The 57,671-nt window shown below is 72.6% G+C and carries 44 protein-coding genes and 2 pseudogenes (1 of these 46 only partly in view); 20 read left to right on the plus strand and 26 right to left on the minus strand.

Features of this window, described 5'->3' with window-relative positions:
• On the minus strand, positions 1-1,485 hold the 5' portion of the coding sequence (locus ACP4IX_RS25240) for an ABC transporter permease (RefSeq protein WP_426556706.1). It extends 1,059 nt beyond the left edge of the window; only the first 1,485 of its 2,544 coding nucleotides appear in the window; its start codon is at positions 1,483-1,485; its stop codon lies off the left edge, out of view.
• Positions 1,485-2,255, minus strand: a complete 771-nt coding sequence (locus tag ACP4IX_RS25245) for an ABC transporter ATP-binding protein (RefSeq protein ID WP_426517908.1) — start codon at positions 2,253-2,255, stop codon at positions 1,485-1,487. The genes ACP4IX_RS25240 and ACP4IX_RS25245 overlap by 1 nt, the downstream gene beginning before the upstream one ends.
• Positions 2,256-2,514: 259 nt before the next feature.
• On the opposite strand from ACP4IX_RS25245, the gene ACP4IX_RS25250 reads away from it, so the two are divergent.
• The gene (locus tag ACP4IX_RS25250; protein ID WP_426517910.1) at positions 2,515-3,738 is read left to right on the plus strand and encodes a cytochrome P450 family protein; all 1,224 of its coding nucleotides are present in this window, start codon (positions 2,515-2,517) and stop codon (positions 3,736-3,738) included.
• Positions 3,739-3,757: 19 nt separating this feature from the next.
• Here ACP4IX_RS25250 and ACP4IX_RS25255 read toward each other — a convergent pair whose 3' ends face one another.
• Complete coding sequence (locus ACP4IX_RS25255; protein WP_426517913.1) at positions 3,758-5,830, minus strand: ABC1 kinase family protein; 2,073 nt, start codon at positions 5,828-5,830, stop codon at positions 3,758-3,760.
• Between the two features lie 276 nt (positions 5,831-6,106).
• On the opposite strand from ACP4IX_RS25255, the gene ACP4IX_RS25260 reads away from it, so the two are divergent.
• On the plus strand, positions 6,107-6,352 hold the full coding sequence (locus ACP4IX_RS25260) for a DUF6269 family protein (protein ID WP_426517915.1): 246 nt from the start codon (positions 6,107-6,109) through the stop codon (positions 6,350-6,352).
• A 97-nt stretch (positions 6,353-6,449) separates the two neighbouring features.
• On the opposite strand, the gene ACP4IX_RS25265 is transcribed toward ACP4IX_RS25260, so the two are convergent.
• Positions 6,450-8,393: a BTAD domain-containing putative transcriptional regulator gene (locus ACP4IX_RS25265; RefSeq protein WP_426556708.1), complete on the minus strand. Its 1,944-nt coding sequence runs from the start codon at positions 8,391-8,393 to the stop codon at positions 6,450-6,452.
• A gap of 208 nt (positions 8,394-8,601) precedes the next feature.
• Here ACP4IX_RS25265 and ACP4IX_RS25270 point away from each other — a divergent pair, with 208 nt between their 5' ends.
• Positions 8,602-8,808 carry a hypothetical protein gene (locus ACP4IX_RS25270; protein ID WP_426517919.1) on the plus strand — a complete coding sequence of 69 codons (207 nt, stop codon included), beginning with the start codon at positions 8,602-8,604 and terminating at the stop codon, positions 8,806-8,808.
• A 38-nt stretch (positions 8,809-8,846) separates the two neighbouring features.
• Here the strand turns inward: ACP4IX_RS25270 and ACP4IX_RS25275 are convergent, their stop codons facing one another.
• From ACP4IX_RS25275 to ACP4IX_RS25290, 4 genes are all read right to left on the minus strand, one after another.
• Positions 8,847-11,831: a BTAD domain-containing putative transcriptional regulator gene (locus tag ACP4IX_RS25275; RefSeq protein ID WP_426556710.1), complete on the minus strand. Its 2,985-nt coding sequence runs from the start codon at positions 11,829-11,831 to the stop codon at positions 8,847-8,849.
• A gap of 99 nt (positions 11,832-11,930) precedes the next feature.
• Positions 11,931-12,164 carry an acyl-CoA carboxylase epsilon subunit gene (locus tag ACP4IX_RS25280; protein ID WP_426556712.1) on the minus strand — a complete coding sequence of 78 codons (234 nt, stop codon included), beginning with the start codon at positions 12,162-12,164 and terminating at the stop codon, positions 11,931-11,933.
• Between the two features lie 12 nt (positions 12,165-12,176).
• Positions 12,177-13,718, minus strand: coding sequence for an acyl-CoA carboxylase subunit beta (locus ACP4IX_RS25285; protein WP_426518347.1), 1,542 nt, complete (start codon positions 13,716-13,718; stop codon positions 12,177-12,179).
• A gap of 35 nt (positions 13,719-13,753) precedes the next feature.
• The gene (locus ACP4IX_RS25290; protein WP_426556714.1) at positions 13,754-14,671 is read right to left on the minus strand and encodes a polyprenyl synthetase family protein; all 918 of its coding nucleotides are present in this window, start codon (positions 14,669-14,671) and stop codon (positions 13,754-13,756) included.
• A 244-nt stretch (positions 14,672-14,915) separates the two neighbouring features.
• Here ACP4IX_RS25290 and ACP4IX_RS25295 point away from each other — a divergent pair, with 244 nt between their 5' ends.
• Entirely contained in the window at positions 14,916-15,605 is a 690-nt protein-coding gene (locus ACP4IX_RS25295) for a hypothetical protein (RefSeq protein ID WP_426517927.1), read from the plus strand.
• Between the two features lie 518 nt (positions 15,606-16,123).
• Here ACP4IX_RS25295 and ACP4IX_RS25300 read toward each other — a convergent pair.
• The 4 genes from ACP4IX_RS25300 to ACP4IX_RS25315 all read right to left on the minus strand — a co-directional run bounded on the left by ACP4IX_RS25300 (position 16,124) and on the right by ACP4IX_RS25315 (position 19,718).
• On the minus strand, positions 16,124-16,903 hold the full coding sequence (locus tag ACP4IX_RS25300) for an IclR family transcriptional regulator (RefSeq protein ID WP_426517929.1): 780 nt from the start codon (positions 16,901-16,903) through the stop codon (positions 16,124-16,126).
• A complete protein-coding gene (locus ACP4IX_RS25305) occupies positions 16,900-17,844 on the minus strand; it encodes an ACP S-malonyltransferase (protein ID WP_426517931.1) in 945 nt (314 codons plus the stop codon). Before ACP4IX_RS25305 ends, ACP4IX_RS25300 begins: the two co-directional genes overlap by 4 nt.
• Before the next feature lie 214 nt (positions 17,845-18,058).
• Entirely contained in the window at positions 18,059-18,850 is a 792-nt protein-coding gene (locus ACP4IX_RS25310; protein ID WP_426517933.1) for a LuxR family transcriptional regulator, read from the minus strand.
• Between the two features lie 88 nt (positions 18,851-18,938).
• Positions 18,939-19,718 carry a DNA-binding response regulator gene (locus ACP4IX_RS25315; protein ID WP_426517935.1) on the minus strand — a complete coding sequence of 260 codons (780 nt, stop codon included), beginning with the start codon at positions 19,716-19,718 and terminating at the stop codon, positions 18,939-18,941.
• Positions 19,719-20,529: 811 nt separating this feature from the next.
• On the opposite strand from ACP4IX_RS25315, the gene ACP4IX_RS25320 reads away from it, so the two are divergent.
• From ACP4IX_RS25320 to ACP4IX_RS25330, 3 genes are read left to right on the plus strand one after another with little or no spacing between them, the layout of a single operon-like run.
• Entirely contained in the window at positions 20,530-23,331 is a 2,802-nt protein-coding gene (locus tag ACP4IX_RS25320) for an AMP-binding protein (protein ID WP_426556716.1), read from the plus strand.
• A 47-nt stretch (positions 23,332-23,378) separates the two neighbouring features.
• A complete protein-coding gene (locus ACP4IX_RS25325; protein WP_426556718.1) occupies positions 23,379-24,317 on the plus strand; it encodes an NAD-dependent epimerase/dehydratase family protein in 939 nt (312 codons plus the stop codon).
• A gap of 14 nt (positions 24,318-24,331) precedes the next feature.
• A complete protein-coding gene (locus ACP4IX_RS25330; RefSeq protein ID WP_426517940.1) occupies positions 24,332-24,778 on the plus strand; it encodes a nuclear transport factor 2 family protein in 447 nt (148 codons plus the stop codon).
• A 64-nt stretch (positions 24,779-24,842) separates the two neighbouring features.
• Here the strand turns inward: ACP4IX_RS25330 and ACP4IX_RS25335 are convergent, their stop codons facing one another.
• Positions 24,843-25,814, minus strand: coding sequence for a LysR family transcriptional regulator (locus tag ACP4IX_RS25335; RefSeq protein WP_426517941.1), 972 nt, complete (start codon positions 25,812-25,814; stop codon positions 24,843-24,845).
• Positions 25,815-25,944: 130 nt separating this feature from the next.
• Between ACP4IX_RS25335 and ACP4IX_RS25340 the strand changes: the two genes are divergently transcribed.
• Entirely contained in the window at positions 25,945-26,610 is a 666-nt protein-coding gene (locus tag ACP4IX_RS25340; protein WP_426517942.1) for an FMN-dependent NADH-azoreductase, read from the plus strand.
• A 55-nt stretch (positions 26,611-26,665) separates the two neighbouring features.
• Here the strand turns inward: ACP4IX_RS25340 and ACP4IX_RS25345 are convergent, their stop codons facing one another.
• The 3 genes from ACP4IX_RS25345 to ACP4IX_RS25355 form a co-directional block, all read right to left on the minus strand.
• Positions 26,666-27,694: a polyprenyl synthetase family protein gene (locus tag ACP4IX_RS25345; protein WP_426517943.1), complete on the minus strand. Its 1,029-nt coding sequence runs from the start codon at positions 27,692-27,694 to the stop codon at positions 26,666-26,668.
• 196 nt (positions 27,695-27,890) lie between these two features.
• Positions 27,891-28,337 (minus strand): alpha/beta hydrolase fold domain-containing protein, encoded by a 447-nt coding sequence (locus tag ACP4IX_RS25350; RefSeq protein ID WP_426556720.1) that lies wholly within the window; start codon positions 28,335-28,337, stop codon positions 27,891-27,893.
• Positions 28,220-30,430, minus strand: a complete 2,211-nt coding sequence (locus tag ACP4IX_RS25355) for an ATP-binding protein (protein WP_426556722.1) — start codon at positions 30,428-30,430, stop codon at positions 28,220-28,222. The genes ACP4IX_RS25350 and ACP4IX_RS25355 overlap by 118 nt, the downstream gene beginning before the upstream one ends.
• Positions 30,431-30,628: 198 nt before the next feature.
• Here ACP4IX_RS25355 and ACP4IX_RS25360 point away from each other — a divergent pair, with 198 nt between their 5' ends.
• The 7 genes and pseudogenes from ACP4IX_RS25360 (at position 30,629) to ACP4IX_RS25390 (ending at position 39,483) form a co-directional block, all read left to right on the plus strand.
• Entirely contained in the window at positions 30,629-31,246 is a 618-nt protein-coding gene (locus ACP4IX_RS25360; RefSeq protein ID WP_426556723.1) for a L,D-transpeptidase, read from the plus strand.
• A gap of 431 nt (positions 31,247-31,677) precedes the next feature.
• Positions 31,678-33,135, plus strand: a complete 1,458-nt coding sequence (locus ACP4IX_RS25365; protein WP_426556725.1) for an aldehyde dehydrogenase family protein — start codon at positions 31,678-31,680, stop codon at positions 33,133-33,135.
• A gap of 409 nt (positions 33,136-33,544) precedes the next feature.
• Positions 33,545-33,740, plus strand: a pseudogene (locus tag ACP4IX_RS25370) (P1 family peptidase); the annotation flags it as partial.
• Positions 33,741-34,060: 320 nt separating this feature from the next.
• Complete coding sequence (locus tag ACP4IX_RS25375) at positions 34,061-36,844, plus strand: ATP-binding protein (RefSeq protein ID WP_426556727.1); 2,784 nt, start codon at positions 34,061-34,063, stop codon at positions 36,842-36,844.
• 160 nt (positions 36,845-37,004) lie between these two features.
• Positions 37,005-37,418: pseudogene (locus ACP4IX_RS25380) on the plus strand (alpha/beta fold hydrolase); the annotation flags it as partial.
• Positions 37,419-37,743: 325 nt separating this feature from the next.
• The gene (locus ACP4IX_RS25385) at positions 37,744-37,884 is read left to right on the plus strand and encodes a hypothetical protein (protein ID WP_426556729.1); all 141 of its coding nucleotides are present in this window, start codon (positions 37,744-37,746) and stop codon (positions 37,882-37,884) included.
• A gap of 192 nt (positions 37,885-38,076) precedes the next feature.
• Positions 38,077-39,483, plus strand: coding sequence for an MFS transporter (locus ACP4IX_RS25390; protein ID WP_426556731.1), 1,407 nt, complete (start codon positions 38,077-38,079; stop codon positions 39,481-39,483).
• Between the two features lie 46 nt (positions 39,484-39,529).
• Here ACP4IX_RS25390 and ACP4IX_RS25395 read toward each other — a convergent pair whose 3' ends face one another.
• From ACP4IX_RS25395 to ACP4IX_RS25420, 6 genes are all read right to left on the minus strand, one after another.
• Positions 39,530-41,557 (minus strand): helix-turn-helix domain-containing protein, encoded by a 2,028-nt coding sequence (locus ACP4IX_RS25395; protein WP_426556733.1) that lies wholly within the window; start codon positions 41,555-41,557, stop codon positions 39,530-39,532.
• A gap of 100 nt (positions 41,558-41,657) precedes the next feature.
• Positions 41,658-42,458, minus strand: a complete 801-nt coding sequence (locus ACP4IX_RS25400; RefSeq protein WP_426556735.1) for a 3-hydroxybutyrate dehydrogenase — start codon at positions 42,456-42,458, stop codon at positions 41,658-41,660.
• Positions 42,459-42,512: 54 nt separating this feature from the next.
• Positions 42,513-42,992 carry an NUDIX hydrolase gene (locus tag ACP4IX_RS25405; RefSeq protein WP_426517954.1) on the minus strand — a complete coding sequence of 160 codons (480 nt, stop codon included), beginning with the start codon at positions 42,990-42,992 and terminating at the stop codon, positions 42,513-42,515.
• Positions 42,993-43,060: 68 nt separating this feature from the next.
• Positions 43,061-44,674, minus strand: a complete 1,614-nt coding sequence (gene lnt, locus ACP4IX_RS25410; protein WP_426517956.1) for an apolipoprotein N-acyltransferase — start codon at positions 44,672-44,674, stop codon at positions 43,061-43,063.
• Positions 44,675-45,129: 455 nt separating this feature from the next.
• Positions 45,130-45,672, minus strand: coding sequence for a hypothetical protein (locus ACP4IX_RS25415; protein WP_426517958.1), 543 nt, complete (start codon positions 45,670-45,672; stop codon positions 45,130-45,132).
• A 79-nt stretch (positions 45,673-45,751) separates the two neighbouring features.
• Entirely contained in the window at positions 45,752-46,537 is a 786-nt protein-coding gene (locus tag ACP4IX_RS25420) for a glutamate racemase (RefSeq protein ID WP_426556737.1), read from the minus strand.
• A 39-nt stretch (positions 46,538-46,576) separates the two neighbouring features.
• On the opposite strand from ACP4IX_RS25420, the gene ACP4IX_RS25425 reads away from it, so the two are divergent.
• The gene (locus tag ACP4IX_RS25425; protein WP_426556739.1) at positions 46,577-47,785 is read left to right on the plus strand and encodes a glycosyltransferase; all 1,209 of its coding nucleotides are present in this window, start codon (positions 46,577-46,579) and stop codon (positions 47,783-47,785) included.
• Between the two features lie 19 nt (positions 47,786-47,804).
• On the opposite strand, the gene ACP4IX_RS25430 is transcribed toward ACP4IX_RS25425, so the two are convergent.
• Complete coding sequence (locus ACP4IX_RS25430) at positions 47,805-49,118, minus strand: TerD family protein (RefSeq protein ID WP_426556740.1); 1,314 nt, start codon at positions 49,116-49,118, stop codon at positions 47,805-47,807.
• Positions 49,119-49,413: 295 nt separating this feature from the next.
• Between ACP4IX_RS25430 and ACP4IX_RS25435 the strand changes: the two genes are divergently transcribed.
• From ACP4IX_RS25435 to ACP4IX_RS25450, 4 genes are all read left to right on the plus strand, one after another.
• On the plus strand, positions 49,414-49,854 hold the full coding sequence (locus ACP4IX_RS25435; RefSeq protein WP_426517966.1) for a DUF6643 family protein: 441 nt from the start codon (positions 49,414-49,416) through the stop codon (positions 49,852-49,854).
• Between the two features lie 42 nt (positions 49,855-49,896).
• Positions 49,897-50,724, plus strand: coding sequence for an MOSC domain-containing protein (locus ACP4IX_RS25440; protein ID WP_426556742.1), 828 nt, complete (start codon positions 49,897-49,899; stop codon positions 50,722-50,724).
• 206 nt (positions 50,725-50,930) lie between these two features.
• On the plus strand, positions 50,931-51,536 hold the full coding sequence (locus ACP4IX_RS25445) for an Rv1733c family protein (RefSeq protein WP_426556744.1): 606 nt from the start codon (positions 50,931-50,933) through the stop codon (positions 51,534-51,536).
• A 108-nt stretch (positions 51,537-51,644) separates the two neighbouring features.
• Positions 51,645-54,083 carry a right-handed parallel beta-helix repeat-containing protein gene (locus tag ACP4IX_RS25450; RefSeq protein WP_426556745.1) on the plus strand — a complete coding sequence of 813 codons (2,439 nt, stop codon included), beginning with the start codon at positions 51,645-51,647 and terminating at the stop codon, positions 54,081-54,083.
• A 257-nt stretch (positions 54,084-54,340) separates the two neighbouring features.
• Here ACP4IX_RS25450 and ACP4IX_RS25455 read toward each other — a convergent pair whose 3' ends face one another.
• The 3 genes from ACP4IX_RS25455 to ACP4IX_RS25465 all read right to left on the minus strand — a co-directional run bounded on the left by ACP4IX_RS25455 (position 54,341) and on the right by ACP4IX_RS25465 (position 57,537).
• Entirely contained in the window at positions 54,341-55,909 is a 1,569-nt protein-coding gene (locus ACP4IX_RS25455; protein WP_426517974.1) for an MFS transporter, read from the minus strand.
• A gap of 219 nt (positions 55,910-56,128) precedes the next feature.
• The gene (locus tag ACP4IX_RS25460; protein ID WP_426517976.1) at positions 56,129-56,731 is read right to left on the minus strand and encodes an NAD(P)H oxidoreductase; all 603 of its coding nucleotides are present in this window, start codon (positions 56,729-56,731) and stop codon (positions 56,129-56,131) included.
• Positions 56,732-56,787: 56 nt separating this feature from the next.
• Positions 56,788-57,537, minus strand: coding sequence for an SDR family NAD(P)-dependent oxidoreductase (locus ACP4IX_RS25465; protein ID WP_426556747.1), 750 nt, complete (start codon positions 57,535-57,537; stop codon positions 56,788-56,790).
• Positions 57,538-57,671 lie beyond the last annotated feature (134 nt).

Below are 57,671 nucleotides of genomic sequence, written 5' to 3' on the forward strand. Positions count from 1 at the left end.
GGCCGAGGCCGTGATGGCGGTACGGCGGGGGTTGCGGGCGGAGTTGCCGCGGCCCAGCCGCCCGGGCACCGAGCGGGCGAACACCGCTCCGAGCAGGTGGACGGCGGGCCGGCTGATCAGCGGGGTGAGAAGGACGACGCCGAGGAAGGCGGGCAGCAGGCCGAGCAGGATGAGATTGGCCCCGTCGGAGGACAGCGAGCCCGCGACGAGCAGCAGTGCGCCGAGGCCGAGGAGGATTCCGCCGGTCCAGGTCTGCTTGCGGTGCCGGCCCTCCGGTCCCGTCGACGCCCTGATCACCGAGATGGGCGCGACCTTGGAGGCCCGCAGCGCCGGGAAGAGGGCCGCCAGCATGGTGGTGAAGACGCCCACCGCGAACGCGGTGACCACGGCGCTGGCCGGGACGCCGAGCGAGGCCACCTCCAGGCCGTCGGTCGAGCCGGCCAGCAGGTTGGAGCCGAGCGCCCCGATGCCGATGCCGGCCGCCAGCCCCAAGGCGGAGGAGACCAGGCCCACGACGAACGACTCGAGGAGCACGGAGCCGATCATCTGCTTGCGGCTGGCGCCGAGGGCGCGCAGCAGGGCCAGTTCCCGCAGGCGTTGGGCGACGATGATGGAGAAGGTGTTGATGATCAGGAAGACCCCGACGAGGACGGCCACACCGGCGAAGCCGAGGAGCACCGTGCTCATCATGTCGAGGATGCCGCGCGACTTGTCGGACGCCTTCTCCGCGAGCTCACGCCCCGTCAGCACCTCGTAATCCGCGCCCAGGTTCTTGCCGAGCGCGGCGGCCACGGTCTCGGCGGAAGCACCCGCGGCGAGGCCGACCCGCACCCCGGAGAAGCCCCCCGCACCGTCGAGCATCAGCCGTTGGGCGACCGGCTCGTTGAACACGACCGTCTGCTCGCCGCCGATGGAATCGCGGTCGCCGGAGTATCCGAAGACACCCGACACGGTGAAGTCCTGCCGCGGCTCGTTGGTCAGCACGCCGATCCGGTCGCCGACCTTCAGGTCCGCCTCCTGGGCGAGGCCGGCGTTGACGGCGACCTCGCCGTCGGTGCGCGGCTCGTGGCCCTCGCGGAGGTTGATCAGATCGCTCTCCCCGCGCCAGCTGCCGCCGTAGCGGGGGCCGCCGGTGCCGGGGACGACCTTGCCGTCCTTGCCGATGGCGCGGGCGCCCTCGGCGAGGACCAGACCGCTGGCCCGCTCGACGCCTTCGACACGGGAGACCGTCTCGACCAGCGCCGGGTCCACCGGCGGTACGACGGCCGGGTCGTCGGCGGTCTGCGCCTCGACCTTGGGCTTGCGCTCCACGTACAGGTCGATGTCCTCGTAGGCGCCGCTGAACTGCGCGTCGACGGAACGGTTGAGGGTGTCCTTGATGACCATGGCGCCGGACACGAACATCACGGCGAGCACGATCGCGAGGCCCGACAGGACCAGGCGCAGCTTGCGGGAGAGCAGGCTCTTGAGGGTCGCGGTCAGCATCACGCCACCCGCGCCCGGGAGTCGAGGGTGCGCATCGTGTCGAGGACCGCGTCGGCGGTGGGCTCGCGCAGTTCGTCCACGATCCGGCCGTCGGCGAGGAAGACGACACGGTCCGCGTAGGACGCGGCCCGCGGGTCGTGCGTGACCATGACAATCGTCTGGCCCAGGGTGCGCACGGAGTCCCGGAGGAACTCCAGCACCTCGGTGCCGGAGGCGGAGTCCAGGTTGCCGGTCGGCTCGTCCGCGAAGATGACCTCCGGCTGGGAGACCAGGGCGCGGGCGCAGGCCACGCGCTGCTGCTGGCCGCCGGAGAGCTGGGTGGGCCGGTGGCCGAGCCGCTGGGCGAGTCCGACCGTGTCGACGACCCGGTCGAACCAGTCCTTCGACGGCTTGCGGCCGGCGATCGCCAGGGGCAGCAGGATGTTCTCCTCGGCCGTCAGCGTCGGCAGCAGGTTGAACTGCTGGAAGATGAAGCCGATCCGATTGCGCCGCAGCAGCGTCAGCTTCTTGTCCGACATGTCGCTGACCCGGGCGTCGCCGATGTAGACCTCGCCCTCGGTGAGCGTGTCGAGGCCGGCCAGCGTGTGCATGAGCGTCGATTTCCCGGAGCCGGACGGCCCCATGATCGCCGTGAATTCACCGGCGGTGAATTCGACGTCCACACCACGCAATGCCGCGACTTGCGCCTCCCCTTCGCCGTACAGTTTCGTCACCCCGACAGCTCGGGCGGCGACCTGTCGCTTCGTCGAAGCCGAAATGGTCGCGGTCATGACTCACACTCCCCACACGGGTTCTGAGATCGGATGGTTCATAAGCGGGTCACTGTGCACCGTGCCCGGCCGTGGACAAGAACCTACGAGCAGACCCGCTCGCGCCACATCCACCAAACGGCATAGATGGTCTCCCGGTCCGCCCCCCTGTTCCGAGCGCAGATCGAACTCTTGAAACCAGCACTGCGCCGAACGGCAGAGCCCGCCTAGCGTGCTGGACCGAACGGGGTATCCCGGCTCGGCGGCACGGAGGTCGGACATGACAGCCACGCGGACCCTCTCCAGGTTCTGGATGCTCACCAACGAGTTCACCCAGAATCCCTATCCGGTGCTCGAATACGTGCGGCGTGAATGCCCGGTGCGCGAACTCGCCTTTCCGGACGGCGGACGGGCCTTCGTGGTGACCCGCTACGAGGACGCGAAGGCCGCGCTCGCCGATCCGCGGCTCAGCCGGGACATCCACGTTCACTACCGGCTGATGTCCGAGCGCACCGGGCGCACCATGAACCCGCCGCCCGAGGAGGCCAACCACCTCGCGAACCTGGAGCCGCCACGGCACACACCGCTGCGCCGGGCGATCAGCTTCGCGTTCACCCCGCGCCGGGCGGAGGCCCTGCGGCCCCGGGTGGAGGTGATCGCCGACAGCCTCCTCGACGCACTGCCCACCGGGGCCGGCGCCGACCTGATCGCCGGGTACGCCGATCCCCTGCCGGTCATCACCATCGCCGAGCTGATGGGCGTGCCCTCCGACCGGTGGACGGACTTCCTGCGCTGGTCGGCCGCCCTGCGCACGTACTCGCCGACGGACGGTTCCGGCGCCCTGGACCGCAACATCCGTGAGCTGTCCTCCTACATGTCGGAGCTGATCGCCCGCAAGGAACGGGAACGGGGCGACGACCTGCTCTCCGCTCTCATCCACGCCGATCCGGAACGCCGGCTCACCAGCACCGAGATCCTGTCCACCGGGTTCGCCCTGATGACGGGCGGCAACGACACCACCGCGAGCCTGGTCGGCGGGGTGCTCGCGGCGCTGCTGACGCATCCCGCCGAGCGGGAGCGGCTGATGGCGGAGCCGGGCCGGTGGGGCAAGTCGATGGACGAGCTGATCCGGTACGTCGGCCCGATCAGCAACGCGCTGCAGCGCGTCACGACCGAGCCGGTGGAGCTGGGCGGGGTGACCATCCCGGCCGGTGAAGTGGTCGTCATCTGCGTGATGTCGACGAACCGGGACACCGGGCAGTTCCCGGACCGCCCCGGCGAACTGGACCTGGACCGGCCCAAGCCGGCGCACCTCAGCTTCGGGCACGGCATCCACTACTGCTCCGGCGCGCACCTGGCCAAGGTGATCACCGAGATCGCCGCCCGCCGGCTCTTCGAGCGGTTCCCCGACGCCCGGCTGGCCGTCGACCCCGCCCGTCTGGAGTACCAGCAGAACGTGGTCGTGCGCCCGTTGAAGGCCCTGCCGGTCCTGCTGCGTCCGTGAGACCCGGGCGACGCGCCGCTCACTCCGGGCGGCGCATCGCCGTGTAGAGCGCCCGCAGGATGAGGATCGCGCTCACCGCGAGCACGTGGTAGCCGACCAGCGGATACAGCTCCAGCTGCCGGGTCACCCGGGGGCCCTTGCCGGTGCCGAACACCACCAGCATCACCCCCATCAGCCCGGTGCAGCAGGCCATCAGGCTGACGGTCACCTGGTGGATGAGCCCGGAGACGAACCGCCGCTCCCGCTCGTCGGCGAGCAGCCGGATCCGCACCCCGAGCCGGCCCTCCTCCAGTGAGGCGCTGATCCGCTCCGCCCGCCGCGGCAGCCTGCGCAGCATGGGCAGCACGTGCAGCAGTTCCTGGGCCGCTCCGTGCATCAGGGCCGACACCGTCGTCGTACCGGAATCGCCGGCCCCGCCGTACGCCTTCGACGCGCCGGGCCTCAACCGGTCGGTGAGCATGCCGACGGCGAACGCACGCGCCTCCTGCAGAAGGTTGAAGGACGGTGCGAGCCGGGTGAGGGTCCCCTCGATGGTGGCGAGCGCCCGGAACACCGCGGCGACCTCCGGGGGCACCGCCAGCCCGAACTGCGCCAGCATCCGGAACAGGGCGGTGAACATCTCGGTGTCGGGCTGTGCGTCCACGCCCAGGTGGCGGGCCATGAACCGGGCCAGCTCCCGCTCCAGCAGCGGACCGGGCAGCAGTTCCTCGTGCACGGTCGCACGGGTGCCGAGCAGGGTGAGCAGCGCGTCGTGCAGCCCGGCAGGGTCGCCCCGGTCCACGGCGACCAGCAGCTCACGGATGGCGCTCTGCGCGGAGGGGTCGATGCGGCCCACCGAGCCGAAGTCGATCAGCCCGATCCGCCCGTCCTCCAGCAGCAGCATGTTGCCCGGGTGCGGGTCGGCGTGGAAGACGCCCACCCGCAGGATCTGGTGGAGCATCGAGCGCAGCGCGGTGCGGGCCAGTGCCTCCCGGTCGCAGCCCGACTCGTCGGCGACCGCCGCCGCCCGGTCGAAGGTGACGCCCTCCAGCCACTCCTGCACCAGCACCCGCGCCGAGGTGTACTCGTAGTAGACGTACGGGATGCGCACCGGGGCGTCGCCCTCGCGGCCTCCGGTGGCCTTGGCGATGGCGCCCGCGTTGCGCGCCTCGATACGGAAGTCGAGCTCCTCGCGCACGGACCCGGCGAAGCCGTCGCTCAGCTCGCGCAGACCGAAGGCCTGCGCGGCACGCACCCGGCTCTGCAGACTGCGGCTGACCGCGAGGACGATGTCCAGGTCCCGCTCCACCACTTCGCGGATGCCGGGACGCTGGATCTTGACCACGACGGTGGGTCCGCCGCGCAGCCGCGCTCGGTGCACCTGGGCGATGGAGGCGGCGGCCAGCGGCTCGTGCTCGATGCTCTCGAACACCTCGGCGACCGGCCTGCCCAGCTCCTTCCGCAGCACCGCCTCGACCTCCGGCCAGGGCGCCGGGGCCACGTCGCTCTGCAGCCTGCTCAGTTCGTCGATGAAGTGGGGCGGCAGCAGATCGCGCCGGGTGGAGAGCACCTGTCCGAACTTGATGAGAGCCCCGCCGCACTCCTCCACGGCACGGCGCGCCGACCGGGCGGACTGGTCCCCGTACGGTCCGGGCCGCATCGCCCGGTCCCAGCCGGCCCGGCCACGCAGGACCCAGCCCAGTCCGTTGCGCATGAGGATGCGGCTGATCTGCGCGTAGCGGCGGGCACGGCGCATCCGGTCCCCGAAGCCGCGGGCCGCTTGCAGGGGCCGGCTCCAGGTGCCGTAGGGCACGAAGACCTCCAGGGCCACCAGGGTGGCCATCGCCGCGAACAGCGCCAGCGGTATCTGGATGGTCGACAGGGCCCCGAGGTCGTCGTCGCGGTTCCCGGGGACCTGCCCGTAGAGGAAGAGGCTGGCCACGCCCACCAGGCCGGCACCGAGCGCGCGCAGCGGGGCGACGGTGACCCCGAGAAGCCGGCGCGACGCCGTGGAGACGCCGAACGCGAGGACGGCCACCAGGACGGTGGCGATCAGGGCGACGAGGAGAGTGAGGGACACGTCGCCGAATTCACCTTCAGCCAGTAATGCCATGAAACCGCTCCCTGGGGTAGGTCGCGGGTCACCCTAGGCCGATCCCGCCCCGCCCCGGCGTCCCGTGGCAGCTTCATGCAGCCCCGGTGCTCAGCCGCCGGTCGCACCCGCGGCCACGCCGCCGGCTGCCCGGCACCGCGGTCTGTACGGAATCTGTATCCGAGCTTGCACGCCCCTGTACCCGGGGGCGGAGAAGGACGCGGCAATTCGTATGCCGGCTCCTCCGAATCTGTCGTCACGGCCCGCGAAGGCCGCGACCGACACAGAGGAGGAGCCATGCGCGACGATCACGGAACCGCTGCCGGGGTTCAGGATCCGCTGCAGTTCCTGAACGAGATCGAGCAGCGGGCGGCGGTGTGGGCCGGCGTCGGCCTGGAGCCGCCGCAGGACGGTCCGGTGCCCAGGGCGCTGCTCCTCGCGGAATACGTCAACGCGCTCACCGAGCTGATGGCACGACGTGCCGTCGAGCCGCCCGCGGAGATGTACACCTTCGACGAAGGGCACGCGGGCGGCTGCGGCTGACGGCACGGCAGGCACCGGTGGGCCGTCACGGCGCCGCGGACCGCCCACCGCAGGTGCGCGGTCGCCGGCCTCCTGCCCGGGGCGTGCCGGAGGGCGGTCAGGCCGCGGCGAGCGTGTGGCCGTGGGAGCGCCGGGCGAGCAGGCGCGCGAGCGGCGGAAGCCGGTAGGACGGCCAGTCCCCGCCGTCGGCGTCCTCGGCCTCCAGCAGCCCCGCGTCGGCCAGTTGGCCGAGGGCGTCCTCGGCGTCGTCCGCCCCGGTGCCCAGCACGAGGGCGGCGTCGGCGGCGGTCAGCCGTCCCGCGCCCGAGGCGGCGAGCGCCGTGAACGCCGCGGCGAGGGAGGGGGACAGCGTGTCCCGTGCGGCGCTGAGGCCCACCGCCACGTCGAGGCTGCCCAGGCGCAGCTCGGCCAGCCGGCGTTCCTCCGGCTGCAGGCGGGCCACCAACCGGGCGACGGACCACTGGGGTCGGGCCGCGAGGCGGGCCGCGGCTATGCGCAGCGCCAGCGGGTTGCGGTCGCACAGCTCGGCGAGGCGCACCGTGGCCTGGGGCTCGGCGACGATGCGCGGCCGGCCCGCGACGGCGGCGAGCAGGCGCACCGCGTCGGCCGGCGGCATCGGCCCGAGCCGCACCAGGCTGGTGCCCTCCAGGGAGGCGAGCGGGGCGCGGACGCCGGTGACTACGGTGCGACAGGCTCCGCCGCCGGGGAGCAGCGGGCGTACCTGGGCGTCGTCCACCGCGCCGTCGAGGACGACCAGCAAGCGCCGGCCCGCCGACACGGTGCGGTAGAGGTGGACACGCTCGTCGAGTCCGGCGGGCAGGTCGCCGGCGCCCAGGGCACGCAGGAACCAGCCGAGGATCTCGCGGGGGCCGCCGCGCACGGCGGCCGGGGAGCCGAGGTCGGCGTAGAGGTGGCCGTCCGGGAAGGCGTCACGGCACTGCTCGGCGGCCCGGCGCGCGAGCACGGACTTCCCGGTCCCCGGTGCACCGGTCACCACCACGTCGCGCCCGCCCCGCAGCGCGCCGGCCACCTGTCCCACCTCGGCCCGCCGCCCGGTGAAGTCACCGGGCGGCGCGGGCACCAGAGCCGGCACGGGCCGGGCGTCCCCGTCGTGTGCGGGGCCCGCGGCGGGGGCGTGCGGGGCTTGCGCCGCGGTTCCGGCGCCGCCGGCCGCCGTGGGTGCCGCGACCGCCGTGGGTGCCGTGGGTGCCGCGACCGCGGTGGGTGCCGTGGGTGCCGTGACCGCGGTGGCAGCCAAGGGTGCCGGAGAGACGGGAAAAGCAGAAGGGGCGGATGGTGCGGAGGGCGGCGGCAGGGTGGCGGTGAGTATCCGCTGGTGCAGGATGCGCAGGTCCGGGCCGGGGTCGATGCCGAGCTCGTCGGCGAGCAGGCGGCGGCCCTCCTCGTAGACCGCCAGCCCGTCCGCCTGGCGGCCGCACCGGTACAGCGCGGTCATCAACTGGCCCCTCAGCCGCTCGTGCAGCGGGTACCGGTCCACCGCACGGGTGAGGCCCGGCACCGACTCGGCGTGCCGGCCGAGGGCCAGCGCGGCCTCGGCGTGCTGTTCCACGACGGCGAGCCTGGCCTCCTCCAGACGGGGCCCCTCGGCCGCGGCGAAGCGCTCGGTCACGCCGGTCAGCACGGGCCCGTTCCACAGCGCGAGGGCGGCCGCGAGACGGCGTTCGGCCTCGGCGTGCCGGCCCGCCGCCAGATCGGCGGCCCCGGCCTCGCGGAGCTCGCGGAAGGACGCCCAGTCGAAGGAGGCGTCACCGGTGTCCATGCGGTAGCCCTGGCCACTGCGCTCCACGACGACCGTGTCGCCCAGCCCGGTGCGCAGCCGGGACACATAGGTGTACAGCTGCTTGGTGCTGGTGGCCGGCGGGTCGCAGTCCCACAGCAGCGTGGTGAGCCGCTCGTCCGGGACCACCCTGCCCCGGGCCAGCAGCAGGGCGGCCAGCACGGTGCGCTGCTTGCCGCCGCCGAGCGCGATCGGCCGGCCTTCGCGCTCGGCCGACACGAAGCCGAGAATCCGGAAGTCCATGGCGCCCTCCTGCGGCAGGCCCGGCGCGGTCACCGGGCGGACTCCGCAGCACGCTAGGAGGCCGGTCTTCCGTAGCGGCATCGGTGCGATTTCGCCCCCGCGAAAGCGATGCGAAACCGCCGGAGAAAGGCAGCTTCGTACCTTCGTTGTGCACCGCGGCGCTCCGGCCCGCGGGTCACCCGCTCAACGCTCGTCCCCGGGAGGGCACATGCACGGCTTTCGCACCGCTCCGGCCAGGCTCGTCGCAACGACGGGCGCGGCCCTCTGGCTGGCGGTGGCCGGCGCGGGCACCACCCAGGCGCTGGCTCCGCTCACCATGACCACCCACACCGGCGCCGACGACCCGTGGACGGCCGCCCCGCTCGGCGACGACCCGTGGACGGCCGCCCCCAACGGGGACGACCCCTGGACCTGACCTCTCCGCGTGGTGCCGGGGCGGCGTGGCGGGAGTCCTCACGGCCGCACCAGGCCGAACAACTCGTCCATGTCGAGCGGTCCGGACCGCGACAGCAGATCCAGCAGGTGCGTCGTGCGGTCGCGCCAGGACTCGACGCCCACCTCGACGAAGAGGTCGGCGGCGATCTTGAAGCAGTCCGCCGCGCTGTCACGGTCGCCCCGCAGTGCCCGCACACAGCCGAGCACGGTCCCGGCCCGCGCCTCGAGGAAGCGGTCGGGCACGTCTGCGGCCGCCGTGAGCGCCTCCTCCAGCACCTCCTCCGCCTGCGCGATCCGGTGCTGCCGCCACAGCGCCTCGCCCAGCGTGCGCAGCGCGTGGGTCTCACCTCGCCGGTCCCCCGTGGCGCGCACCAGTTCCAGGGCACGCCGGCAGACCTCCTCCGCCCGCTCGCCGTCCCCCTGGTGGATCAGCACCTCGGCCAGCCGCACCGAGCTCTGCGCCTCCCCGCGGGCCGTGCCCAGGTCCCGGCTCCGGGCCACCGCCTCCGACGACAGCAGGAAACTCGCCTGCGGCCGGCCCCGCTCCAGCTCGATCTGCGCGAGCAGGCCCAGGACGTGGGCCTCGGCGTAGCGGTCGCCGGTGCGGCGGAACAGCTCCAGGGAGCGGTGCGCGAGGTCCCGGGCGGTGTGCAGGTCCCCGCGGTGCCGCTCGCACAGGGCCAGGTTGCGCAGGACCAGGGCGCGTCCCTTGTCCTGCCCGGTCTCCTCGAACAGCCGGAGCGCGTCCGCCAGATGGGGGAGGGCGGCGTCGTACGCCCAGCCGACGATCTCCAGGGTACCGAGGGAGTGCAGCATGGCCGCCTCGCCGAGCCGGTCGCCGGCCCGGCGGGCGGCGGACAGCGCCCGGTCGGCGCAGTAGCGCCAGTCCTCCAGGTAGTCGCGGTTCTGGAAGAGGGTGACGCTGGTGAGTGCCAGGTCCCAGGCGTGCGCCGCCTCGCCCTCCCGGGCCAGCTGGTCGACGAGTCCGGTGATGGAGCCGCGCTCGCTGTCGAACCACTCCATGGGGTTCTCCAGCAGGCTGTCCACCAGGTGGTCCGGCAGCGCGTGCAGCGGCGCCGGGCCGTGGACGAGGGTGAAGTCCCCGCCGTACACGCGCCGGTGAGCGGCGGAGGCGAGGGCGAGCCAGGCTCCCGCCGCCCGGCGCAGCGCACCGCGCCGTTCCTCCTCCGGGTCCTCCGCCAGGGACAGCTCCCGCGCGAACAGCCGGGGCAGGCCCTGGAAGCGGTACCGGACGTGCCCGGTGGCCGAGGAGGACGGGATCAGCAACTGCGCGTCGACGAGTTCCTCGATGAGGTCCTCGGCGTCGAACGGGTCGATCCCGAGCAGCGCGGCGCCGACCCAGGCGGCGAAGTCGGGCACGTTGACGGAACCGAGCAGCCGGAACATCCGGGCCGTGGTGATCGGCAGGTCGCGGTAGCTCAGCCGCAGGCCCGCCCGCACCCCGCGCTCGTCCGGGCTGAGTTCGTCGAGCCGGCGGCGCTGGTCCTCGAGCCGGGCCACCAGGGTCCGCACCGACCAGTGGGGTTTGGCGGTCAGCCGGGCGGCGGCGATCCGCAGCGCCAGCGGCAGCCGGTCGCACAAGGTGCTCAGCCGAGCGGTGGCGACCGGGTCGGCGCTCAGTCGGCCGTCGCCGTCGACGCGGGTCAGCAGCGCGATCGCCTCGTCCTGACCCAGGGCGTCGAGGTGCAGCGTGACGCAGGCGTAGTCGCCGGCCAGTGCGCCGCCCATCGGGTCGCGGCCGGTGACCAGGACACAGCAGCGGCCCGTGCCGGGCAGCAGGGGGCGGATCTGCTGGAACGAACGGGCGTTGTCCAGCACGATCAGCACGCGTCTGCCGTCGAGCACGGTCCGGAACAGCGCGCTGCGCTCGCCCAGGTCGGGCGGGATCTCCGAGCCGGGCACGCCGAGAGCGCGCAGGAAGCGGTCGAGGACGGCGCCGGGGCGGTGCGGCGCCTCCTCGTCGTAGCCGCGCAGGTCCGCGAAGAGCTGGCCGTCCGGGAAGCGGCCCGCGACCTGGTGGGCCCAGTGCACGGCGAGCGCGGTCTTGCCCACGCCGCCGATGCCGGAGATCGCGCCGACGGGCAGCGCCGGTCCCTCCAGGTGGTCCAGCAGCCGGTCGAGGGCGGCCAGTTCGGGGTGGCGTCCGGTGAACGAGGCGACACCGGACGGCAGGTGGGCGGGCACGGCCGCGGTCAGCGCGGGAGCCGTCTGTTCGGTGGGCGGGCCGAGGCGCGGGGAGTCGGCGAGGATCTCCTCGTGCATCTCCTGGAGGGCGGGACCGGGTTCGATACCGAGTTCGTCGGCGAGGATCCGCCATCCCTCACGATAGGTCTCCAGGGCCTCGGCGCGCCGCCCGGAGCGGTACTGGGCGAGCATGAGGTGTGCCTTGGCCTGCTCGCGCAGCGGGTGTTCCCGGACGAAGGCGGCCAGCTCGCCCATCACCTCACGGTGCCGGCCGAGTTCGAGGCGCAGCCCCGTGTACTCCTCGTACACGTCGAGCCGCATGCCGGTCAGCCGCGCGGCCTCGGCCTCCACCCGGCCCGCCGAGATGCCCTCCAGCGCCGGGCCGCGCCACATGGCGAGGGCTTGTTCGAAGTGGCCGCACGCCTCCTCGGCTCGACCGCTGCGGGCGGCGGCCCGGCCCACCGCGACGCGTTCCTCGAACTCGACGGCGTCGATGCGGTGTTCGCCGGTGAAGAGCATGTAGCCGGGGTGGCTGGTGACGACCACGTCCTCGACCCCGGCGGCCTCCTTGAAGGCCTTGCGCAGGGAGGAGACGCAGATGGCGACCTGGTTGCGGGCGGTCGAGGGCGGGGTGCCGTGCCAGACGGCGTCGGCGAGGGCCTCGACCGACACGACCCGGTCCGGCGCCAGCAGCAGCATGGACATGATGGTGCGGCGGCGCGCCCCGGTGAGCACGACCGGCTGCCCACCGGCACTGATCTCCAGCGGCCCCAGGATCCGGAACACGACCTGAAGCACGACCTGCCTCCCGATACCGCGGCCGGCCGGGTGTGACCCGGTCGTGCCGCTCTTGCGCTGGTTGATGGGACGTCGGGCTGCCCGCGACGCCGTCGGCAGCTAGCTGCCGCGCCGGCCACCGCCCGTCGTCCAGGACATCGGGGGAACCAGCTCCGGCCGGGTCCAGCGGGCCCTGCGGGGAGCGGGGCCCCGTTCGGCCGAGGCCTCCCCGGATCCGGCTGCCAGGGCGCTGAGCAGGGCTGCGACGACCGCGAGCTCTTCCGCGGTGGGGGTGCCCCGGACGACTTTGTACAGGGTGGGGCCGAGCGGCCCGTCGAAGAGCTGCGTGGACATGGGACGGCTCCTTCACGCCGGGGGGTTGCCGTGCTTGCGGGCGGGCATCGTGGCGTGCTTGGCGCGCAGCACGGCCAGCGCGTCGATGACCGCGCAGCGGGTGTCGGCGGGGTCGATGACGTCGTCGACGAGACCGCGCTCGGCGGCGTAGTAGGGGTGCATCAGCTCGGCCTTGTACTCCTTCACCAGCTGAGCGCGCACGGACTCGGGATCCTCCGCGTCGGCGATCCGCCGGCGGAAGACCACGTTCGCCGCGCCCTCGGCTCCCATCACCGCGATCTCGTTGGCCGGCCAGGCCAGGGAGACGTCGGCGCCGATGGAGCGGGAGTCCATGACGATGTAGGCACCGCCGTAGGCCTTGCGCAGGATCACCTGTATCCGGGGGACGGTGGCGTTGCAGTAGGCGTACAGGAGTTTCGCGCCGTGGCGGATGATGCCGTCGTGCTCCTGACCGACGCCGGGCAGGAAGCCCGGCACGTCGACGAGGGTGACCAGGGGGATGTTGAACGCGTCGCACATCTGAACGAAGCGGGCGGCCTTCTCGCTGGCCTCGATGTCCAGCACACCGGCGAGCACCTGCGGCTGGTTGGCGACGATGCCGACGACCTCGCCGTCCATCCGGGCCAGCGCGCAGATCACGTTGCGGGCCCAGTGCTCGTGCACCTCGAGGTACTCGCCGTCGTCGGCGATCTCCTCGACGACCCCGGCCATGTCGTAGGGCCGGTTGCCCTCCGGCGGCACCAGGTCCAGCAGCCGCTCGCAGCGGCGGTCGACCGGGTCCGCCGAGGGGACGCGGGGCGGCGCCTCACGGTTGTTCCGCGGCAGCATCGACAGCAGGTAGCGGACCTCGGAGAGGCAGGTCTCCTCGTCGTCGTGGGCGAAGTGGCACACACCGGAGGTCTCGGCGTGCACGTCCGCGCCGCCCAGGCCGTTGTGGGTGATCTCCTCGCCGGTGACCGCCATGACCACGTCGGGGCCCGTGATGAACATCTGCGACGTCCCACGCACCATGAACACGAAGTCCGTCAGCGCCGGGCTGTACGCCGCTCCGCCCGCACAGGGACCCAGCATCACCGAGACCTGCGGGATCACCCCGGAGGCCTTGGTGTTGCGCTGGAAGATCCCGCCGTACCCCGCCAGCGCCGAGACACCCTCCTGGATGCGCGCGCCGGCACCGTCGTTCAGCGACACCAGCGGAGCGCCCGCCGCGATGGCCATGTCCATGATCTTGTGGATCTTCGCCGCGTGCGCCTCGCCCAGCGCACCGCCGAAGATCCGGAAGTCGTGCGCGTAGAGGAAGACCGTCCGCCCCTCCACCGTCCCCCATCCGGTGATCACACCGTCCGTGTACGGCTTCTTCGCCTCCAGCCCGAACCCCGTGGCCCGGTGCCGCCGCAACTGCTCGACCTCCCGGAACGATCCCGCGTCCAGCAGCAGTTCGATCCGCTCCCGCGCCGTCAGCTTGCCCCTGGCGTGCTGCGCCTGCGTCGCCCTGGCATCCCCCGCCTCGGCCTTCCGGCGGATCAGGGTCAGCTCAGCGACCCGGTCGTGCATCGACATGGCCGGCTCCCTCTTCCTTCGGTCTTCCGTCAGTTCGCCCGCGCGGCGACGGTGTCGCACAGCGCGTAGACGGCTCGGCGGGCCGGCAGCGACGGGAGTGACCCGACCGCCGCCCGGGCCTCGTCGAGCCATCGGTGCAGGGACTGCTCGGCCCGGCGCGCGGCCGTACCACCGGTCCGGGCCAGGAGAGCGGGCCGTCGCGCGGGCCCCACGGACCCGCGGGTCCCCGGGGCCCGGCCGCGCACCGCACGGCGCATCCGGGTGCCGGTGCGCCGTGCACCCGCCGCGCACAGGTCGTCGGCGATGCGCAGGGCCACCCCGAGGTGCTCCCCGCACCGGATCAAGGACCGGACGTACGGTTCCGGCGCGGCGGCCTGCAGGGCGCCGAGGCCGAGTGCCATGCCGAGCAGTGCCGCGGTGTCTCCCGCCGTCGCCTCGACGTAGTGGGTGAGGGCGTCCTCTCCGGGTGCGGGCCCGGTCAGGGTGCGCAACTGCGCCGCCGCGAGCCGGCCGGCCGTACGGGCGTTGAGCCGCAGCGCGTCGGGGCCGAGGCCGGCGGCGAGCTGTGCGGAGCGGGCCGGCAGCCAGTCGGCGGCCGCTCCCCGCCCGGCGTCCCGGACGGGCGTGGCGGACAGCAGCAGGGACAGGTGGACCAGCTCCGTGACGACCGCGGCCCGGGTCACACCCTCCCTCCAGGGCTCTCCGAACTCGGCCCCGAGGAGCGTGAGCATCATGGGGAGGCGTCCGCCGTCCCGCCTCGCGAGCCGGTCGGCCCGCTCGACGGCGTCCGCGTCGGGCATGCCGTCCAGGCAGTCGCGCAGACACTTCTCGGCGGCGCCCATCGCCTCGCGCATTCTCGACTCGAACTCGGGAGCCCGCAAATCCAGTTGCCTCAGGAGACCGGTTTCGTCATACACGAAGTCAGCACGCGTCTGCACGAGGTTCATGACCGCAGACCCCTCCCACCGCACCGAGAAGCACAATTCACCACCGAATGGCGGCACCTGGCCCCGACTCTGACACCACGACGGAACCGGGCCAACAACACTGTCAGGAAAGTGCCATTGCGCGGCGACAACCACCGCACCGGCCCCCGGCGCACCTTCCTGCCAACCTTTCCGCCACACCCCCTGGACACGGCCGTCGCGGCTTTACACTCCCCTATCGAAAACTCGAGGAAAGGGACGGAAATTGAGCAGACGATTCGCCCGAACCGCATTGGCGGCAGCCGGACTCACCCTTCTTTTCGGCGGAACGGCGACCGCCGCGCCCGCCGCGCCCGCCGGCGGAACGGACACCCCGCGCAGTTGTGAGGGGGTACGGCTGACCGGGTCCCTGCCGGTGCCACCGGCGGGCCTCTCCGCTCGGCAGGCCGTCACGATCGGCGAGGACTGCACCCCGGTACCGGGCGAAGTGCGGTATGTCCCGGCGGGTTCCGCCCCTGGCGCCGCACGGGAGGCCGGTGTCGCGGCCGCGGATTCCGCCGGCCGTCATGTGCGCGGCTGGAACGAGATGTACGACTGCTGCAACATCCGGATGACCGGCCTGTACACCACGGCCGACTGGGACACGGCCGGCGGACGGATCACCACGGCGTCCAGCGGGGCGACCCAGGGCTGGAACCGCGAGCCCTGGGACGCCGGCTGGTCGCTCGCGTCGGCCGCGAACACCCAGGACTGTTCGGCCGACTGCGGCTCCGTCACGGCGGGGGCCGACGCCTCCTTCACGTACCGGGGCATCTTCGACGCCACCGGCGACCGGTACGCCAACACGCACCGCACGTCGGTGCGGCTCAACGCGGACGGCACCGCCGCCTGCACCTTCGACGTCGAGCTGAAGCACACGTTCATCGGCTGGAACTGGCAGCACGGCTGCGAGTGACGGAAGGGGCGGGCGGGCCCCGCGGGGCTCGCCCGCCGCGTCACGCGCGGGCGGCGCGGCCGGCCGTCGCGGAGGACTCCCGGCCCACCGCGTTCGTCCCTCGTTCCGGGCCCGCGGGCTGCCGGTCGGACTCAGCGGCCTCACGCCCCCGGATCCTTGCCGGACGCGGCGGTCCGGCCGACCGCGTCGGGCAGCAGCCGCGTGCCGCTCCGGGCCGCCCGGCGGGCCCGACCGGTGGACGCCCGCGGCCGGGCGGGACAGGACGTCGCCGCCCCGGCCGTGCGGCCCCGACCGGCCACCCGGTCCCGCGCACCGGCTCGCGAGGAGAGTGAGGAGTGTGTCGCTTCCCGTACCGGCGCCTCCCCGACGACCGGACGGCTCACCGGCACGACGACCGTGCGACCTGCCCCCCCCCCGGGAGGCGCCCGGCCGAGGACCGGGTCCACGACAGGGGGCTCGCTCCCGCGGTAGCGGCCCCGGCCGGTGGCGCCCGGCAGGGCCCGGCGGGGGCTTCGCGATCAGACGGGACCGGTCGACACGACCCGGTCATCGGCCGGGCGGCCTGCCGCCCTGGACAGGCGCACCCCGTTGCTGAGTTCCCCGGCCGCGTCGACGGCGGCACCGAGCAGGAGCCGGCTCGGCGTGGCGGGCATCCGGGGGCCGCGCCCGGTGAGGGTGAGCGCCGCGATCACGTGGTCACCGAGCGCCCACACCGGTACCGCCGTGGACAGGGCGCCCGGAACCATGGGATCGGGACCGTGCGCCCAGCCGCGCCGCCGGACCTGGGCGAGCTGAGCGGCACTGAAACGGGCGTCGCGCAGCCCGTCGTAGAGGATTTCGGGCTCCTCCCAGGCGAGCAGCACCTGGGCGACGGGGCCGGCGGAGGCCAGTGCCGTGCCGACCGGTACCTCCTCGGCGCCTCCGGGCCCGCTGGAGGTACCGATGCAGATCTGCGCGGCGCCGTGCCGGCGGAAGAGCCGGGCATGCAGTCCGGTCAGCGCGTGCAGATCCTCCAGGACGGGCGCGGCCGCCTGGACCAACTGGTCGCGACGGACTTCGACGGCGATGTTCCCGAGCCGCGGGCCGACCACGAACCGTCCCCGGAAGTCCCGGGCCAGCAGTCCCAGCCGCTCCATGCCCTGTGCGATGCGGTGCACCGTGGGGCGGGCGAAGCCGCTGATCTCGACCAGTTCGGCCAGCGACGCCGGCCCCTGTTCGACCACGGCGAGCAGCGTGGACACCTTGTCCAGCACGCCGATGCCGCTGCGCCCGGCCGGCGGCCTGATCGCGACGCTCATCGTTCCACCGCCGGCGGCACGGGCAGGGCGGCGGGGCCGTCCACGGAGACGATCTCGACGTCCGGGGCGGTCCGGCGGATCAGCCCGGCCAGGGTGCGGCCGGGGCCCAGTTCGACCAGCCGGCGGCAGCCCAGCCGCTCGGTGAGGGTGCCCACGCTGCGTTCCCACAGCACCGGGGAGGTGAGCTGCCGTACGCCGAGACCCGGCCAGTGCCGGCCCTCGGTGTACGGCTCGGCGTCGGCGTTGGCCACGACCGGGAGATGGCCGGGCGCGAACGGCGCCTGCCGCAGGGCCTGGCCGAGGGTTTCGGCGGCGGGGGCCATGTACGGGCTGTGGAACGCGCCGCCGACGTCCAGACGCAGCATCCGGCCGCCGATCGTGCCGGCCCGGGAGCCGACCTCCCCGACTCCTTCGGGCGAGCCCGAGACGACGATCTGGCCGGGCGCGTTGACGTTGGCGACCCAGACGTCGGCGCCCTCGGCGCGGACCTCGCCGACCAGCCCCTCGACCCGGTCGAGGGGGGCGGCCACCATGACGCCCATGGTGCCCTCCCGGGCCAGAGCCGCCTCCCGCATGGCCCTGCCGCGCGCCGCCACGAGAGCGGCGGCCGCGGAAACGGTGAGGGCGCCGGACGCGGCCAGGGCCGCGTACTCGCCAAGGCTGTGACCGGCGCACGCGACGACGTCCGGGCCGAGCATCCCGGACCGCACGGCCTCCGCGTGCGCGATCGACGCGACGGCGAAGACGGCGAGCTGGGCCAGATCGGTGCGCCTCAGTTGCTCTCGCGGGGTGCGCAGCAGCAGTTCCTCGACGTCCTCCCCCGTCACGGCGGAGATCTCGGCGGTGAGCTCCCAGGACGGAGTGTGCCGCCAGGGCACGCCCATCCCCTCTTTCTGCGTCCCCTGTCCGGGGAACACCAGGCCGACCGGTACTCGATTCATGGACTCGCCTTCCGCACGACAGCCATCCGTGGTAGCGACGGGGCCGGGTCCGGCTGCGGCCGGGCGGCCTGCCTGGCCGCAGCCGGGCCCGGCCCCGTGCACCGACGGCCCGCCGGAGGGGTACCGGCCGTCGGGGACGGGGACGTGCCCGCCGCGGAGCCCCGTTCCTGGTGCCCATGGAACTGGCCGGGCGGATCGTGCGGCAACGGACCTTTCAGGAAGATGCCAGGGTGCCCTTGTGCGGCGGACCGGACCGGGTCGCGGGTGGCAGCAAACCCAGTTCCGCGGCGCGGACTCCCGCCTGGAAACGGGAGCTCGCCCCCAGCAGCGCCATGATGTCGGCGACGTGGCGCCGGTAGGTACGCACCGAGATGTTCAGCTCGCGGGCGGCGACCTCGTCGGTCACGCTGGCCTGCAGGGCGCCGAGGATCCGCCTGCCGAGCGCTGCCCGGTCGCGGTCGCCGAAGACGATGCGCTCGCCGGCGGGCACGGCGTGCGCCCACACGTTGTCGAACAGCGTGGTCAGGGTGTGCAGCACCTCGGGCACGCGGATCACCGAGGCGCGCCGGCCGACCGCCGAGTGGGCGACGACGACGGCGGCGGCGCCGTCGGCGATGATCGCCTGCAGTGGCGGGATGCCGGTGATCCGGATGCCCGCCGGATGTTCGCGGCCCAGCTGTTCGCGTACGAATTCCTCGTCGATCAGCTCGGGGCTGGCCAGCAGCCGGACCGCGACGTCCTCCTGCGCGGCGTAGACCAGTTCCCGCTCGGTACGGCCCGCCTGTTCGTCGGAGCCCCGCCGGCGGGCGTGCACGATGTCGATCGTGCGTCTGGCCCCGGCGATGAGGCCCTGTGCCTCGTCGAGCACGGTGTCGTAGTCCTGGGGCAGGACGGTGATCAGCTCCTCCTCACGGCTACGGGAGCGGTGCAGCGCCACCGTCGTCTCGATCAGTGCCTGGACTTCGAGCAGGGAACGCTCCAGCTCGTCGTCTCCCCTGTTGGGCACGTCGTCTTCCACCCTCTTCACATGGTGTGTGGGAACGGCCGGCACGGGCCTGCCCGGTCCGTACCGGTTGTGTCGCGCAGCGGTGCGGCTACTCCGAGAGCAGTCCGAACTCGACGGCCCTGACACCGGCCTGGAAACGCGAGTTGGCGTCCAGTGCGCGCATGATTTCCGCGACGTAGCGGCGGTAGGTGCGCAGTGACACGTTCAGTTCGCGGGCGGCCGTCTCGTCGGTGTGGCCCGCGCGCAGCCGCTCCAGGATGTAGCGGGCCAGTTCGGTGCGCACCCGGGGGCTGAGCTGGAGGTGGCCGGCCAGCGGCCGGCCGCGCGACCATGCGCTGGCGAAGAAGAGTTCGAGGGCGCGGACGGTGGCGGCGTCGTAGACGACGGCGGCCGGGGCGGGGCTGCTCTCGGCGGACTGCACGAGCGAGGCGGAGCCGTCGACGACGAGGATGGCACGCAGTTCGCTGCGGGACACCCGGACCGCGACGCGCTTGTCGGTCAGTTCGGTCAGTGGCGCCAGGGAGGAATCCGCGACCTCGGCGGAGCACAGCACCCGCACGGTCACCTCCTCGGGGACCTCCGTGAGTAAACGCACGGTCGTGTCGGTGAACTCGCCGACGTCGTCCAGCATCGCGCACACGGTGTGGCGGGCGGGGCCGATGAGCGACTCGAGGACTTCCGTGATCTGTACCCCGCCCGTGCGCGCCACCGGAGTGGGCAACTCCGCGCGCTGCCGGTGCAGCGAGACCGTGTTCTCGATCAGGGCGCTGGCCTCCAGCAGCACCCGTTCCACATGGGCGGCGTGATCGGCCGCTTCCGGCCGCACCACACCTGCCACGGACTCTTGTTCGATCACCGGCTCCGACATGACATCCCCCACGTCTTTGAAGTCCGACCGCCCCCGACGAACCCCGGCGTCATGCCGGTCGTCGCGGCCTCTCCCGCCAACTCTGGCAGGCGGAGCTGCTTTGCAATTTCTGCCGTCACAAAGAAGAAGATCACAAGCAGCCCGACAGTAGTTGACGGCATAAGGCGGAGTCAACCGATCCGCACCGCCGACGGAATGCGAATGACTGGTCAATCCCAAGGCAGACATCTCGCAAGAATCGGGCCCCGGGAGCGGCGTCGATGTCAGCAAAGTGCATCCAAACGCGGAAACGGAGCTTCCAATTTCCGTTACCGTCACGCACTGCAGTGCCGCGCTCACTCATCGCAGTATCCATGTCCGCTAGCGGCCAACCGTCCCACAGAGCGAGCAGGTTCTCGCCTACGGTCACATCGTGAACACACGCAGCACACGAACCATGCGGTCTGCGTGCGCAGCCCCTGCACGGACACCAGACCGCCCCGAGGCCCTCCGGGGAAAAAGTGGACCATACATGCGATTCGCGTCACCCCCTCCTCCCGGCATCACCGGAACTCGGAAATGGGATTCCAGAGGCACGCAAAATCTCGCTATTTTCTTGATGTCCAACGAATCCCCGGTAAACCGAATCACTCGGCCCGGGGCGGTAAACACGACCCCCCGTCCGACTCGTTTCGGAGTTGCGTGAACGGCCGCGATATCGAGTCGAACAGCGTATGAACTCTGGAGCCGCATCGGCTCCGGATCTTCCCGACGATCACCGCACGCCCCGTCAGCACCCGCCCCGCGTGCCCACCAGGCAAGGGAGACCACCGTGCACACCACGCGTCAGAAGACCATCGCCGACCTCCTGCTGCACGCCGCCCGGCACCACTCCGGTTCGGGCATCCGCCACTGTCTCGGCGGAGCGTCGGCCGGCTTCCTGGACCAGAGCTATGCGGAACTCCGCGACGACGCACTGCGGCTGCTCACCGGACTGCGCGAGCGCGGACTGCGCCCGGGAGACAAGGTCGTCCTGCTGCTGGAGCGCCCCAGGGATTTCCTCACCGCCTTCTGGGCCGCCGTCCTCGGCGGTCTCGTCCCCTGCCCCCTGGCCCCGCTCGGCGCGGACCCGGAACGCGGTGCCGCCCAGCTCCGCCACGTGCACACCCTGCTTGACGACCCCCTCGTCATCACCGCCGGCCGCGGCCACGGCCTGCCGCGGGTGGAGGGCCTCACCGTCGCCGGGCTCGACGAGCTGCGCACGGACCGGATCGCCGAGCCCCACGACGGCGCCCGGCCCGGCGACACCGCGGTGCTCGTGCTCACCTCCGGATCCACCGGGAACTCCAAGGCCGTCATCCTCACGCACGCCAATCTGCTGGCGTCCATGGCGGCGAAGAACGGCCACCAGCGGCTGGCCGCCGGCGACACGACTCTCAACTGGGTCTCCTTCGACCATGTCGCGGCTCTCCTGGAGGGCCACCTGTTCCCGTTGTCCACCGGCAGCCGCCAGCTGCACGTGGAGCCCCGTGTCGTCCTCGGCGATCCCCTGGAGTTCCTGCGGCTGATCTCCCGGCACGGCGTGACGATGACGTTCACCCCCAACTTCCTGCTGGGCGCGCTGCTGTCCGCGGCGGACCGCCTGGACGACGTGGAGGAGCGGCTCGACCTGTCCCGGCTGCGGCACATCGTCAGCGGCGGCGAGGCGGTGGTGTGCGCCACCGGCGAGGCGTTCCTCGACCGGTTCGCGTCCCACGGCCTGGCCCGCGACGTCCTCTGGCCCGCTTTCGGGATGACCGAGACCTGTGCCGGCAGCATCTACTCCCGAGGGGTCTTCCCCGACGCCGACCGCGGTCAGGAGTTCGCCGGCCTCGGCACCCCCGTCGAGGGCCTGCGCATACGCGTCGCCGACGGTGAGGACCGCGCGCTGCCCGACGGCGAGATCGGCGAACTCCAGCTGACCGGGCCCATGATCACGCCGGGCTACCACAACAACCCGCGGGCCACCGCCGAGGCGTTCACCGCCGACGGCTGGTTCCGCAGCGGCGATCTGGGGTGGATCGACAACGGCCGGCTGACCCTCATCGGCCGCAGCAAGGACAGCATCATCGTCAACGGCGTCAACTACTTCAGTCACGAACTGGAGACCACCCTGGAGCAGCTGCCGGGCGTGACCGCCTCCTATGTCGCGGTCTTCCCCACGCGCGCGCCCGGTGACGACACCGAGCGGGTCGTGGTCGCGTTCTGCCCGCGGGCCGCCGACGGCGAGACGGACGAAGCCGTCGACGAGGGCACGCTGTACAAGGCACTCGTGGCCATCCGCAACACCGTGGTGCTGCACTGGGGTTTCCGTCCCGCTCTCGTCCTTCCGCTGCCGCGCGAGTCGTTCTGCAAGACCAGTCTCGGCAAGACCCGGCGCGCCCTGATGCGGCGCCACCTGGAGTCCGGCGCGTACGACGGCGTACGGCAGTCCGTGGCCGACCTCACGCTGCGCATGCTGGGCGGCTACACCCCGCCCGCCGACGGCACCGAGCGCGTCCTCGCCGAGATCTACGCCGACATCCTCGGTGCCGACCCCGCCACGATCGGCGCCGACGCCAACTTCTTCGACCTGGGCGGCACGTCGCTCGACATCCTCCGGCTGCGCAGCAGGGTCGCCCAGCGGCTCGGCGCCGTCGGGCTGGAGGTCATCACCGTGCTGCGGGCTCCCACCGTGCGCGGCCTCGCCCGGCACCTGGCCACCACGGCCCCGGGCCCGGCGCCCTCCTACGATCCGGTGGTGCCGATGCAGACGAGTGGCGCCAAGACCCCGCTGTTCTGCGTCCACCCGGGAGTCGGCGAAGTCCTCGTCTTCGTGAACCTCGCCCAGTACTTCACGGGTGACCGTCCCTTCTACGCGCTGCGCGCCCGCGGGTTCAACGAGGGCGAGAAGCCCTTCGCCACCTTCGACCAGATGGTGGACGGCTACGTGGCCGCCATCCGCGCCCGGCAGCCGCACGGCCCCTACGCCGTGGCCGGCTACTCCTTCGGCGGCGCCGTCGCCTTCGAGATCGCGAAGGTACTGCGCGACCAGGGGGAGCGGGTCGACTTCGTCGGCAGCTTCAACCTGCCGCCGCACATCAAGTACCGCATGGAGGAACTGGACTTCGCCGAGACGGCCGTCAATCTGGCGTTCTTCCTCGCCCTGGTCGACGGCGAGCAGGCCCGCCGGCTGCCCGGCGTGCTGCGCGGGCTGCCGGTCGAGGAGCAGATCGACCGCCTCGTCGGCCTCTTCCCGCCCGACCGGATGACCGAGCTCGACCTCGACGCCGAGAAGTTCGGCACCTGGGCGGAACTCGCCAACGCCCTGACCGATCTGGGTCGCGACTACCGCCCGAGCGGCAGTGTGCCGTCGATGAGCGTCTTCTACGCCACTCCCCTGCGCGGTACCAAGCAGGACTGGCTCGACAACGAGCTGCGCCGCTGGGACGAGTACACGACCGGCCCCAACCGCTACATCGAGGTGCCCGGTGAGCACTACACGCTGATGGGCCCGCGCCACGTGGCGTCGTTCCACACGGCCCTGCGCCGGGAGCTGGACCGCGCCCTCGCCGACGCCGACGCCGCACGCCCGCGGCCGGACGGCACCCGCTGAACACGACCGCACGGAACCCCGCACACACGCAGATGGAGGGCACAGAAATGCTGAAGGGCAAGAAGATCCTGGTCACCGGCGGCACCGGCCAGGTGGCCCGGCCGGTCGCCGAGGCACTCGCCGAGCACAACGAGGTCTGGTGTCTCGGCCGGTTCGGCGCACCCGACGTCCGACGGGAACTGAACGAGCGGTCCATCGTCACCCGGTTCTGGGACATGACAGATCCCTCGGGCGGGAGCCTGGAACGCGTACCCCAGGACTTCACCCATGTCATCCACTCCGCCGTGCTGCGCGGCGACGACGGCGATTGCAACGCCGTCGCCGAGATCAACGCGGTCGCGACCGGCCGGCTGATGACGCACTGCCGAACGGCCGAATCGTTTCTCTATGTCTCTACGGGCGCCCTGTACGCCCGTCGGACCCTCGACCACGCCTACACCGAGAGCGACCGGGTCGACGCGGTCGCCGACTGGCTGCCGGCCTACCCGGTGGGCAAGCTCGCCACCGAGGGCGCGGTGCGCGCCTTCGCCCGGGTGCTCGGCCTGCCCACGACCATCGCCCGCCTCAACATCGCCTACGGGCCCGGAGGTTACGGCGGTGTGCCGATGCTGTACTTCCGGCGCATGCTCGCCGGCGAGGAGATCCCGGTGCCGCTCGAGGGGCAGAACTGGTGCTCCCCGTTGCACACGGACGACCTCGTCGCCCAGGTGCCGCAGCTGTGGCGAGCGGCCGCCGTCCCGGCCACGCTGGTCAACTGGGGCGGGGACGAGGCCGTCGGCATGACGGACTGCGTCCGCTACATGGCGGAGCTGACCGGTGTGCCCGCGAAGCTGGTGCCGAGCCCGGTCACCCGGGAGACCTACCGGTTCGACCCGACCCTGCGCCGGTCCCTGACCGGCCCCTGCACGGTCTCCTGGCGGGACGGCGTCCGCCGCACCCTCGAGGCCCACTTCCCCGAGCACGTCCGCCGGCCGGCCCACGTCTGAGGAGCATCGCGTCCATGTCGAACCCCCTGCCCGCCGACTCCGCACCGGCCTCCGCCACGGCGCCCCCCTCACCCAACGTCAGTCTGATCCAGGCCGCCTACCGGGCCTTCCACTCCCGTGACGTCCAGGGCCTGCTCGGCACGCTCGCCCCCGACGTGCGCTGGGTCCACCCCGACGGCATGGCCGACTACGAGCTGGGCGGCACCAAGTACGGGCACGACGGCGTACGGGAGTTCCTCGCCCGCGTGCCCCGTGTGCTGGGTGGAATGCGGCTCGAGCCACAGGAGTTCGTCGAGGCCGGAGACCGCGTCGCCGTCTTCGGTGAACGGTACGTGACCTCCGTGCGCGGCCGCACCGAGCGGATGAAGTTCGTGCACTCCTGGACACTGCGCGACGGCAAGGTCGCCGTCATGGAGGACATCTTCGACACGGTGCTGCTGCACCGCCTCATCGAGAGCTGACCGCTCGGTGGCCGGGGAGCCGTCCCGCGGCCACCGGCCGGGGCCCGTCACACGGACGGGCCCCTCAGCTCATGCGCTCCCCCGCCCGCCGCCACACCACGGCGTCCTCGGACAACTCGTCCACCGCGTGGCGCACCTCGGTGATGACGGCGTCGACGGCCGGCCGGTCCAGGTGGCCGCGGCGGACCACCAGGGACAGGTGGCGGACCAGCTCCGGTCCGTCGAGGGCGACCCGGCGCACCGGGCACCCCGGCCGGTCGGGCACCAGGTCCGGGAGCAGCGAGACACCCCAGCCGAACGAGACGAGCCCGAGCACGGCGTGGGGGTCGCTGGTGCGGGCCACCACGTCGGGTGCGAAACCGGCCTGGGCGCAGGCGTGCAGCGCGAGGGCGCCGAGGCCGGAGTCCGTGGTCAGCACCCAGGGCTGTCCGGCGTACCCGGCGAGCGTGCGCGGCAGCGGGTGGCGGTCCCCGGGACCCGGATGCGCCCCCGGGGCCGATCCCTCGGGGCCGACGACCAGCCGCACCCGGTCCCCGACGAGCGGCTCCTCGTGCAGCCCGGCGACGGGCGGATCCGGTACGTGGTCGTAGCGCACCGCGAGCGCGAGGTCGACCTCACCGAGCCGGACGGCCTCCCGGGTCCCGCCGACGGGCAGCCCCCGCAGAACGATCCGCAGATCCGGGTGGGCCCGCCGCACCCGGGTCAGCGCGGGCACCAGCATCGCGGGCCCCTCGTGGAACGGGACGCCGACCCGCAGCTCGCCGCTCACCCGGCCGCTCGACGCCGCCAGTTCGGACTCCGCCGCTTCCAGCCCGACGAGAATGCGCTCGGCGTGGTCCACCAGCAGCCGGCCCGCCGCGGTCAGACAAGCCCGGCCCCTGCCCCGGTCCAGCAGCTCCGCGCCGGTTTCCGCCTCCAGGGTCGACAGCTGCTGCGAGACCGCGGACCGCGTGTAGTTGAGGGCCTCCGCGGCGGCCGCGATCGACCCTCGGGCCTGGACCTCCCGCAGTAACACCAGCTTTCGAACGTCAAGCACCTTGTGTCCCGTCAGTTCCGCTAACGCCGACCGTCGTCGACCACCACGTCGTGCCGCGCGACTCGGGCCCTTCCGATCGCTTGAATGGTGTTGTCTTGTACCTGCTCCTGCACGGAGGAATCGTCCGCGCATGCCCACTCTGCTTCACCTCGACTGCAGCGCGCGCCCCGAATCGGTCTCCGCGCAGATCACGGCGGAGTTCGCCGCGGCATGGCGTGTGGCGCATCCGGAGGGCCGGCTCCGCCACCGGAACCTGGCCCGGTGTCCCGTCCCGCACGTCGACGGCGCCCACATCGAGACCGTCACCCGGCTGGAGACCGCGGGCATCGTCGACCTGGAGGAGGCGCGGCAGGCGGCACGCACGCTGCCCGAGCGCCGGTCGTGGAGCACGACCTGGAAGCTCATCGACGAACTCCTGCTCGCGGACGTGCTGTTGATCGGTCTTCCGGTGTACCACCTGTCGGTCCCCTCCGTTTTCAAGGCCTGGCTCGACCGGATCGGCATCCCGCCACTGTTCGTCCTCCCCAAGACCGGCCGGGGACCCTTGTCCGGCACCCGGGTCGTGGTGGCCACGGCGCACGGCGCGGCCTACGGGCAGGACGTGCCGCACGAAGACTTCCTGGAGCCCCATCTGCGGGCGGTGTTCCGTGCGCTCGGTCTCGCCGACGATCTCGTCTTCCTGCGCGCCGAGATGACCAAGGCCGGGCACGTACCCTGGCTTTCCCCGTTCCGGACCGCCGCACAGGGCTCACTCGAGCAGGCGATCGAGAGCGCCCGCGAGGCAGCGCGCCGCTGAGGACGCGGCCGCGCGTGCCGCCGCCGCGCGGTGGCGCGTGGCCCCGGCGGCGTCTTCAGTGGGTGCGGGACCCCACGAAGTCGCACAGTGCGCCGAGAGCGCGGCGCGGTCCTCCCGACGGCAGCGAGGCCAGCGACTCGCGGGCTCCGGTGAGCCGTTCGGTCATCAACGCGCGTGCCCGGTCCACGGCCGGGGACCGCTGCAGGAGGGCGAGAGCCCGGTCGCGGTCCTCGCCCTGCACACCCCCGGGCCTGCCGAGCAGCCCCCGCAGCTCCTCGTCTCCCGGGTGTGCGTCCTCGAGAGCCAGCAGCATCGGCAGTCCGGCCACGCCGACTTCGAGGTCCTTGCCCTGCTCCTTGCCCGACTCGCCGACGGACGAGGTGATGTCGAGCAGGTCGTCGGATATCTGGAAGGCCACGCCGAGGTGCTCGCCGTACCGTTCGAGTGCCCTGCCCACACGGTGCGGGGCGCCGGCCTGGACCGCGCCGAGACGCAGGGCGAAGGAGATGAGGGACGCCGACTTGTCGGACACCACTGCGAAGTAGTGGTCCAGGCGGTCCTCCGGCAGGGCCGGGCCGGTGAGCTCCAGTACCTGGCCCCGTACCAGGCGCTCGGACGCCTCGGCCTGCAGGGGTATCGCCTCGGGCGTGAGTCCGGCCGAGAGCTGGGCGGCCTTGGCGAGCAGCCAGTTGCCGGACCGGACGGCGACGGTGTTGCCCCAGCACGCGTTCACGCTGACGACGCCGTGCCGGAAACGGGCCTCGTCCATGACGTCGTCGTGGTGCAGGGAAGCCGTGTGGACCAGCTCGGACACGACGGCGGCGTCGATGACGCCGGGCCGGTCGAGGTCCCCGAACTCGGCGCCCAGCAGGGTGAGCAGCGGACGGAAGCGTTTCCCGCCGGCGATGACGAGGTGGCCGGCCACGTCGGCGAGCACCGGCACGGACGGTTCCCGCACGCAGGCCAGCAGCCGGTCCTCGACCAGGCCCAGGTTGCGCAGCATGCGGCGCTCCAGCGCCTTCTCCCGGACGGTGAGCCGGGCGACGATGGACCGTCCGCGCACGCGGTCGGTGAGCGCGGGCATCAGGTTTCTCCTCTGGGTCGCGGCCGCCGGGCCGTTCCTCTGCGATCACAACATTAGGAACACGTCCAGGGCCCACCGCAGCGGAAGTGTCAGCTACCGGACAGGCGGCAGGTGCGCGACAACCGGATTTCCCGGCTCACGGCATGCCCGACGGCAACAACCTGCCACCGCGACCACCGCCGTCGGCCAGGACCCGTCAGTCGAAGGCCGTGGCCACAGCGTCCGAGAGCCGGTTCAGTATGTCCCGCGAGAGTTGCACCGAGCCGGTGAACGAGAGGAAGCCGTGAACGGCTCCCTCGACCGGGAGGTGCTGGACCGGCACGCCGGCGTCGGCCAGCCTGCGGGCGTAGTGGTCGCCCTGGTCGCGCAGGGGGTCGTTCTCGGCGGTGGCGACGACGGCGGGAGCGAGTCCGGCCAGTTCGTCGGAGCGCGCCGGCGAGACCCGCGGGTCGGCGCCCTGGTCCGGGGTGCTGAGGTAGGCGCCCCAGAACCACTCGAGGTAGGAACGGGAGAGGACCGGGCCCATCAGGTTCTCGTACATCGAGGGGCTGTCGTCGAACCGGTCGACCGCCGGGTAGGCGAGCACCGGGAGGGCCAGCATCTCGCCCTGCGCGAGGTGCTGGAAACCGCCTTCGCCGGACATGGGACACAGGCGGCGGCAAGCGCGGCCCGCTCCCCTTCGTCCTCCGTCACGTCTGACGGGCCGGGTGAGGCGGACAGGTCTGCCAGCGGTTGGTCAGCCATGTCGATCACTCGTTCGGCGTTGTCGCGGTCGCCGTGCATCAGCAGCAGGAAGCCGGCAACCCATGCGGCACGGCACCAGGAGAAGACCGCTGCCGGCGACTCGGAGGGGCATGGGTGACGGTCGATGATCACCTGCATCCAGTGAGCGCCTTCGCTCACCCTGCCCGACGTCAGACAGTGCAGCCAGAAGCCCTGAGCTGCACGCAGGACGGCTTCGGCGGGCTCCCCAGCCGGCGGAACCGCAGTGACGATCTGTCGCAGGTTGGGGTGCTCGGGACGCAACCGCCGCAACCAGTTGGCCTGTTCGGCGGAGCCGTAGGCGGCTCCCGCCCGCGCCGCGAGATCGAGGAAGTAGGCACGGTGGCGGCGTACGGCATTCTGCGCGTGGTCGTTCTCCCGGAGACGCTCCAGCCCGTAGGCGCGGACCGTCTCGAGCAGGTGGAGCCGGGTGTGGCCGCCCACGTCCACCCTGCTGACAAGGGACTTGTCCACAAGACCGGACAGGGTTGCGAAGGCGTCGGCAGCACGGTCGCCGACCGGAGCCCGCGTTCCGTGCGTGGAAGTGGCCCCGCAGAGCTGCTCGGCATCAGTCAGCAGCACTCCCCCGGCACACAGCGACAGCTGTTGCCAGGCGGCCCGTTCGTCCTCGGTGCACAGGTCCCAACTCCAGTCGAACAGCGCACGCAGTGCGCGGTGTCGCGGATGCGCGGTGCGCTCACCGCCTCCCGGACCGAGCAGGCGAAACCGGTGCTCGATCCGCTGCGCGAGTTCCTCCAGCGTCAGCGTGCGCAGTCGGCGTGCGGCGATCTCCAGAGCCAGGGGCAGGCCGTCCAGCATGCGGCATACCCGAATGACCGCCTCCTGGTTGGTGCTGGTCACCCGGAATCCGGGACAAGCAGCCTCGGCTCGGTCTGTGAAGAGGGCGACGGCTGAGGATTCCGGACAGATCCGCCCTGTGGCGTCCTCCCGCCTCCGGCTCCCGTCGCTCACAGGGGGAACGTCCAGGGGCATCACCCGCAGCACGTGCTCTTCGCCGATGTCCAGGGGCTGACGGCTGGTGGCGATGACGCGGAGTCGCGGCAGCAGGGCCAGCAGCGTTCGAACGGTCCGGGCGCACTCGTCCAGCAGATGCTCGCAGTTGTCGAGGAGCAGGAGCACCCTGCGTCCCTGCAACGCAGTGGCAAGCTCGCGCAACGGAGCCTGTTCGGCCGTGACGTGGAGACCGAATGCCGCGGTGATCGTCGCGGCCACGGAATGGCCGTGGTGGAGGTCAGCCAACTCCACGCGGTAGACGCCGTCCTCGAAGCGATGTGCCACGTCTCGGGTCAGGCGTTGGGCCAGCCGGGTCTTGCCCACACCTCCCACTCCGACGAGGGTGAGGAGGTGGCAGCGTTCGATCAGCGCGCTGCCCGCGACGAGTTCGGGTGTCCGGCCGACGAAGCTCGTCGCCTGCTCCATGCTGTGTCCGACAGGAGCACGAGGGGCGGGCACATGCGCGGCACCGTCACCCCGCACGTCCCGCCGTCCCCGGTCACCGCGCTGTTGCGGCAGGGCACCCGTCTCGCTCGCCTGCACGAAGCTGCTCTCGCCGATCCGACGGCGCCACCCGCGTCCGGCCGTCTCCTGGAGCCTGGCTACCAGATCGGAGATCTCCCGGCCGATGGCTGGCAACCGCTCGGCGTTGCCGGGTGCTTGCGCTTTCAGCGCTCGAGCGACGGCCGCACTGTCTTCGGCGCCGGGGAGCCGGTTGTGTTTGGTGCCGGGAAGCAACTGCCCACGTCCGCGGAGCCAGTACGACAGCAGGGGCCCATCGATGGGGGCACGCGCCGCCCACCTCGGTGTGTTCCGCTCCTGCTCCAACACCCTGACCAACATCTTGCGCGTCGGCCGGCCCCTCGACACCACACCGCCCACGCACGCCGACCATGCGTCGAGCGCCCGCACGAGGCTGTGCGCGAGGCTCTCGAAGCAGTCTTCTTCCCCCGTCGCCAACTCCCGCTACCGCCTGTCCTTTGTTGCAGTGCAACCGAAAAACAGCAGGGTACGGAGATGCATATTGCGCCGCAAATGCAGGAATTGCTTGCACTGGTGTTCTCCTCGACCGGCTACGGAACAGTCGTTTCCGACGGCACGGAACGTCCGGCCGGCGCCCTGCGGTAAGGGCACATACCTGAGGAGGACACACTCGCCATGAGCATGACGGACAGGGTGGTGGTAGGGATCACCGCCACGGCCGTGCTCGCCACCGGAGCGGTCACCGCCACTGCCCAGCCGACCGCCGGTGCACCGTCGGCTCCCCACGCCGCAGCCGCGTCACCTGTGGCGCTGGTGTTCGTGAAGAACGCGAAAGACCCGTCCAACTCGACCCTTCAGGTCTGGAACGGCAGGACCCGCGTCGCCAGCTACCGCGCCGGGTCAGGTCTGGGAACTGCGGCCAACAACGGGACGCCGGCGGGCAAGAGGTACCGGGACGAGTGCGCGAAGAACGTCGGGTGGCTCCCCAACGGCACGTACCGACCGTCGTCGTTCGAGACCAGCCGGAACAGGACGATCAAGGGGTACGCCATCGGCCTGCCTGCTAAGAACTGCCACCCGCGCAAGACCCAGCGCAACGCGCTGTTCATCCACAGCGAGATGACCAGGGACAGGAAGCAGGGGCCACGCAACGGAGCCGACGGCCCGCAGCGCTGGGACGGGGTGTCGGACTACAAGTCCAACGGCTGCATCAAGCTCCACCCCAACCACATCGCCCAGCTGTTCAGCTACATGAACAAGCACGGGCGCGCTGCCCTGCTCACGGTGCGCTGATTCACGCATAGCCCACAGCGCAGTTCGCCGAACCTTCCGTTCCCGGAAAGCCTCGGCTTCCGGGGACGGAACGTCTTGAACCAGCACGGGAGTCAGCACCGCACCGTCGCATCACCCTGAACTGCGCGTCCCGGACGGTACTCGTTTCGACCAGCACCGATCCCCTGAACCGGCTTTCCACGAGCCGGCATGGTGGCCGCGCGCATAGCCTTCTCCGGGCAGTTGGGAGGGCAGCCTGCGGGTGCCGTGGCCTGCAGGTAACGTCCACTGAGAGCCACGGGTCGGGTCTCAACACTGCCCCGATACTGACGTAAGCGAGCCGCCGGCCGGATGTCAGTCAGCTGACGGAGGCTGTCGGCACGGTGGCCCAGCCATTCTCGTGGAGACATCGAACCCGCCCGGTACCCGGGTGAGACCACGAGGAGCGGACCATGAACACCATCGCGCAGCACTGGATCAACGGACAGTGGGCCGGCTCCGACTCGGTTCTGGAATCGATCAACCCGGCCGACGGCACCGTCGTCGGCTCGTTCTACGACGGCGGCGAGGCAGAGGCCTCGGCCGCCGTGGACGCAGCCGCCGCCGCGTTCGAGACCACCGAATGGGCGCGCACTCCCTCGCTCCGGGCGACCGCGCTCAGCCGGCTGGCCGACGCCCTCGAGGCCCGGGTACCCGAGGTCGCGGCCATGTTGTCCCGGGAGAACGGCAAGCTGCTGGGTGAGACCACGTGGGAGGTCAGCGGTGCAGTCGGGTGGCTGCGGTACGCGGCGGCCTCTGTGCGCACCCAGACCGCCGGGCGCGCCGCCGAGACGGCACCCGGCCAGTACACCCACTCGGTGCCCGAGCCGCTCGGTGTCGCCGGGATCATTTCTCCCTGGAACTCCCCCATCATGCTGACCGTGCGGGCACTGGGCCCGGCGCTGGCCGCCGGCTGCACCGTCGTGGTCAAACTTCCGGCTCAGACGGCACTGACCAATGAGCTTTTCGCACAGGTCCTGGCCTCGGTCCCGGAGATCCCGGCGGGCGTGGTCAGCGTGTTCACCGAGTCCGGCAACACCGGGGCCCCGTTCCTGGTCTCCTCGGACAAGGTCGACGTGATCAACTACACCGGCAGTACGCCGGTCGGGCGCCATATCGCGGCCGCGGCCTCCACCACACTCAAGCGGCTCGGTCTGGAACTGGGCGGCAAGGCGCCCATGGTGATCTTTCCCGACGCCGATCTGGACATGGTGATCCCCACCGTGGTGCAGTCGCTGGTGCTGATGAACGGGCAGTTCTGCTGCACCGGCTCCCGTGTACTGGTTCACCGGGACATCGCCGACCAGGTGCGCACTCGGCTCACCGCCGCGCTCGCACAGGTGCGGCTCGGGTCGGGCGACGACGAGAAGGCCCAGCTCGGCCCGGTGATCGACCGGGCGTCCGCCCAGCGGGTGGATGCGATCGTCGAGGAAGCCACCTCGTACGGCACGGTACTGCTGCGCGGTGGTGTGGTCACCGACGGCCCGCTGGCCGCCGGCGCGTTCTACCGGCCGAGCCTGATCGAGGTGGACCGCACCGACGTCCGGATCGTGCAGGAAGAGGTCTTCGGTCCGGTCCAGACGTTCGAGATCTTCGACGACGAGGACGACGCCGTGGCCAAGGCGAACGCCACCATCTACGGTCTGGCCGCCTCGGTGTTCAGCTCGGACTCGATGAAGGCCCGCCGGATCGCCCGGCGCATCCGCACCGGCACGGTATGGATCAACACCTGGGGAGCCATCAGCGAGGACTTCGAGGAGGGCGGCGTCAAGGGCAGCGGTTACGGCTACTTGTGCGGCCCGCGCGCGATCGAGGAGTTCCAGGCCCTCAAGGTGTACGTGGAGCAGGACCACACCCAGTCCGCTCACTGATCAGATCATGACCTGGCCCGGCGCCCACCTGGGCACCGGGCCGTCCCCTGCACGGGAAGGCTGCACCTGGCGTCGATTCTGGTCACCGGAGCGACGAACGGTCTTGGTCTCGCTCTGGCGGAGGAGCTCGCGGAAGCCGTGACCAGTTGCTTCCGCACGGTCGTGCCCCGCAGCGACCGGTGCCGATCGCGCAGCGTTTCGGGGCCGAGCAATACATCGCCGACCGGTCCGCTCTGGCCGAGACCCAGCGACTCACGGTCGAAGTGGCGGCACGACGCGATCGCCTCGACGCGCTGGTCAACAGCGCGGGTGTGGGCTTCACCTGGAACGGCACCAGCCGAAGCATGTCAGCGGACGGATACCGGCAGCGGCCGGCGGTGGGCCATCTGAGCCCTGTGCTGTTCACCCGGCAACTGCCCTGGCCGGCACGGCGTACGACGGCGCCCGTGCCGTGCGCCCGGTGCACCTGCTCGACGACGGCGACACGTTGTTCACGCCGACGACGGGGACGCACCCGCTCGGCACCGCGAACCCGCTGGCCCTGGACAACGTCCTCACGGCGGGACGCGGTGACCCACGCGACCGTACGCGCTGTGGGCACCGCGGAGTGGGTCGCGCGCTCATCGACGGAGCCGAGACCACCAAGGTCCTCAACGCCGCTCAGGCAGCCAACGTCGACGCCCCCCACATCACCCTCATCAGCCAACTCGAAGGGCTCCCCGGGAAGGCTGACTGCCCTTGGTGCTGTCGTTGCGGTGGGGCTGCGGCGCCCGACGGGTGTTCTGCATGATCTTCGTCCGGGAGCTGTGGGTGTCGGCGCGGCAGATGGCTTCAGGCTCCGTTTGCCGGTGGGTGCGATACTTCCTGGTCAGGTGCGTAGCTAGTGTTTCGACTGCTTCGCGAGGCAGGACGAGGGACGCGGCGGATGTGGGCGAAGTCGGGGACAGGCATGGGCGTCGGCCCGACCGGGCTGGTCGGCCGGGAGGGCGAGCTCGCCGAGCTTGCGGCGTTCCTGGACATGGCCGGGACGGACGGAGCTGTCCTGCTGCTCACCGGTGATCCGGGCGTGGGGAAGACGGCACTCCTGGACGCGACCGCCGAGCTGGCGGTGGCGAAAGGGGTGCGGGTCGTCCGCGGGAGCGGTGTCGAGTACGAGACGGACATCAGCTTCGCGGGGCTCCATCAGCTCGTCGGCTCGCTGCCGGACGAGCTCGGTCGTCTGCCGCGTTCCCTGCGGGAGGCCCTCGAGGTCGCCCTCGGTCTCGGCGCCGGTCCCGCGCCGAACCGGATCGCCGTCCTGAACGCGGCACTGTCCCTGTTCGACGAGGCCGCGAAGGAGCGGCCGTTGCTCCTCGTGGTCGATGACCTTCATGTCGTCGACCAGGCGAGCCGGGCCGCGGTGGGTTTCGTCGCCAGAAGACTGGGGGGCCGCCGCATCGGACTGCTCGGAGCGCAGCGGGTGGAGTCCGGCGAATCCTTCCGGTCCACCGGTCTGTCGGAGCTCGAGGTCGCGCCGCTGGGTGACGCGGACGCCCTGCGGCTGCTGTCCCGACGCTTTGCTCACCTTCCCCGCCGGGTTCTTTCGACCGTGGCCCACGAGGCGCAGGGAAATCCCCTGGCGCTGCTCGAGTTCGCCGGGTCCACCGAGGTGTCCGGCGACCGACACGGCCAAGGGGCGAGGTGGGCGAGCGGCCCGGGGCGGGATGTCCGCGCTCTGTACGGCGCCCGCGTCGGACGACTGCCGCGGGGAACGCGTGAGGTACTGCTGCTCGCGGCTCTTGAGGGCTCCGGCGACATCGGCGTCCTTGAGGCGGCCGGCGGGCCGGGCAGCCTTGAGGAACTCGCTCCCGCGGAGCGTGACCACCTGGTCATGGTCACGGAGAACGGCCGCGCGGTGCGCTTCAGGCATCCACTGGTCAGGTCCGCGGTAGTCGACGGTTCCACCGGTGAACAGCGGCGCGGCGCCCACCGCCGGCTGGCCGACGCGCTGGCCGACCAGCCCGAGCGACGCGGTGATCACCTCGCGAGAGCCACGACGGCGCCCGACGAGGCGGTCGCCGCCGTCGTGGAGTCGGCGGCCGGGACCAGCCTGCGGCGCGGTGACGCCGACGGCGCGATAGCGAGATTGCGGCGCGCGGCCGAGCTGAGCCCCGACCGAGCGGACCGCAGGCGCCGCCTGTCGCAGGCCGCCTATGCCGCCGCCTGGGTCGCAGGCCATCTGGAGGTCAGCCACGAGATCATGCGTGAGGTCGAGGCCAATCCGGCGGCCCGGTCGCTCTCGGCGGCCGCGACGGCCGGCTTCCTGGTGCTCGTCACGGAAGGCGACGCCGATACGGCCCATGCGCTCCTGATGGAGGCGGTCGAGCAGGCCCCGGTGATGCCCGGACCGCCACCTGAGGAGCTGGAGACCGCGCTGTTCACCCTCACCCTCGCCAGCCAGTACTCGGGCCGGCCCGAGCACTGGCAGCCTCTGGTCGACGTGCTCGCCCGGTTCCCCGAGGCGGCGCCCGCCGCCGCGGCGTCGCTGGGGCGCGTCCACCACGACCTCGGCTCCGTCACCGACGGCATGCTGCGCCGCCTGGACGAGGAGATCGCGCGGCTGAGGAGCCAGAGTGACGCCGACGTGGTCATCCGCACCGCCCTGACCGCCTCGTACCTCGACCGGCTTCCGGGCTGCCGCGAGGCCGTGTCCCGGGTCATACGCGACGGCGGCGCGGTGGGATCGAGCATGCCGGCCCTGATGTTCATCGCCATGGACGACCTGTACGCCGGCCGGTGGCAGGCGTCGGCCGGCGCCGCGGACGAGCTCATCGCACTGTCCGAGGAGACGGGGTACCACCTGTTCGCCCAGGTGGGGCACTACGTCGCCGCAATGGCCGCGGCCCAGCGCGGCGCCCTCGACGCGTGCCGGGAACACTGCGAGGACATCTGGGGGTGGTCGGGTCCCAGGAGCCTGCGACGGTTGGAGAACTGCGCCCACCAGGCAGCAGCCCGGGCGGCCCTCGGCGCCGCCGACTTCGAGACGGCGTTCCGGCACGCCACGGCGATCTGCGCCCCGGGTGTGCTGCCGCCGTTCAACCCCGAGGCCGTGTGGTCCGCGCCGGACCTCGTCGAGGCCGCCGTGCGCTCCGGGCGGCACGCGGAGGCGCGACGACACGCGGACGCGCTGCGCGACGCCGGTGTCGGTCACCTCTCGTCGCGGTTCGCGCTGAGCGCGGCCACGGTCACGGCGATGACATCGGCTGCCGAGGACATGGTCCGGTGCTTCGAGGAGGCACTCGGGCTGCCGGGCGTCGAGCAGTGGCCCTTCGAGGTCGGCCGTGCTCATCTGGCGTACGGCGAGAGGCTGCGCCGTCAGGGGCTCAACCGCGAGGCCCGGGTGCAGCTGGCCGCCGCCCGCGGCCGCTTCGAGGAGCTCGGGGCCCGTCCGTGGGAGGCCCGGGCCGCGGCGGAGCTCCGCGCCACCGGGATGACGCGGACCGGCCGGAACAAGGCCGGCGAGGCTCTCACCCCGCAGGAGCTGGAGGTCGCCAGGCTGGCGGCGACGGGGCTGTCGAACCCGCAGATCGCGTCGCGTCTGTTCCTTTCGCCGCGGACCGTGTCGTCGCATCTCTACCGTGTGTTCCCGAAGCTGGGGATCACGTCGCGGGCCGGGCTCCGCGATGCTCTGGAGGCGCTGCCTCCCGAGCCTCCGGCCACCCGGCTGTGAGAGCTACCGGTCGGGTCCCAGCACTGCCCCGGTACTGACGTAAGCGAGCCGTCGGCCGGGTGTCAGTCAGCTGACAAAGGCTGTCGGCACGGTGGCCGAGCCATTCTCGTGGAGACATCGCATCCGCCCGGTACCCGGGCGAGACCACGAGGAGCGGACCATGCCGTTCGTCACCACCGGCGACGGAGTCGAGATCTTCCACAAGGACTGGGGCTCGGGACGGCCGGTCATGTTCCACCACGGCCGGCCGCTGAGCTCGGACGACTGGGACGCCCAGCTGCTGTTCCTCGTCCGGCGGGGCTACCGCGTCGTCGCCCACGACCGTCGCGGGCACGGGCGCTCCACCCGGGTCGGCCACGGCCACGACATGGACCGCTACGCGGCGGACGCCGCCGCCGTGGTGGCGCACCTCGGCCTGCGCGACGTCGTCCACGTCGGCCACTCCACCGGCGGCGGAGAGGTCGCCCGGTACGTCGCCAGGCGCGGTGCCGGCCGGGTCGCCAAGGCCGTCCTCATCGCAGCGGCCCCGCCGCTCATGGTCCGAACGAGATCCAAGCCCGCAGGGCTGCCGGTGGCTGGGAGACACGCGCCCACCTCGACGCACACCTCGCCGCGCCCCGGATGCCGGAACTCGTCCCGCAGATGCTCGAACTGATCGACGGATCCATCGAGGACGGCATCCGTCTGCTGTGTCCGTTCCGCCCCGCCCACTAGAGCAGGACGCCCGCCGACGTCGGCGTCGACGCCGACGGAGCGCACCGCCGCGAACCAATCCCTCGGGTGCTCCCGGTGACCGCTGTCCGGGAGCACCCGCTCCGACGACACGCGCAGGAGAGACACGACGTGGCCACCACATTGATCACCGGCGGCAAACAGGGGCCTCGGTCACGAGATCGCCCGTGGACATTCTCGTCAACAACGCCGGGATCCTCGGCGAAGTGACCGCCCCCGAGGACATGACGGCCGACCAGATCCGCCACGTCCACGAAACCGACGTCAACCGGCACGGGAGTCAGCACCGCGCCGTCAAATCACCCTGAACCACGCGTCCCGGACGGCACTCGTTTCGACCACCACCGATCCCCTGAGAGGCCTTTCCATGAACTGGCATGGTGGCCACACCATAGCCAACCCCCGAACTATGTAGCCCCGCCACATGTGCGCCTGACCAGCACATTCCTACGGTGTGGCGACACGCAAACGTCCCCGTCACACCCCAGGAAGTGGTGCCGATGTCGTCGCCCGCAACCGCTCCACCGGCCCCGAACAACCTCAAGCGCATCGTCGCCGCGTCCCTCATCGGCACCACCATCGAGTGGTACGACTTCTTCCTCTACGGCTCCGCCGCCGCCCTCGTCTTCAACCAGCTGTTCTTCCCGGACTCCGACCCGCTGGTCGGCACGCTGCTGTCGTTCCTGACGTACGCCGTCGGGTTCGCCGCGCGTCCGCTGGGGGCGCTCGTGTTCGGCCACTACGGTGACCGGCTCGGGCGCAAGAAGCTGCTGGTGCTCAGCCTGTTGATGATGGGCGGGGCGACCTGCGCGATCGGGCTGCTGCCCACGCACGCGACGATCGGCACGGCCGCTCCCGTGCTGCTGACCGTGCTGCGGCTCGTCCAGGGCTTCGCGCTCGGCGGTGAGTGGGGCGGCGCCGTGCTGCTGGTGTCGGAGCACGGGGACGCGCGCCGGCGCGGGTTCTGGGCGTCGTGGCCGCAGACCGGTGCGCCGGCGGGGCAGTTGCTCGCGACGGGTGTGCTGTCGCTGCTGACGGCCGTGCTGTCGGACTCCGCGTTCGACAGCTGGGGCTGGCGGATACCGTTCCTCCTCTCCGGCGTGCTGGTCATGGTCGGTCTGTGGATTCGCCTGTCCGTCGACGAATCGCCGGTCTTCACACAGGCGTTGGCACAGGCCGAGGCGCGCAGGGCGCAGGCCCGTGAGGCGGCCGCCGAGGAGCTTCCGCTGGTCTCCGTGCTGCGGCACCACTGGCGCGACGTGCTGATCGCGATGGGCGCGCGGATGGCGGAGAACATCAGCTACTACGTCATCACCGCCTTCATCCTCGTCTACGCCACCGCCTCGGCCGGCCTCTCCGAACAGACGGCGCTCAACGCGGTGCTGATCGCCTCGGCCGTGCACTTCGCGGTCATCCCAGCCTGGGGCGCGCTGTCGGACCGGATCGGCCGCCGTCCCGTGTATCTGCTGGGCGCGGCCGGTGTCGGACTGTGGATGTTCCCCTTCTTCATGCTGATCGACTCCGGCCACTTCGGCAGTCTGCTCCTCGCGGTGACCGTGGGCCTGGTGCTGCACGGCGCGATGTACGCGCCCCAGGCGGCCTTCTTCTCCGAGATGTTCGCGACGCGGATGCGCTACTCGGGTGCCTCGATCGGCGCCCAGTTCGCCTCCGTCGCGGCCGGTGCCCCCGCGCCGCTGATCGCCACCGCGCTGCTGTCCGAGTACGACAGTTCCACCCCGATCTCCCTCTACGTCATCGCCGCGGCCGTGCTGACGCTGATCGCCGTGGGTGTGGCGAAGGAGACCCGCCACCGGGACCTCACCGAGGTCATGTCCTCCCCCGGGGGCGGGGGCGTGAGGGAGGCGGGGGAAGGTGCCTCCCCCACGCCGGAGGTGCGCACCCGCTGACCCGCCGCCCCACCCGCCGGCCCCCGTACGCCCTCGTGTGCGGGGGTCAGTGCCGTGCCGGGGCCGACAGCCGGTGGAGTCTGAGGGCCAGTTGTATCTCCAGTGCCCGGTCGGGGCTCTGCCAGTCGTCGCCGAGGAGGCGGCCGACGCGGTCCAGGCGCTGGGCGACCGTGTTCACGTGGACGTGCAGGCTGTCCTTGGTGCGGGCGGGACTCATGCCGCTGGCGAAGTAGGCGTCGAGGGTCCGCAGGAGTTCGGTGCCGCGCCGCTCGTCATAGGCCGCGACCTGGCCGATGGTGCGCTCGACGAAACCGGAGACGTCCTGGTTACCGGCCAGCAGCAGGCCCAGGAACCCGAAGTCCTCGGCGGCGGCACCGTCCCCGGAGCGGCCCAGCAGGCGCAGGGCGTCGAGGCAGCGCCGGGCTTCGCCGTATGCGGCGGCCACGGAGTCCGGATGCCCGGCTGGGTTCTCCACCGGGGCGGAGGCGCCGACGGTGACCGCCTCGTGGACGGCCGTGCTCAGCTGGAGGGCGGTGCGGCGGGCCAGGTCGGTGGCACCGTCCCCGGCGGCCAGGGGCAGCAGCAGTACGGTGCCGCCGTCCCGGGCGGCGGCCAGGCCGTGCCGGGTGGCGGCGAGGTGGGAGGCGGCGGCCCACAGGCGTCGGCGCGCGTCCGCCTCCTGGTCGGCGTCGGACGCGGTGGCGTCGAGGCGGGCGGCGAGTACGACGTGGGTGGCGTCCAGGTCGGCGCGCAGCCGTCGGGCGCGGTCGCCCAGCAGGCGCGGGTCGCGGTCACGGGCGTCCAGCAGGTCGTCCAGCAGCTCGCCGCGGACTCGCTGTTCGGCCTCGGCGGCGGAGCGCCGGGCGAGCAGGAGGAGGGAGGTGACCATCGCGGCGCGTTCCAGGGTGAGCTGGTCCACGGGATCGAGCCCGGGGTGGCCGCGCAGGACGAGGGCGCCGAGCAGTTCGCCGCCGGCGGTGACGGCGGCGATCCAGTCGTCCTCGTGCCGCACCGCGTGGCCCTCGGCGCGGGATGTCTCCAGGGCTCGCGCAGGTGCCCGGTCGGCTTCGGTGAACTCGACGGTGCCGGCCAGGACCTGGGAGACGGCGGCGGCCACGTCGTGGACACCGCCGCCGCGCAGGACGAGTTCGGTGAGCCGGTCGTGGACGTCGGAGGCACGCTCGATGACGCCGCTGCGGTCCCGGATGATCTCATTGGCCCGTTCCAGGCCGGCGAGGGCCGAGCGGGTCTCGGCGAGCAGGTTGGCGGTGTCGATGGCGGCTGCCGCGAGGGCGGCGAAGGAGCCGAGCAGGGCGATCTGTTCGCGTTCGAAGACGCGGGCGCGCCGGTCCGCGGCGAAGAGCACGCCGATGACGTGGTGGCCGAGCGTCAGCGGTACGCCGAGGATGGCGACCAGGCCCTCGTCGCGTACGCCCGCGTCGATGGTGCGGGTGTGCTGGAAGCGGGCGTCCTCGAAGTAGTCGTCGGTGACGTAGGGGCGGGCGGTCTGGGCGACGAGGCCGCCGAGTCCCTCCCCCATGCCGAGCCGAAGCTGCTGGAAGCGGGCCGCGACCGAGCCTTCGGTGACGCGCATGTAGGTGTCGCCGCGGGCCGGGTCGTTGAGGCTGAGGTAGGCGACGTCGGTGCCGAGCAGTGAGCGGGCCCGCTGCACGATCGCGCGCAGGACGGCGTCCAGGTCGCGCAGTCCGGCGAGGTCGTGGGCCGTCTCGAACAGTGCGGACAGCTCGGCCTCGCGCCTGCGCCGGCCCTCCAGTTCGGAGCGCACGCGCAGGGCGAGGCTCTTCGCCTGTTCGAGCGCGGCGATCCGCTCGGCCGGTCCTCCCTCGGCGCGGGCGAGCAGCACCGGCTGCTCGTAGGCGTCGGCGGACGCGCCCCGGGCCAGCAGGTCAAGGAAGGGCGTCTCGACGGTGGCGGGCGCCGGGGCCGTGGCATCGCCCGCATCACGGGGCGACGCACCGGCGCCTCCGGCACCTCCGGCATCTCCGGCATCTCCGGCCGATGCTCCGGCGCCGTGGGCGGAACGCTCGGCGGACTGCACGTGATCGCGGGACATGCTCACAGGATTCCCCATCGCGCTGTCGTCCCGGCGGCCCTGTGGAAACCCGGGCCGCCGGGGGCACCCACCGGGCTCGGGACGCGGGTCGCCGTCCTGCTCAGTGCGCGGTCCAGCCGCCGTCCAGGGCGAGTGAGGTGCCGGTGACGAAGGACGCCTGCGGGCCGCACAGGTAGGCCACGGCCTCGGCGACCTCCTCCGGTTCGATGAGCCGCCGCACCGCGCTGTCCCTCAGCAGGACGTCGGTCAGCACCTGTTCCTCGGGGATGCCGTGCGCCCGGGCCTGGTCGGTGATCTGCTTCTCGACGAGCGGGGTGCGCACGTAGGCGGGGTTGACGCAGTTGGAGGTGACGCCGTGGGCGGCGCCTTCGAGGGCGGCGGTCTTGGACAGGCCCTCCAGACCGTGCTTGGCGGAGACGTAGGCCGCCTTGTAGGCGGAGGCGCGCAGGCCGTGGACGGAGGAGATGTTGACGATACGGCCCCAGCCCTGCCCGTACATGTGGGGCAGGGCGCCGCGGATGAGGCGGAAGGGGGCCTCCAGCATCACGGTGAGCACGGTGTGGAAGACGTCGGGCGGGAACTCCTCGATCGGCCGCACCAGCTGCAGCCCGGCGTTGTTGACGAGGACGTCGGTGCCGGCGGCGGCGCGTTCCGCGGCGTCCAGGTCGGTCAGGTCCAGGACGCGGGGTTCGACGCTGCCCGCGAGGTCCCCGCAGCTCTCCGCGAGGGCGTCCAGCCCCGCGGCGTCCCGGTCGACCGCTCTGACCTCGGCCCCGGCGGCGGCCAGCCGCCGCGCACAGGCACGGCCGATGCCGCCGGCGGCACCGGTGACGAGGGCGGTACGGCCGCCGAGGTCGAGCGGGGAGGCGTGGAGGGCCGGGAGGGCGCTGGGCGAGGTCATGTCCCGACCCTAGGCAGCGTCCGCCCCGCCCCCCATGTGGGCACACCCCATACTTCAGAGGGAACCCGTGGGGTCGAACCATGTGGGGGCGTCGGACAGCGCCTGCTTGACGCGGGCCTGCCCGAATTCCCTGAGGTCCGGCAGGGCGTCCACCGCGAACCAGCCCACGTCCAGCGACTCGTCGTCGTTGACCCGGGCCTCGCCGCCGACGGCCCGGCAGCGGAAGGTGATGTCCATGTACTGGCAGACGTCGCCGTTGTCGTACGTGACCGGGTTCAGCGCCTGGACGAGGACCACACGCTCGACGACACACCGTACGGCCGTCTCCTCCTCGACCTCGCGCACGGCGCAGGCGGCGGGCTGCTCCCCCGGCTCCGGGATACCGCCGATCAGTGACCAGCGGCCGTTGTCGGACCGCCGGCCGAGCAGCACCCGGCCCTCGTCGTCGAAGACGACGGCGGTGACTCCGGGGAGCCACAGCAGCTGGTGTCCGGCCGAGGCGCGCAGGTCGCGGATGAAGTCGGGAGTAGCCATGCGTACGACCCTAACGGGCCCCTCGGGTCACTCCGGGCGGTGTCTCGGGGCGTTCGGCGGGCGTACGGCTACACGCCCCGGGCGCGTCGCCCGCGCACGCCCGCACCGACGGCCCAGCCGAGCCCGCCGGCCGCGACCAGCAGCAGGGCGATCTCGGGCACCACGCCCAGCCGGGTGGCGGGCGTCTCGGAGGAGCGCAGGGGTACCTCCTGGACCAGGGAGTCCGCCACGAACATGCCGGTCTTCTGGGTGACCCGCCCGTCCGGCATGATGATCGCACTGACACCGCTGGTCACCGGCACGGTGACGGTCCGGCTGTGCTCGACCGCCCGGATGCGGGACATGGCCAGCTGCTGGTAGGTCATCTCGCTGCGGCCGAACGTCGCGTTGTTGCTGGGTACGGAGATCATCTGGGCGCCGTCGGTGACCTCGGAGCGCACCGCCCAGTCGAAGGCGGCCTCGTAGCAGGTGACGAGCCCGACCTTGGTGCCGGCCATGGTGAACACGCCCGGTTCGCTGCCCCGGCTGAAGTCCTGGCTGACCATGGAGGTCCACTCGTCGTTGATCGCCCCGATGAGCGAGCGCAGCGGCAGGTACTCGCCGAACGGCTGGATCTGCCTTTTGTCGTAGGTGTCCACGGGGCCCTTTTCCGGGTCCCACAGGATCTGCTCGTTGAGCAGCTTGCCGTCGCGTTCCACGACGCCGCCGACCGAGATGGGCGCGCCGATCGCCTTGGCGGCCCGGTCGATGACGAGGCGCGCGTCGGCGTTGGCGAAGGGGTCGATGTCCGAGGAGTTCTCCGGCCAGAGCACGAAGTCGGGCCGGTCGGCCCTGCCGGCCTTGATCTCGGCGGCCAGGCGCTGTGTCTCGCGCGCGTGGTAGTCGAGTACGGCCCGCCGCTGCGCGTTGAAGTCGAGGCCCGCGCGGGGCACGTTGCCCTGGATCACGGCGACGGTCGCGGTCCCGTCCTGCGCCGTGTCGCTGACCAGCGGCCGGGCGGCCACGGCGGCCACGAGGGGTACGGCCACACCGAGGAGTGCCACCGCCGCCGCACTCCGCCGCAGCTCGCGGGTGCGGTGCGCGCGGACGGCCAGGCGCACGACCTCGTAGAGGCCGAAGCCGCACCACACGACCGCGAAGCCGAGTACCGGTGTGCCGCCGAGCGCGGCGAGCGGCAGGAACAGGCCGTCCGCCTGACCGAACGCGACCTTCCCCCAGGGGAAGCCCTCGAACGGCACACGCGCGCGTGCGGCCTCTCCCGCGGTCCACAGCGCCGCCGACCACACGGGCCAGGCCGGCAGTTTCGACACCGCGGCGACGCCCGCGCCGACCAGCGCGACGAAGAGCGCCTCGATCGCGGCCAGCGCGATCCAGGGCCCGGGGCCGACCTCCACGCCGGTCCAGACCAGCAGCGGCAGCAGGAAGCCGAGGCCGAAGAGGTAACCGAGGCCGAGGCCCGCCTTCCAGCCGCGGCCGCGCAGCACCCAGCCGAAGACGCCGAAGGCGGGCAGGGCCAGCCACCACAGGGTGCGCGGCGGGAAGCTGACGTAGAGCAGCACTCCGGAGAGCGCGGCAGCGGCGGCCGGGAGGAGGCGCCGGAGCCACGCGGCGGCACCCGGAGCGGGTGTCGTCTGCGGCTGGGTCCGGTCCGACTCGCCGACGGAGGTTGCGGTGGCTGTCACCCCCCGGAGTGTACGGCGGGTGACCACGCCGCCGACAGCGCGGTCCGCGGTCGCCGCGGGCGTCCGGTGCCGCGTCGTACCGGACGCCGCACGCCCTGCGGCGCTCGTCGCGCCGCACACCGGTCGCCCGCGTCGCCGACGGGCCCCGCACCGGGCCGGGCGGTCGTCGCCGTCGGCAACGCGCTGACCTCACCATGGTGCCGGTGGATGCGGGACTCCGCGCGGGGCCGGCCACGGCCCTCCCCGCGCCGCCGAGTCACCGGAGCGGGCAGCTACCGGTGTGCGACCGCGGGACGATCGGCTCGCCGGGTGAGGGCGGTGCGGGGTGTCCGCGTGGATGCGGGTGGATGCGGGTGGATGCGGGTGGCCGCGTCGGTGCGGGCGGGGGCGGTCCGGTGCGGAGGGCGGCCGCAGCGGTTCCGGGTGGGCCTCGCCGGGTCGGCCCCCGAGTGCGCTCAGTGCGCCGGCCCCGGCGCCTTGGGCCGCAGCCGGTCCTTGATGACCTGGACGGCCGATTCCGCGTCGTCCACGGTGATGGTGAAGGTGTGTCCGTCCCACAGTCGCAGGACCACGCCCTCCCCCCGGCGTACGACGACTGCGGTGCCCTTCTCCGGCCGCCAGCGGTAGCCCCAGCCGCCCCAGTGGCGCGGGGTGACGTGCGGGGCGAACTCGGCGCCCGCGACGTGGGACAGGGGGATGCGCCGCCGGGGCACGCCGATGTGGCCGCAGCGCACCTCGAGGCACTCCTCGTCGACTCTCAGCGCGACGTGCACGAACGCCAGCGTGCCGAAGAGCACCAGCAGCCCGGCCGCGATACAGCCGACGACCGCCATGGCCAGCGGGGCGACGCCGGACTCCCAGGCCGATTCGACGGCCAGCGCGATGCCGAACGCCATGCAGGCGGCACCGAGGAGCGCCAGCAACCACTGGACCCGGTTGGTGGCACGTCCGGTCCAGACGTCGGGCTGGGGGGTGGTCTCGCCGTGGCGATGCCTCATGGATACGAGGTTACTCACGTTTCGCTGCGCGCGTACCTCGTCGCGCAGGGTGACTGGGCCGACCGGGCGTGCCCGCCGGTCAGCGGGCCGGTGTGGCCGCTCGCAGGAGCCGGCCCTCGTCGTAGGCGAGCGCGGGCGCGGGCAGTGTGCCCTCACGTCCGCTCAGCAGCACGGTGAGGGTGCCCTCGGCCGGGGCCCCGGGGTCGGGGCGGGCGCCGATCCGGCGCAGCGCCTGGGCGGCGACCGCACCGGCGGAGCCGTGCAGGACGAGACGCGGGGCGCCGGGGCGCTGCACGGCGGTGCGGATGCGTTCGGCGACCAGTTCGTAATGGGTGCAGCCCAGAACGACGGTCGTCACCGCGTCCGGTGTCAGGGCGGCCGCGGCCGCGACGGCCGCGGTGATGGCGGTCTCGTCCGCGTGCTCCACGGCGTCGGCGAGCCCCGGGCACGGCACTTCGGTGACGGCCGCGTCGCCGGCGAACTCCTTGATGAGGCCGCGCTGGTAGGGGCTGCCGGTGGTGGCGGGCGTGGCCCAGATCGCCACGGGGCCGCCGCCGGCCGCGGCGGGCTTGATCGCCGGGACGGTGCCGATGACCGGCAGCGCGGGCTCGAACCGGGCGCGCAGCGCGGGCAGCGCGTGCACGGTGGCGGTGTTGCAGCCGACGATCAGGGCGTCCGGACGGTGCGCGGCGGCGGCCTCGGCGACGGCGAGGGCCCGCCCGGTGAGGTCCTCCGGGGTGCGCGGGCCCCAGGGCATGCCGTCGGGGTCGAGGGAGAGGATGAGATCGGCGTCCGGTCGCAGGCGCCGTACCGCGGCGGTGGCCGCCAGCAGACCGATTCCGGAGTCCATGAGCGCGATCTTCACCCGGCCACCATAGTCGATGGGCCGCTTCGGTCCGGTGTCGTGGGGCAGACTGCGCACGTGAGCGCCGATGCGTGGACTGCCGTCGTGACCGTCGTATCCGCCCTGTCCCTCGCCGCCTGGCTGTGGCTGCTGCTCGCCCGGGGCTTCTTCTGGCGTACGGACGTCGGGCTGCCGGCCCGGGAGGAGCCCGGCTCCTGGCCCTCCGTGTGCGTGGTCGTCCCGGCGCGCGACGAGGCGGCGGTCCTGCCCGCGAGCCTGCCGTCGCTGCTCGCGCAGACGTATCCGGGGCGGGCGGAGGTCTTTCTGATCGACGACGGCAGCACGGACGGCACGGGTGAGCTGGCGTGCGAGCTGGCCCGGCGGCAGGAGGGTCTGCCGCTCACCGTGGCCTCGCCCGGGGAGCCGCCCGCCGGCTGGACGGGCAAACTGTGGGCGGTGCGGCACGGCATCGACCTGGCTCGTGCGCGTGAGCCCGAGTTCCTGCTGCTCACGGACGCCGACATCGCCCACGCGCCGGACAGCCTGCGCCGGCTGGTGGCGGCGGCCCGCACCGGTGGTTTCGACGTCGTCTCGCAGATGGCCCGGCTGCGGGTGGAGAGCGTGTGGGAGCGGCTCGTGGTGCCGGCCTTCGTCTACTTCTTCGCGCAGCTGTACCCGTTCCGGTGGATCGGCGGGAAGGGGCGGACCGCGGCAGCGGCGGGCGGCTGTGTGCTGCTGCGCACCGATGCCGCCGAGCGGGCGCGGATCCCGGACGCCATCCGGCACGCCGTCATCGACGACGTGGCCCTCGCCCGGGCGGTCAAGGAGAGCGGCGGCCGCCTCTGGCTGGGCCTGGCCGACCGGGTGGACAGCGTGCGTCCGTATCCGCGGCTGCACGACCTGTGGCGGATGGTCTCGCGCAGCGCTTACGCGCAACTGCGGCACAACCCCCTGGCGCTCGCCGGAACGGTCGTCGGCCTGGCCCTGGTGTACCTCGTGCCGCCGGTGGCGGTGGTCGTGGGCGCGGTGACGGGGAGTACGGCGGCGGCCGTCCTCGGTGCCGCCGCGTGGCTGGTGATGGCGGGGACGTACGTGCCGATGCTGCGCCACTACCGGCAGCCGCCGTGGCTCGCTCCGCTGCTGCCGTTCACCGCGTTCCTGTATCTCCTGATGACGGTCGACTCGGCGGTGCTGCACCACCGGGGGCGGGGCGCGGCCTGGAAGGGCCGTACCTACGCCCGTCCGGGCGCCGTGCCCGAGGAGGGGTGAACGCCCGCGCCGGGAGGGTTCACTTCCGGCCGGGGGTCCAGTTCATGCCCCAGCCGTAGGCGTGGTCGACCGTCCGCTGCGGGCTCACGCCGCGTTCGGGGACCAGGTAGCGGGCCTCGCGCCGGACGACCAGGTCGCTGCCGGTGTCGGTGATCAGCGCGAGGGCGCACACCGTCGAGGGGACCGTGCACTCGTCGAGCGAGAAGTCGATCGGAGCCCCGTGCTGCGGCTGGAGGGTGACCGTGGCGTGCAGGTCGGCGAAGGAGCGCGCGCCCTCATAGATGGTGACGAAGACGAGGATGCGCCGGAAGTGCTGCTTGTGGTCGAGGTTGACGGTGAGGTTCTCGCCGGTCGTCACCGCGCCGGTGCGGTCGTCGCCGTCGAGGTGGATGAACGGCGGCTGGTGCAGGGACCCGAAGGCGTTGCCGAGGGCCTGGACGACGCCCTTGCTGCCGTCGGTGAGTTCGTACAGGCAGCACAGGTCGAGGTCGAGGTCGTCGTGCGTGGCGACCGGGCGGCCGAGTTTGCGGGCCCAGCCGGAGAACTGCTTGCGCACCTGCCAGTTGAGGTTGACGCGCAGGGCGCCGGAAGTACCGCCCTGCTTGGCCAGTGAGACGGAGGGTGCCGCCTTGGTGAGCGTGACCTTGGTCAGACGGACCGGTTCGGCGGAGGGCTGCGCCGTCGGCGGGGGCGGCGGGGCGGCTGCGGCCGACGGGGGCAGGGGAGCGGTCGGGGGCGCCGACGGGCGCGTGGTGGCCGTGGGGGCGGCCGGTGCCTGCGGGGGCGCCTTCGGGGCCGCCGGGGGTGCCTGCCGCGGCTCGTCCACCGAGATGCCGTAGTCCGTGGCCAGGCCTTCGAGCCCGGTGTCGTAGCCCTGCCCGACGGCGCGGAACTTCCACGCGCCCTGGCGGCGGTAGAACTCGCCGAGCACGAAGGCCGTCTCGACGGTCGCGCCCGGGTTGTCGAAGCGGGCCGCCACGGTGTTCCGCGCGGCGTCGCGGACCTCGATGTACAGATCCGGGACCCGTCCGAACGATCCGCCGTCCGAGGAGGCGGCGAGGATCACGGTCTCGATCGCGGGCTCCACGCGCGCGAGGTCGACGAGCAGACTGTCGGTCACCCGGCCGCCGGCCTCCCGCTTGCCCTCGTGGCGGACCGCGCCGGAGGAGTGCGCCGGCTGGTTGTAGAAGACGAAGTCCACGTCGGACCGGACCGCCCCACCCACCAGGAGCAGGGCCGACGCGTCCGCGTCGGGCACCCCGGGGCCGGATCGCCAGCCCAGTTCCACCCGCAGCGCCGTCGTGGGCACCGGAGTGTTTGATCCTTTCGGCATTGACATGTCCGCCCCCATCACGTGTCACCGAGCCGGGCCGTGTCCCGGCGGCTCACCGGGCTTTTTCCCGCCCAACCTATTCTCTCGCCGCCCATCCCCAGCAAGCAGTGCGGAAGGGGTCCGGACAACCGCCGGTAACCCGCCCGGAACTCGCCCTTTACCCCAAGAAGGCGTGGCGTGACGCCCCATTTTGCCGAGTTCGCTCGCATTGGGGATCCCTGGTCACTGCGGACACGGAAAACAACCCTCTTATCGGTCTCCCCAATCAGCACATCGTGGGCTTAACTTATGTGCCATGACCTCCCCCCGCTCCACTTATGGTGGCGGCTATTACTCCGCCTCCTTCCCGGACACTCCGATCTACGACTCACTCGTGGCCGAGCGGGGCACCCCGCAGATCGCCCCGATCCGGGTCCCCGCCGCGTACGACGCGCCGGGCAGCCATCTGCCCGCGCTCCCCTCGGCTCTGCCCGCCCTCCCGGCGGGCCCGTCCCAGCCCTCCTACGGCTACCCGCAGCAGGCGCCGCAGCCCGCCCCGCTGCAGCAGGCCCCCGCCGCGTACATCCCGCACCAGGCGACCGCCCCACGCGGGTACCCCGGCCCTCAGCAGGCGCAGCAGCCACGCCCGGCCGCGCCCGGACCCGCGGGGTACGAGGCGATGCGCCCCACGGCTCCCCGGCCGGCCCCGGCGCCGTACCAGGACCCGTACAACCAGCAGCAGTACCGCGGCTACTGAGCCGTCGTCGGGGTTGTCGGTGCCCCCTGGCACGATGACCCCATGGCGAACGCGCGACTGCAGTCGATTCACGTCCATCCGGTCAAGGCGGCCCGGAGCCTGTCGCTCCGGGAGGCCGCTGTGGAGCCCTGGGGGCTGGCCGGGGACCGCCGCTGGATGCTGATCGACGACGGGGGAAAGGTCGTCACGCAACGCCAGCAGCCGCGCCTCGCCCTGGCCGCCGCCGAGCTCCTGCCCGGCGGTGGCGTGGTGCTGTCCGCGCCCGGCCGGGAGCCGCTCACGGTTCCGGCCCCGCGTGGAGCGGGCACCGTGGTTATGGAGATCTTCCGAGACAAGGTCGAGGCGCTGCCCGCGGCGGGCGAGGCCGCGCACTCCTGGTTCAGCGCCCTGCTCGGAGCGGACGTGCGGCTGGTGTACCTGGACGAGCCCGCCACGCGCCGGCCCGTGGACCCGCGGTACGCGCTGCCGGGCGAGACCGTCTCCTTCGCCGACGGCTTCCCGCTGCTGCTCACGGCCACGGCCTCTCTCGACGCCCTGAACTCCCTGATCGCCCAGGGCGAGCACGCGGACGAGGGCCCGCTGCCCATGAACCGCTTCCGGCCGAACGTGGTCGTCGCCGGCACCGACCCGTGGGCCGAGGACGGCTGGTCCCGCATCACCGTCGGCGAGGTCGCCTTCCGGGTCGTCAAACCGTGCGGGCGGTGCGTCGTGACGACGACCGACCAGGGCACCGCCGGGCGTGGCAGGGAGCCCCTGCACAGCCTCGGGCGGCATCGCCGCATCGACGGCAGACTGGTCTTCGGGCAGAACCTGGTCCCGGTCGGCCGCGGCACGGTCCGGGTCGGCGACCCGGTGCGGATCGTCGAGTGACGTGCCGCGTCCCCCGGGGGGCGTGTTCCGGACACCGGCGCGTACCCGGGAACCCGGTCCGCGGCCCGCGCGTTGAGCCTTGGCGAGACGTTCGTGAGGGACCCGGCCGCGAGCCCGGTCGGGAGGCGTGGCCGCTCTCCATGACCGACCCCCGCACGTGAGCGGCTCGAACCGGGGCCGGTACGAAGCGGGGAGGGGAGCGGATCGTGCGGGCGATCAGCGGGCTCTGGCGCTGGCGGCACAACGCCCTGTGCCGTGCGACCGACCTGGCCGAGGCCTGGGTGGCACTGGCCGGACTGCTGCTGATCCTGTCCCTGGCCCCGCTGATCGGCACGCTCGTGGGCGGCGCCGCGCAGGACGCCCTGCAGCGGTCGGTGCGCGACCAGCAGGAGTCCCGGCACCGGGTCACGGCCACCGTGGTCCGTGCGCTGGAGCGTCCCCCACTGACCGTCCACCCCGAGGGCGCGTCCGCCGTGGACCTGCGCAGCCGTGTCCTCGCCGGCTGGACCGCGCCGGACGGCTCGCGGCACGAGGGTCCCCTCATGGCGGGCATCGACGACCCCGGCACCGGCGACCGTTTCGCGATATGGACGGACGCACACGGCCGGACGGTGGCCCGCCCGCTGGACTCCCGGACCGCGGCGACGCACGCCGTGCTCGCCGGGTTCGGCGCCGCGGTGGCGACCGCCGCCCTGGTCGAGACCGTCCGGCGGATCGTCGTGTGGCGCATGGTCCGCCACCGGTACGCGCGCCTGGAGCAGGAATGGGGCAGGGCGGGCCCGGACTGGGGCAGGACCGGCGCGGACAGCTGACGGGCTTCCGCCTCCGGTCAACTCACCACCTGTGCGCACGCTACGGTGGACCGGCCGAACCGAATCGGCGACGACCCGCGTACGACGAGGTGGGGGCACAGCAACGCCATGGCACAGGGCACGGTCCAGGTGACGCACACCGGCACCTCGCGGTGGCGGCGCCGCACAGGTGAGTACGCATCGCTCGCCGCCGCCCTGGAGGCCGCGGCCGACGGTGACGTCCTCACCATCGCGCCCGGGACCTACCGGGAGAACCTCGTCGTCCAGCGGGCGGTGACCCTGCGCGGGCCCGAGGGCTCCCAGGGTTCCGTCCGGATCGCGCCCGTCGACGGCGTCCCGTTGACCGTGCGCGCCTCGGCGGTGGTCCAGGACCTGCACGTGGAGGGCCAGGACGCGGCGGCGCCCGCGGTGCTCGTCGAGGAGGGCACGCCGGAGCTGCTGGGGCTGCGGGTGGTCACGCGTTCCGCGTCCGGGATAGAGGTGCGCGGCAGCGCGCGGCCGACGGTGCGGCGTTGCACCGTCGACAATCCGGCCGGTGTCGGCATCGCCGTCCTCGACGGCGGGGGCGGTGTCTTCGAGGAGTGCGAGGTCGTCTCGGCCGGTCAGGCGGGCGTCGCGGTGCGCTCGGGCGCCCATCCCCGGTTGGTGCGCTGCCGGGTCCACCACGCCGCGGGTTCCGGCCTGACGGCGACGGGCGAGGGATCCTCGCTGGAGGCCGTGGGCTGCGAGGTCTACGAGGTGCGGGGCAGCGGCGTGCAGGTCACCGGCCGGGCCACCGCCCACATGACCGACTGCGACGTGCACCGCACCACCGGCGACGGCGTCACGCTCGACACGGACGCGGTACTCACGCTCGCCGACTGCCGAATCCACGAGATCCCCGAGAACGCGGTCGACCTGCGCTCCCGTTCCGTCCTCACCCTGACCCGGACCACCGTGCGGCAGTTCGGGCGCAACGGCCTGTCGGTGTGGGATCCGGGCACCCGGGTCGACGCCAACCAGTGCGAGATCTTCGACAGCACGGGCGACTACCCGGCCGTCTGGGTCAGCGACGGCGCCACCGCGGTGCTCGACTCCTGCCGGGTGCACGACGTGCCGGACGCGCTGTTCGTCCTGGACCGCGGCTCGCGCGCGGACGTCGTCGACAGCGACCTGTCCCAGGTGCGCAACACGGCCGTGTCGGTGAGCGACGGCGCCACCGCGCAGCTCGACGACTGCCGCATCCGGGACGCGGCCACGGGCGCGTGGTTCCGCGACCACGGCAGCGGCGGCACCCTGAACAACTGCACCCTGGACGGCAACCGCACCGGCGTGATCGTCACCAAGGGCGCCGACCCCACCATCGAGCGCTGCACGGTCGATTCTCCCTCGGAGGCGGGGGTCTACGTGTCGGCCGGAGGCCGCGGCAGCTTCCTGAACTGCCGCGTGACCGGCAGCGCCGGTTACGGCTTCCATGTGATAGACGGCTGCCGTACGACGCTGCGCAAGTGCCGTACGGAGCGCTGCGCGCGCGGCGGGTACGAGTTCGCGGACGGCGGCCCGGACGCCGCGTACGACTCCGGCCCGATCGTCGAGGACTGCGCCAGCGACGAGAGCGGCGGTCTGACGCCGCCCGCCGCGCCGGAGCCGGTCGTGCAGACGGTGAGCCAGTCCCCCGGTCTGCTGGGCTCCATCCCGGGGCAGCGCAGCACCGAGCAGGAGCCCCTGATCGCGGAGGGCGGGCCGCGGGAACCGGCGCGGACCTCGAAGGCCGTCCTCGGCGAACTGGACGCGCTGGTCGGCCTGGACAGCGTCAAGCGCGAGGTGCGGGCGCTGACCGACATGATCGAGGTGGGCCGGCGCCGGCAGCAGGCGGGCCTGAAGGCCGCGTCGGTCAAGCGCCACCTGGTCTTCACCGGCTCCCCGGGCACCGGCAAGACGACGGTCGCCCGCCTGTACGGAGAGATCCTCGCGTCCCTCGGCGTCCTCGACAAGGGACACCTCGTCGAGGTGTCGCGGGTGGACCTGGTCGGTGAGCACATCGGCTCCACGGCGATCCGCACCCAGGAGGCGTTCCAGCGGGCGCACGGCGGCGTGCTGTTCATCGACGAGGCGTACGCACTGTCCCCCGAGGACGCGGGCCGGGACTTCGGCAAGGAGGCCATCGACACGCTGGTGAAGCTGATGGAGGACCAGCGGGACTCGGTCGTGGTGATCGTCGCGGGGTACACGGCGGAGATGGAGCGTTTCCTGTCCGTGAACCCCGGAGTGGCGTCCCGGTTCTCACGGACCATCACCTTCGGCGACTACGCACCCGAGGAGCTGCTGCGGATCGTGGAGCAGCAGGCCGACGAGCACGAGTACCGGCTGGCGCCGGGCGCGGCCGAGGCGCTGACGGAGTACTTCACGGCGCTCCCCAAGGGCCCGGCCTTCGGCAACGGCCGCACCGCCCGCCAGACCTTCGAGGCGATGGTGGAACGGCACGCGAGCCGGGTCGCCCAGCTGGCCGACCCCAGCACGGACGACCTGACGCTGCTCTACGCCCAGGACCTGCCGGAGCTGCGGTAGCCGGGCCCCGCCGCAGCGCCGGGCGCCCCTTGGCCCGTTCTCTGTTCCCCGGTGCCGGAATCCGCGCCGGACCAGGCCGCTCACACGGGTGTGCGCCCGGCGTCGAGGCGCCCCGCCCACCCGTCGGGGCGGCCGAAGACGCCACCGCGGTCCCCCGCCCGGTTCGACGACGTCGCCGAACGGCTCGCCGCGCCAGGCGGGTGCGGGGCGACGGGCGGGGTCGTCATCGGCGGGCGGGCCGCTCCGGTGACGCGGCCTCAGGACGCTGACGCAGCCGGTCGTACGGGCTCCGGGTCCGGCTCCTGTGTCGCGGCGGGGGTTCCCGCGCCGACCGGAGGGACGTGGCGCAGCAGTGCCGCCACCAGGACCGCTGTCGTCAGGGCGAAGGCCGCGCTCGTGGTGGCTGCCGTCTGGAGCCCGGCGGTGAACGCCTCCTTCGCGGCGGCCAGGAGTGGCCCACCGTCCGGCAGACGTTCCGCGGTGGCGATCGCGGCACCCACGGTGTCCTTGGCCGCGGCGGGCGCCTCGTGGGGCATCTCGTCGCGATAGACCGCGACCGCGACCGTGCCCGTGACGGCGATGCCGAGGGCGAGGCCGAGGTCGTAGGCCGTCTGCCCCGTCGCCGCGGCGGCACCCGCCTTCTCCGCGGGTGCCGAGTCGACCGCCAGGGCCGTGCCCAGGACGCTGATCGGGGCGACTCCGAACATGATCACGGCGAGTCCGAGCGAGACGGTCAGGACCCCTTCGGCCGAGGCGATGGCGGCGTAACCGGTGAGGGAGAGCAGCAAGCCGCCGACCAGGACGTACGCCGGGCGGTAGCGGCGGGCGAGGACCGGCGTCAGTTGGGAGCCCGCGATCAGGCCCGCCGCTCCGGGCAGCAGCCACAGGCCTGCCTCCAGCGGTGACTGGCCCGCTACGGCCTGCAGGTACTGCGGGACGAGGTACTCGACGCCGTTGAGGGCGGTCATCCCGAGCAGCAGGGTGAGCAGCGCGCCGGTGAAGGCGCGGTCGCGGAAGAGCCGCAGGTCCAGCAGCGGTGCGGCCAGCCGGTTCTGCCGGCGTACGAACGCGACGACGCCGGCCGCGCCGGCCGCGAAGGCGACGGCGGGCTCCCAGGGGGAGGCGGCCGACGCCAGGCCCTTGACGGCGTACACCACGGGCAGGACGGCCAGCAGGAACAGTGCGACGCTCACCAGGTCGAGCCGTCCCGGGGCCGGATCACGGTACTCGGGAAGCAGCACCGGGGCCGCGACCAGCGCGAGCAGCATGACGGGCACGCCCATCAGGAAGACCGAGCCCCACCACCAGTTCGCCAGCATCACCCCGCCGACGACCGGTCCGACGGCCAGGCCGACCGAGAGTGCGGTCACCCACATCGCGATGGCCGTCGCGCGCCGGCGGGGGTCGGTGAACATGTGGCTGATCAGGGCGAGCGTGGAGGGGAGAACGGCCGCACCGGCGACGCCGAGCACCGCGCGGGCCCCGATGAGTACCTCCGGGCTGGTGGCGTACGCGGCGGCCAACGACGCCAGGACGAATCCGGCCGAGCCGGTCATCAGCAGCTTGCGGCGGCCGATGCGGTCACCGAGCGTGCCCATGATGACCAGGGTGCCGGCCGTCAGGAAGCCGTAGATGTCGGTGATCCAGAGCACCTCGGCACCGCTGGGGCTCAGGTCGGCGGTGAGGTACGGCGTCGCCAGCCACAGCACTCCGAGGTCGGCGGTCATGAGGGTCACAGGGAGCAGGAGGAGGGCGAGCCCGAGCCATTGCCGGGTGCCGGCCGCCTTGCCGGGGGTTCGATATGTGGATGTGGTCGGTGAAGTCATGGGAGGACTGTGCGGGGTGGCGCTTCGGATCCGGCTCGGACGGTGTTGCGGTGGTGTTCGGTCCCGCGTGGGCGTGGGGGGTGGGAACGACGAACGCCGCGGCCACCCGGGGGTACCGGGGTGACCGCGGCGCTTCGCGCAGGGGTGGAGTCACGGGCACCCGGTCGCCGGGGCGCGGCGAAGGGTGCCTGTCCGGGGGCAGGCCGGCCGGCGCGGGCGTCAGCGCGGCAGGTGCTCGTCCAGCGCCGCGTCGGCGGCTTCGAGTACCTCACCCACCCGTGCGGGCCGCATGGCCTGGGGCATGCCGGAGAGCTCGGTGCCGTACAGCAGCCGTACCGACGACTCGGTGATCCCGCAGAACTCGGACACCCCCACGCGTAGTTGGAGGTCCAGTGCGCCGCCGAGACCGCTCTGCGCGTAATCCGCGTCGGTGCCGCCCGCGAGGCCCAGCCAGAGCATCCGCTTCCCGGCGAGCCGGGGTCTGCTGCGACCGTATGCGAAGCCGTAGTTCCACACCCGGTCGATCCATCCCTTGACGACGGCCGGCGGTGCGAACCACCACACCGGGAAGACGACGAGGATGTCGTCCGCGGCGGCGATCCGGTCCATGTGGGCGTGGACCTCGGACGAGTACCGCTTCTCCCGGTCCTCCCAGTCCGGTTCGTCGACGGGCGTCAGTCGCGGGTCGAACCCCTCCGCGTACAGGTCGAGAAGGTCCGGTGCTCCGCCCGCGTCCTTGATGCGCAGCCGCAGGCGTTCGGCGACTTGGGCGGTCAGCGAGTCGGACCGGGGGTGGGCCAGGACGAGCAGGGTGTGGCGCACGGGAGTCTCCGATCTCCTTGGGTGGCCCCGGTGGGCGGGGCGTGTGCCGGCGCAGGTCAGATGCCGAGGCCGCTGCCTCCGCTGACGTCGATGTTCTGGCCGGTCACCCAGCGGGAGTCGTCGGAGGCCAGGAAGGAGACGACATCGGCGACGTCGGCGGGCTGCCCGACGCGGTCGAAGACGGAGAAGCCCGCGGCGTGGGCCTTGGCGGCCGGGTCGGCCATCCAGGGGTGGATGTCGGTCTCGATGGTGCCGGGAGAGACGGCGTTGACGGTGATGCCGCGGGGGCCGAGGGTCTGCGCCAGGGTGAGGGTCAGTACCTCCACGGCCCCCTTGGAGGCGGCGTAGGAGGTCATGCCGGGGAAGGCGACCTTGGTGACGCCGGAGGAGAGGTTGATGACGCGGCCGCCGTCGCGCAGGCGCTCCAGGCCCTTCTGGATGACGAAGAAGGGCGCCTTGGCGTTGACGGCGAAGACCTTGTCGTAGTCGGCCTCGGTGACCTCGTGGATCTGGCCGGGTCCGGCGATGCCCGCGTTGTTGACCAGGATGTCGACACCGTCGGCGTGCTCGTCGAACGCCCGCCACAGCGCCTCCGCGTCTCCGGGGACGCCCAGTTCGGCGCGGATCGCGAAGGCGGTGCCGCCGGCCGCCTCGATGCCGGCCACGGTCTCCTTGGCCGCCGTTTCGTTGGTGGCGTAGTGGACGCCGACGTGTGCGCCCTCGGCGGCCAGGCGCCGGGCGATGGCCCGGCCGATCCCGCGGCTGGCGCCGGTGACGAGAGCGGTCTTGCCGTTGAGCTTGTCCATGGTGAGCGTTCCTTTCGACGGGCTGGTGCCTCGTGGCTTCCGGGGAACACCGTCGGACGCGGCGCATCGGATCGGGCTCGGGCGGTGTTGTGGCTCTGTTCGGGTCCGGGTTCGGGCGCTGTCACGGGCTGTTC

Source organism: Streptomyces sp. WG5 (genome assembly GCF_049974565.1).
In the GTDB taxonomy this organism is placed as follows: Bacteria; Actinomycetota; Actinomycetes; order Streptomycetales; family Streptomycetaceae; genus Streptomyces.

Bases quoted from the DNA above. Each gene is read 5' to 3' on its own strand.
- ACP4IX_RS25245 (WP_426517908.1), bottom strand. From the start codon at position 2,255: ATGACCGCGACCATTTCGGCTTCGACGAAGCGACAGGTCGCCGCCCGA.
- ACP4IX_RS25250 (WP_426517910.1), top strand. From the start codon at position 2,515: ATGACAGCCACGCGGACCCTCTCCAGGTTCTGGATGCTCACCAACGAG.
- ACP4IX_RS25255 (WP_426517913.1), bottom strand. From the start codon at position 5,830: ATGGCATTACTGGCTGAAGGTGAATTCGGCGACGTGTCCCTCACTCTC.
- ACP4IX_RS25260 (WP_426517915.1), top strand. From the start codon at position 6,107: ATGCGCGACGATCACGGAACCGCTGCCGGGGTTCAGGATCCGCTGCAG.
- ACP4IX_RS25265 (WP_426556708.1), bottom strand. From the start codon at position 8,393: ATGGACTTCCGGATTCTCGGCTTCGTGTCGGCCGAGCGCGAAGGCCGG.
- ACP4IX_RS25270 (WP_426517919.1), top strand. From the start codon at position 8,602: ATGCACGGCTTTCGCACCGCTCCGGCCAGGCTCGTCGCAACGACGGGC.
- ACP4IX_RS25280 (WP_426556712.1), bottom strand. From the start codon at position 12,164: ATGTCCACGCAGCTCTTCGACGGGCCGCTCGGCCCCACCCTGTACAAA.
- ACP4IX_RS25285 (WP_426518347.1), bottom strand. From the start codon at position 13,718: ATGCACGACCGGGTCGCTGAGCTGACCCTGATCCGCCGGAAGGCCGAG.
- ACP4IX_RS25290 (WP_426556714.1), bottom strand. From the start codon at position 14,671: ATGAACCTCGTGCAGACGCGTGCTGACTTCGTGTATGACGAAACCGGT.
- ACP4IX_RS25300 (WP_426517929.1), bottom strand. From the start codon at position 16,903: ATGAGCGTCGCGATCAGGCCGCCGGCCGGGCGCAGCGGCATCGGCGTG.
- ACP4IX_RS25305 (WP_426517931.1), bottom strand. From the start codon at position 17,844: ATGAATCGAGTACCGGTCGGCCTGGTGTTCCCCGGACAGGGGACGCAG.
- ACP4IX_RS25315 (WP_426517935.1), bottom strand. From the start codon at position 19,718: ATGTCGGAGCCGGTGATCGAACAAGAGTCCGTGGCAGGTGTGGTGCGG.
- ACP4IX_RS25325 (WP_426556718.1), top strand. From the start codon at position 23,379: ATGCTGAAGGGCAAGAAGATCCTGGTCACCGGCGGCACCGGCCAGGTG.
- ACP4IX_RS25330 (WP_426517940.1), top strand. From the start codon at position 24,332: ATGTCGAACCCCCTGCCCGCCGACTCCGCACCGGCCTCCGCCACGGCG.
- ACP4IX_RS25340 (WP_426517942.1), top strand. From the start codon at position 25,945: ATGCCCACTCTGCTTCACCTCGACTGCAGCGCGCGCCCCGAATCGGTC.
- ACP4IX_RS25345 (WP_426517943.1), bottom strand. From the start codon at position 27,694: ATGCCCGCGCTCACCGACCGCGTGCGCGGACGGTCCATCGTCGCCCGG.
- ACP4IX_RS25350 (WP_426556720.1), bottom strand. From the start codon at position 28,337: ATGTCCGGCGAAGGCGGTTTCCAGCACCTCGCGCAGGGCGAGATGCTG.
- ACP4IX_RS25360 (WP_426556723.1), top strand. From the start codon at position 30,629: ATGAGCATGACGGACAGGGTGGTGGTAGGGATCACCGCCACGGCCGTG.
- ACP4IX_RS25365 (WP_426556725.1), top strand. From the start codon at position 31,678: ATGAACACCATCGCGCAGCACTGGATCAACGGACAGTGGGCCGGCTCC.
- ACP4IX_RS25375 (WP_426556727.1), top strand. From the start codon at position 34,061: ATGTGGGCGAAGTCGGGGACAGGCATGGGCGTCGGCCCGACCGGGCTG.
- ACP4IX_RS25390 (WP_426556731.1), top strand. From the start codon at position 38,077: ATGTCGTCGCCCGCAACCGCTCCACCGGCCCCGAACAACCTCAAGCGC.
- ACP4IX_RS25395 (WP_426556733.1), bottom strand. From the start codon at position 41,557: ATGTCCCGCGATCACGTGCAGTCCGCCGAGCGTTCCGCCCACGGCGCC.
- ACP4IX_RS25400 (WP_426556735.1), bottom strand. From the start codon at position 42,458: ATGACCTCGCCCAGCGCCCTCCCGGCCCTCCACGCCTCCCCGCTCGAC.
- ACP4IX_RS25405 (WP_426517954.1), bottom strand. From the start codon at position 42,992: ATGGCTACTCCCGACTTCATCCGCGACCTGCGCGCCTCGGCCGGACAC.
- ACP4IX_RS25415 (WP_426517958.1), bottom strand. From the start codon at position 45,672: ATGAGGCATCGCCACGGCGAGACCACCCCCCAGCCCGACGTCTGGACC.
- ACP4IX_RS25430 (WP_426556740.1), bottom strand. From the start codon at position 49,118: ATGCCGAAAGGATCAAACACTCCGGTGCCCACGACGGCGCTGCGGGTG.
- ACP4IX_RS25435 (WP_426517966.1), top strand. From the start codon at position 49,414: ATGACCTCCCCCCGCTCCACTTATGGTGGCGGCTATTACTCCGCCTCC.
- ACP4IX_RS25440 (WP_426556742.1), top strand. From the start codon at position 49,897: ATGGCGAACGCGCGACTGCAGTCGATTCACGTCCATCCGGTCAAGGCG.
- ACP4IX_RS25450 (WP_426556745.1), top strand. From the start codon at position 51,645: ATGGCACAGGGCACGGTCCAGGTGACGCACACCGGCACCTCGCGGTGG.
- ACP4IX_RS25455 (WP_426517974.1), bottom strand. From the start codon at position 55,909: ATGACTTCACCGACCACATCCACATATCGAACCCCCGGCAAGGCGGCC.
- ACP4IX_RS25465 (WP_426556747.1), bottom strand. From the start codon at position 57,537: ATGGACAAGCTCAACGGCAAGACCGCTCTCGTCACCGGCGCCAGCCGC.